41 protein-coding genes and 1 pseudogene (2 of these 42 only partly in view) are annotated in these 57,671 nt (G+C 43.9%); 23 read left to right on the forward strand and 19 right to left on the reverse strand.

The genetic code is table 11. The annotated features are described in order from the left end of the window. The 14 genes from RCO84_RS15590 to RCO84_RS15655 form a co-directional block, all read left to right on the forward strand. Positions 1-1,125: the end of a two-component regulator propeller domain-containing protein gene (locus RCO84_RS15590; protein WP_317585620.1), read on the forward strand. Its footprint begins 1,866 nt before the window's first position; 1,125 of the gene's 2,991 nt are visible here — the last part of the coding sequence; its start codon lies off the left edge, out of view; it ends in the stop codon at positions 1,123-1,125. A gap of 306 nt (positions 1,126-1,431) precedes the next feature. Next, positions 1,432-3,324, forward strand: coding sequence for a hypothetical protein (locus RCO84_RS15595; RefSeq protein WP_317585621.1), 1,893 nt, complete (start codon positions 1,432-1,434; stop codon positions 3,322-3,324). Between the two features lie 20 nt (positions 3,325-3,344). Next, complete coding sequence (locus tag RCO84_RS15600) at positions 3,345-6,434, forward strand: SusC/RagA family TonB-linked outer membrane protein (RefSeq protein ID WP_317585622.1); 3,090 nt, start codon at positions 3,345-3,347, stop codon at positions 6,432-6,434. A gap of 27 nt (positions 6,435-6,461) precedes the next feature. Further along, positions 6,462-8,258, forward strand: a complete 1,797-nt coding sequence (locus RCO84_RS15605; RefSeq protein WP_317585623.1) for a RagB/SusD family nutrient uptake outer membrane protein — start codon at positions 6,462-6,464, stop codon at positions 8,256-8,258. A 21-nt stretch (positions 8,259-8,279) separates the two neighbouring features. Next, entirely contained in the window at positions 8,280-11,531 is a 3,252-nt protein-coding gene (locus RCO84_RS15610; RefSeq protein ID WP_317585624.1) for a SusC/RagA family TonB-linked outer membrane protein, read from the forward strand. A gap of 21 nt (positions 11,532-11,552) precedes the next feature. Further along, positions 11,553-13,400: a RagB/SusD family nutrient uptake outer membrane protein gene (locus RCO84_RS15615; protein ID WP_317585625.1), complete on the forward strand. Its 1,848-nt coding sequence runs from the start codon at positions 11,553-11,555 to the stop codon at positions 13,398-13,400. Between the two features lie 101 nt (positions 13,401-13,501). Further along, positions 13,502-16,213 carry a glycoside hydrolase family 43 protein gene (locus tag RCO84_RS15620; RefSeq protein ID WP_317585626.1) on the forward strand — a complete coding sequence of 904 codons (2,712 nt, stop codon included), beginning with the start codon at positions 13,502-13,504 and terminating at the stop codon, positions 16,211-16,213. Between the two features lie 103 nt (positions 16,214-16,316). After that, positions 16,317-17,288: a family 43 glycosylhydrolase gene (locus RCO84_RS15625; protein WP_317585799.1), complete on the forward strand. Its 972-nt coding sequence runs from the start codon at positions 16,317-16,319 to the stop codon at positions 17,286-17,288. Positions 17,289-17,475: 187 nt separating this feature from the next. Continuing rightward, positions 17,476-18,915, forward strand: coding sequence for an AAA family ATPase (locus RCO84_RS15630; RefSeq protein ID WP_317585627.1), 1,440 nt, complete (start codon positions 17,476-17,478; stop codon positions 18,913-18,915). Between the two features lie 175 nt (positions 18,916-19,090). Continuing rightward, positions 19,091-20,377, forward strand: a complete 1,287-nt coding sequence (locus RCO84_RS15635; protein WP_317585628.1) for an ATP-binding protein — start codon at positions 19,091-19,093, stop codon at positions 20,375-20,377. Between the two features lie 44 nt (positions 20,378-20,421). Beyond that, on the forward strand, positions 20,422-20,577 hold the full coding sequence (locus RCO84_RS15640; protein WP_287796946.1) for a hypothetical protein: 156 nt from the start codon (positions 20,422-20,424) through the stop codon (positions 20,575-20,577). Positions 20,578-20,851: 274 nt separating this feature from the next. Beyond that, positions 20,852-21,130: an AAA family ATPase gene (locus tag RCO84_RS15645; protein WP_317585629.1), complete on the forward strand. Its 279-nt coding sequence runs from the start codon at positions 20,852-20,854 to the stop codon at positions 21,128-21,130. Further along, on the forward strand, positions 21,127-21,291 hold the full coding sequence (locus tag RCO84_RS15650; protein WP_287587261.1) for a DUF4143 domain-containing protein: 165 nt from the start codon (positions 21,127-21,129) through the stop codon (positions 21,289-21,291). The genes RCO84_RS15645 and RCO84_RS15650 overlap by 4 nt, the downstream gene beginning before the upstream one ends. Positions 21,292-21,330: 39 nt before the next feature. After that, the gene (locus RCO84_RS15655; protein WP_287587264.1) at positions 21,331-21,546 is read left to right on the forward strand and encodes a hypothetical protein; all 216 of its coding nucleotides are present in this window, start codon (positions 21,331-21,333) and stop codon (positions 21,544-21,546) included. 168 nt (positions 21,547-21,714) lie between these two features. Here the strand turns inward: RCO84_RS15655 and RCO84_RS15660 are convergent, their stop codons facing one another. The 4 genes from RCO84_RS15660 to RCO84_RS15675 are packed head-to-tail and all read right to left on the reverse strand — an operon-like array spanning position 21,715 to position 29,489. Beyond that, positions 21,715-23,004 (reverse strand): BACON domain-containing protein, encoded by a 1,290-nt coding sequence (locus RCO84_RS15660; RefSeq protein ID WP_317585630.1) that lies wholly within the window; start codon positions 23,002-23,004, stop codon positions 21,715-21,717. Between the two features lie 26 nt (positions 23,005-23,030). Beyond that, complete coding sequence (locus RCO84_RS15665; RefSeq protein WP_317585631.1) at positions 23,031-24,629, reverse strand: SusD/RagB family nutrient-binding outer membrane lipoprotein; 1,599 nt, start codon at positions 24,627-24,629, stop codon at positions 23,031-23,033. Between the two features lie 15 nt (positions 24,630-24,644). After that, positions 24,645-27,806 (reverse strand): SusC/RagA family TonB-linked outer membrane protein, encoded by a 3,162-nt coding sequence (locus RCO84_RS15670; RefSeq protein ID WP_317585632.1) that lies wholly within the window; start codon positions 27,804-27,806, stop codon positions 24,645-24,647. A 24-nt stretch (positions 27,807-27,830) separates the two neighbouring features. Beyond that, positions 27,831-29,489 (reverse strand): calcineurin-like phosphoesterase family protein, encoded by a 1,659-nt coding sequence (locus tag RCO84_RS15675; RefSeq protein ID WP_317585633.1) that lies wholly within the window; start codon positions 29,487-29,489, stop codon positions 27,831-27,833. 394 nt (positions 29,490-29,883) lie between these two features. Between RCO84_RS15675 and RCO84_RS15680 the strand changes: the two genes are divergently transcribed. Together RCO84_RS15680 and RCO84_RS15685 are read left to right on the forward strand one after the other, a co-directional pair. Beyond that, entirely contained in the window at positions 29,884-30,219 is a 336-nt protein-coding gene (locus RCO84_RS15680; RefSeq protein ID WP_317585634.1) for a hypothetical protein, read from the forward strand. Further along, positions 30,171-30,458 (forward strand): hypothetical protein, encoded by a 288-nt coding sequence (locus tag RCO84_RS15685; protein ID WP_317585635.1) that lies wholly within the window; start codon positions 30,171-30,173, stop codon positions 30,456-30,458. The genes RCO84_RS15680 and RCO84_RS15685 overlap by 49 nt, the downstream gene beginning before the upstream one ends. A 353-nt stretch (positions 30,459-30,811) precedes the next feature. Here the strand turns inward: RCO84_RS15685 and RCO84_RS15690 are convergent, their stop codons facing one another. From RCO84_RS15690 to RCO84_RS15700, 3 genes are all read right to left on the reverse strand, one after another. Further along, positions 30,812-32,368, reverse strand: a complete 1,557-nt coding sequence (locus RCO84_RS15690) for an IS1182 family transposase (protein ID WP_317585636.1) — start codon at positions 32,366-32,368, stop codon at positions 30,812-30,814. Between the two features lie 295 nt (positions 32,369-32,663). Continuing rightward, on the reverse strand, positions 32,664-33,203 hold the full coding sequence (locus RCO84_RS15695; protein WP_144155032.1) for a DUF481 domain-containing protein: 540 nt from the start codon (positions 33,201-33,203) through the stop codon (positions 32,664-32,666). 314 nt (positions 33,204-33,517) lie between these two features. After that, positions 33,518-33,697, reverse strand: a complete 180-nt coding sequence (locus tag RCO84_RS15700; protein WP_317585637.1) for a hypothetical protein — start codon at positions 33,695-33,697, stop codon at positions 33,518-33,520. Between the two features lie 138 nt (positions 33,698-33,835). On the opposite strand from RCO84_RS15700, the gene RCO84_RS15705 reads away from it, so the two are divergent. Next, the gene (locus RCO84_RS15705) at positions 33,836-35,059 is read left to right on the forward strand and encodes a transposase (RefSeq protein ID WP_264902789.1); all 1,224 of its coding nucleotides are present in this window, start codon (positions 33,836-33,838) and stop codon (positions 35,057-35,059) included. 15 nt (positions 35,060-35,074) lie between these two features. Here RCO84_RS15705 and RCO84_RS15710 read toward each other — a convergent pair whose 3' ends face one another. From RCO84_RS15710 to RCO84_RS15745, 8 genes and pseudogenes are all read right to left on the reverse strand, one after another. After that, complete coding sequence (locus RCO84_RS15710; RefSeq protein ID WP_317585638.1) at positions 35,075-35,902, reverse strand: hypothetical protein; 828 nt, start codon at positions 35,900-35,902, stop codon at positions 35,075-35,077. Next, the gene (locus RCO84_RS15715) at positions 35,874-36,239 is read right to left on the reverse strand and encodes a DUF3244 domain-containing protein (RefSeq protein ID WP_317585639.1); all 366 of its coding nucleotides are present in this window, start codon (positions 36,237-36,239) and stop codon (positions 35,874-35,876) included. Before RCO84_RS15715 ends, RCO84_RS15710 begins: the two co-directional genes overlap by 29 nt. A 145-nt stretch (positions 36,240-36,384) precedes the next feature. Next, complete coding sequence (locus RCO84_RS15720) at positions 36,385-38,031, reverse strand: tetratricopeptide repeat protein (RefSeq protein WP_186292307.1); 1,647 nt, start codon at positions 38,029-38,031, stop codon at positions 36,385-36,387. Positions 38,032-38,230: 199 nt separating this feature from the next. Next, positions 38,231-40,672 (reverse strand): alpha-L-arabinofuranosidase C-terminal domain-containing protein, encoded by a 2,442-nt coding sequence (locus RCO84_RS15725; RefSeq protein ID WP_317585640.1) that lies wholly within the window; start codon positions 40,670-40,672, stop codon positions 38,231-38,233. A gap of 309 nt (positions 40,673-40,981) precedes the next feature. Next, a pseudogene (locus tag RCO84_RS15730) lies at positions 40,982-42,196 on the reverse strand (ATP-binding protein); the annotation flags it as partial. 182 nt (positions 42,197-42,378) lie between these two features. Further along, positions 42,379-43,905 carry a serine hydrolase domain-containing protein gene (locus RCO84_RS15735; RefSeq protein ID WP_144154689.1) on the reverse strand — a complete coding sequence of 509 codons (1,527 nt, stop codon included), beginning with the start codon at positions 43,903-43,905 and terminating at the stop codon, positions 42,379-42,381. Between the two features lie 16 nt (positions 43,906-43,921). Beyond that, complete coding sequence (locus RCO84_RS15740) at positions 43,922-45,094, reverse strand: esterase (RefSeq protein ID WP_317585641.1); 1,173 nt, start codon at positions 45,092-45,094, stop codon at positions 43,922-43,924. 38 nt (positions 45,095-45,132) lie between these two features. After that, positions 45,133-47,379, reverse strand: a complete 2,247-nt coding sequence (locus RCO84_RS15745) for a TonB-dependent receptor (protein ID WP_317585642.1) — start codon at positions 47,377-47,379, stop codon at positions 45,133-45,135. Positions 47,380-47,668: 289 nt separating this feature from the next. Here RCO84_RS15745 and RCO84_RS15750 point away from each other — a divergent pair, with 289 nt between their 5' ends. From RCO84_RS15750 to tnpC, 6 genes are all read left to right on the forward strand, one after another. Next, the gene (locus RCO84_RS15750; protein ID WP_117588064.1) at positions 47,669-48,079 is read left to right on the forward strand and encodes a hypothetical protein; all 411 of its coding nucleotides are present in this window, start codon (positions 47,669-47,671) and stop codon (positions 48,077-48,079) included. Next, entirely contained in the window at positions 48,067-48,267 is a 201-nt protein-coding gene (tnpB, locus tag RCO84_RS15755; protein WP_144155435.1) for an IS66 family insertion sequence element accessory protein TnpB, read from the forward strand. The genes RCO84_RS15750 and tnpB (RCO84_RS15755) overlap by 13 nt, the downstream gene beginning before the upstream one ends. Positions 48,268-48,391: 124 nt before the next feature. Further along, positions 48,392-49,417, forward strand: coding sequence for an IS110 family transposase (locus RCO84_RS15760; protein ID WP_287851789.1), 1,026 nt, complete (start codon positions 48,392-48,394; stop codon positions 49,415-49,417). 287 nt (positions 49,418-49,704) lie between these two features. Further along, positions 49,705-50,730 carry an IS110 family transposase gene (locus tag RCO84_RS15765; RefSeq protein ID WP_264957586.1) on the forward strand — a complete coding sequence of 342 codons (1,026 nt, stop codon included), beginning with the start codon at positions 49,705-49,707 and terminating at the stop codon, positions 50,728-50,730. 171 nt (positions 50,731-50,901) lie between these two features. Further along, entirely contained in the window at positions 50,902-51,159 is a 258-nt protein-coding gene (tnpB, locus tag RCO84_RS16980) for an IS66 family insertion sequence element accessory protein TnpB (RefSeq protein WP_373690110.1), read from the forward strand. 101 nt (positions 51,160-51,260) lie between these two features. Then, positions 51,261-52,841, forward strand: a complete 1,581-nt coding sequence (gene tnpC / locus RCO84_RS15770) for an IS66 family transposase (RefSeq protein WP_317585643.1) — start codon at positions 51,261-51,263, stop codon at positions 52,839-52,841. Between the two features lie 136 nt (positions 52,842-52,977). Here tnpC and RCO84_RS15775 read toward each other — a convergent pair whose 3' ends face one another. From RCO84_RS15775 to purL, 4 genes are all read right to left on the reverse strand, one after another. Continuing rightward, on the reverse strand, positions 52,978-54,669 hold the full coding sequence (locus RCO84_RS15775; RefSeq protein WP_317585644.1) for a DUF6377 domain-containing protein: 1,692 nt from the start codon (positions 54,667-54,669) through the stop codon (positions 52,978-52,980). Between the two features lie 182 nt (positions 54,670-54,851). Then, positions 54,852-55,424 carry a chromate transporter gene (locus RCO84_RS15780; protein WP_317585800.1) on the reverse strand — a complete coding sequence of 191 codons (573 nt, stop codon included), beginning with the start codon at positions 55,422-55,424 and terminating at the stop codon, positions 54,852-54,854. A 40-nt stretch (positions 55,425-55,464) separates the two neighbouring features. Beyond that, positions 55,465-56,016, reverse strand: a complete 552-nt coding sequence (locus RCO84_RS15785) for a chromate transporter (protein WP_006848525.1) — start codon at positions 56,014-56,016, stop codon at positions 55,465-55,467. Positions 56,017-56,043: 27 nt separating this feature from the next. Beyond that, on the reverse strand, positions 56,044-57,671 hold the end of the coding sequence (gene purL / locus RCO84_RS15790) for a phosphoribosylformylglycinamidine synthase (protein ID WP_317585645.1). Its footprint extends 2,104 nt past the window's final position; only the last 1,628 of its 3,732 coding nucleotides appear in the window; its start codon lies beyond the right edge, outside the window; the stop codon is at positions 56,044-56,046.

Below are 57,671 nucleotides of genomic sequence, written 5' to 3' on the forward strand. Positions count from 1 at the left end.
AATCCGAAGACCGAGGCATTCTGCAGTTTCTCCCGTGAAGACGGTCTGATTAGTTCGCAGTTCTATTTCAATGGAGCCATCCGCAATGCCAAGGGCGAGATATTCCTGGGCACCGATACGGGTATGATGGCTGTAAAGGGCATAAACCGTTCTGTGCATCAGACGGGTAAGTTGTGCTTTACCGAACTTCTGGTAGATAACCAGCCTGTTTTTACTGGCAGCGATTATCTGGAAGAAGACATTTCTATTGCCAGAAAGTTGCGTATCCATGAGAGTGATAAGTCGTTCACCCTCTTTTTCTCAGCGCTCAATTATGGCAGCGAGAGTCAGGGTGTATATCTCTATCGCATGAAGGGATACGAGAATGAGTGGGTTCAACTCAAGGCTGGTCAGCATAGTGTGCGTTATTCCACTCTGCCAGCTGGAGACTATAAGTTTGAGGTGAAATATATCCCATCTATCAATTCCGACAAGGAGCAGGTGATCTCTGTAGAAGTTCAGATTACTCCTTATTTCTGGAAGAGCTGGTGGTTTGTTACCCTTATTATAATAGGTATCATCGCCTTGCTCCAATATGCTTATGTGCGCCGTCTCAACAAGATGCGCGAAGAGGAAGTTGAGGCTTTGTACCGTCCTATCGAGGCTGCGATGAAGGAAAGTGATGAACCTGAAAAGCTGCAGAGTCGCATCCAGATGATTCTGCAGAACCAGAAGCGTTATCAGGACAGTCAGATAAAGAGCATTGAGGCTGACAGGAAGATGGTAGAGGAGACTATGCGTCCATTCATGGAAGAAGTGATGGATGTGATGGAGAAGAATTACGATAATTCGGAGTTTGGTGTACAGGAACTGGCAGATGCCTTGGGTATATCCCGCAGTGTACTGAGCAAGAATCTCTCCAAGGAGACAGGTTTGCCAACAGCCCAGTTTATCCGCAACTACCGTCTCGACATCTCGCGCAAGATGATGGCTGATAAAACTTCCAACCGAAATATCACGGAGATAGCCTACCGTGTAGGCTTCAACGATCCGAAGTATTTCACCCGTTGCTTCACCAAGCAGTTTGGCATCTCGCCGACTGCATATAAGGATCAGTTGGATTCTCAGGGTTCAGATATGGCATAGTTCTCCTTGGATTCTTCGGAGAAATAATGTTCCTGGATGTGATAATTTGTTAAGCAAATAAAATAAAACCGAGGGGTTACTTGATATAAGTCAAGTAACCCCTTGTTTTGTATGTGTGGGTACACAACTGGTGGATAAGCACGTAATATCCTTAAAAATCCACTGTTTATGCGTTTTGTCCACCTATAAAACCCATTTGTCCACCCTATATAATCCGATTAATTGTACTTTTGCCACTGAAAAAGGATTTAAGAATTTTAAATAACCTATTTGAATAGTAAACAAACAACCTAAAGGCGTTAAGTTATGAAGTTAAGAAAAACTTTACTTTCGTTTGCTTGTGCTATCATGGTGGCATTAAGTTTCACTGCTTGTGGTGATGACTGGGGCCGACAGGATGATCCTGCTGGCGTACAGATTTACCCATCTAAGACAACAGTGGCAACTTATGACTTTGAGTATTCAGAAGAGAAACCTGAGTATTCAGACATGATAAGTCACGATGAGTCATGTGAGGTGACCAATGATGAGACCCTCGCAAGTAATGTATTGCACATCAATGGTAAGGGTGGTGCCAAGATTGCCAATCCTTTCAATGGTGTGAAGTTGCAAAATGGTGCTGCCATCACTTTCGCTGTAAAGATTGATGCAGCCGTAGCTGAGGACGGAACAGTCGCTGATGTTGACTTGACACGACCTCTTATCTCATTTGGTTCAGATGAGAAGGATCTAGCTGGTAATGATATCAGTGCTCACTTCTATATCACTGCCAATGGTCAGGTGGTTTACAACAAGCCTACCCAGTTGCAGAGTTTGAACCTGAATGAGAATGATCCTGCTTCTGTGAAGACAGGTATTCTCTCTCCTAATGAGTGGCATTTCGTAGCCCTTCAGCTTTCTACTGAAGGTTACCAGCTCTACGTAGATGGCAAGAAGAGCCTTTCTGGTTATCAGACATCATCAAGTGCTACCTCTTTCAAGTACAAGACTTTGGTTGATTCCATCAACTCTTTACCTTATATATATATAGGTGGAGACAGCAAGTTGACAGCCGAAGAGACCAACACCGTATCTATCGACAATGTTACCCTGATCCGTAACATGATGGAAGAGAAGGATTGGAACAAGACCATTGGTGGTAATGGAGGTAGCGGTTTCATTTGGAAAGAACAAGAATCTATCGGTAATGAAGATTTTAGTTCCGGATTCTTTGATCCTAAAACTCCAAATATTCAAATGAAAGGTAATGGTACTGTTCATTACCGTTTTACTTGCAATAATAATGCTGCAAAAAATTATGAAACATGGGTTCTTGCCATAACAAATGGTGTAGCTTTTGGCGATAATGGATATATTGAATATGAGATATGTCGTGGTGATGCTTGGAGTTGGGGTTCACTCCTCAATGGCGAGGATCAAGGCGTTTCTGCAAGTTATAATTGGGATTCATGGATTGCTGATATGAAGGGAGCAACAGTAGACCTTTATGTTACTCGTACTGGTAAAATGTTCCATGTTGAACAATATGTGACAACTGCAAGTGGTTCTAAACTACCAGTTTGTACATTTGATACTCAAAAGGAAGCTCCTACAGAAGAATGGGGTACTTTTGTAACTCTAGAAAAGTCATTCTTGACATTTGAAAAGGCCGAGACTTATACATCTGTTAATTATAAAGATGGTGCATATACAATCGGTTCTGATGATAATTCTTCAGCATTCTTTGATAAGAAATCTGAAATGTATGACCTTTCTGCAGAGCGTTCACGTTTGACAATTCAATTTGTCAATACAACTGCAGGTGGAGCGAATTGGGAAAATTATGTAGTTGCATTCACAAACACTCCTTTTGGTGAGGCTGGATATTTAGAGTATGCAGTTTGTAGAGCAGATGCTTGGACATGGGGAGCTAATATACCAACGAAAGGAGATAATGTAACAGCTACCTACAATTGGGATACTTGGAAGACAGATATTAATGGTGCTACTGTTACTCTTGATTTCAAACGTGTTGGTGATAGAGTTGATATGACAGCTGATGTTGTGACAGCTCAGGGAGAGTCTTTGCCTCAGATGTCTTTCTTTGTTGATGGACTTGAGGGTAAACCGCTTTATGTCTTCTTGACAAATGAAAAGTCTTATCAAGTTATCAAGCAGGTTAGAACATATCCATGGTTCAATACTAACTTTGCAGAATAATAACCAAAATAGAATAAACAATGAACAATAACATATTGCATAAGTTATTCTTGACCCTGACACTGGTGCTCCTTACTTTAGGAGCATCAGCACAGGTTACCGTATCAGGTAATGTGTCAGATGAATCGGGTGAGCCTATCATCGGTGCTACTGTTATGGAAGCATTGACAACCAATGGTGTTGTTACAGACTTCGACGGTAACTTTAAGATTCAGGTGAAGAACGAGAACGCTACTTTGAAAATCTCTTATATCGGTATGGTTGCTCAGAACATCCGTGTAGGCAATCAGCGTAATATCAAGGTGGTTCTCAAGGACGAAAGTCAGAAAATCAATGAGGTCGTAGTCGTTGGTTACGGTCATCAGAAGAAAGAGAGTGTCGTAGGTGCTATCTCTCAGGTTAGTTCAGACGACCTCTTGAATACCCCTACAGCCAACGTTACACAGGCTATTGCCGGTAAGATTCCTGGTGTCGTAACAACCCAGGTATCTGGTGCTCCTGGTGCCGATGATGCTACCATCAACATCCGTGGTCGTGCAACCTTCGCTGGCGATGGTGCTCCTTTGGTCATGGTAGATGGTGTAGAGCGTGCTTTCTCTCAGGTGGCTCCTGATGATATCGAGAGCATCTCTGTATTGAAGGATGCTTCTGCTACAGCCGTTTATGGTGTGCGTGGTGCGAATGGTGTCATCCTCGTTACTACCAAGCGTGGTAAGGATATGAAGCCAGAGGTTAGTTTGACCAGCAACTTCATGTGGGGTACTCCAACCCGTAAGCCTCACTACTTGAACTCTTACGACTCTGTTACTCTCCTTGAGGAGGCTCTGAAGAACGATGGTCTTCCATCACAGTATTCGGCTTCTGACATCGAGATGTACCGCAAGAGCTGTGCCGGCGAATTGATAGGTGCTGATGCGCTTCTCTATCCTAATGTAGACTGGTATGATGAGGTGCTCAACAACTGGGCTCCATCTCAGCGCTATAATGTAAGTGTACGTGGTGGTACGAAGCGTATGCACTACTATGTATCTGGTGAAATCTACAACCAGGGTTCTCTGATCAAGAACCTCAGCCAGGATACCTACGGCAACTCTTCAAGCCCTGGTTACAACCGTTACGCTTTCCGTGCCAACATGGACTTCTTCCTCTCTAAGGATTTGACATTCAGCGTAAACTTCGGTACACGTTTCGAGAACCGTCATGGTTCTAACACCAACGAGAGTTCTACCAACTATGATATCTTCGCACGTATCAACCATACTCCAGGTTGGATCTTCCCAGTATCTTATGAGGTACAGAATGGTGAGACAACCAAGACTCTCTATGGTGGTACAGCCGTATATCAGGACAACGTAGTGGCTGCCCTTGCCAAGGGTGGATACTATCGCGGAACCAATACCATCAATGAGACCAACTTCATCGCAGACTACAAGATGGACTGGTTGACTCCTGGTCTTTCTGCCCGCGGTATGGTTTCGTTCGACTACGACTCATATTACAAGAAGACATTCGGAGCTGCTTTTGCAACTTACGAATTGAACGACCGTAACAACTTTACAAGTGCAGATGCTTATACCAAATATAATGTAGACGGCGACCTGGCTTACTCTAAGGGCTCTTCTACTACTTACAAGCTCTATATGGAGGGTCAGATCAACTACGCCCGCAAGTTTGGTAAGCACGATGTTACCGGTATGGTACTTTACAACCAGAACGACTACCGTTACAATTCAGACCTGGCTAAGCGCTATCAGGGTCTCGTAGGTCGTGTAACTTACGGTTATGATGACAAGTATTTGGCTGAGGTTAACGTTGGTTACAACGGATCAGAGAACTTCCTCAAGGGCAAACGCTTCGGTTTCTTCCCAGCATTCTCACTCGGTTGGCGTGTAACTCAGGAAGAGTTTATGAAGCCAACAGAAAACTGGTTGAACAACCTGAAGATCCGTGCATCTTACGGTGAGGTTGGTAACGACGTTTATACCGTAGGTGGTGTGGCTCAGCGCTTCCTCTATGAGGAGAAGTGGAACCAGATTTCCAACGATTACTACTTCGGTAATACTGGTAAAACCGGTATTTTCGAGAGCCAGTATCCTAACTATGGTGTAACATGGGAGCGTGCCAAGAAGTTCAACGTAGGTTTGGAGTTTGGCTTGTTCAACGGTATGCTGACCGGTAACTTCGACTACTTCGTTGAGAACCGTAACGATATCCTGACCGAGTACTTGAGCCGTCCACAGTGGGTAGGTGTAACGATGGCAGCCGGAAACCTCGGTAAGACCCAGAACAAGGGTTACGAGTTGGAGCTCCATCACTTCAACCACATCGGTAAGGACTTCACCTATAATATCGGTGCAACCTTCTCTCATGCAGCCAACAAGATCAAGAATATGGATGAGCCTGCTTACAAGACCGCTTACCGCAAGCGCGAAGGTCACCCAATCAACCAGTACTTCGGTCTGGTATGCGAGGGCTTCGTAACACAGGCCGACTTGGATAATCCTAACTTCCCTGTATCAACCTACGGAAACGTAAAGGTTGGTGACCTGAAGTACAAGGATATGAATAACGATGGCTTCATCGATGACCGTGATGAGACATTCATCGGCTACAGCGATATTCCAGAGAACACATACGCTCTGACACTCGGCGCCAACTATAAGGGCATCGGTTTCGAAGTAATGTTCCAGGGTGTAGACCATGTATCCCGTTACTACGACAGCGATGCGATGTTCGCCTTCCAGAACAACGGTAAGGTAAAGGATATCCACCTGAACCGCTGGAACCCTGCAAAGAGCGAGGCAGAGAACCTGGCAACAGCAGAATATCCATTGCTCCATTACGGAAGCAACGGTGACCACAACCAGCGCCAGAACTCATTCTTCCTGAAGAACGGTTCATTCGTCCGTCTGAAGAACATCGAGTTGAGCTATACATTCCCTAAGGAGTTGATCAAGCATGTCGGTATGAGCAATGCCCGCTTCTACATCAATGCCAACAACCTCTTTACATGGGATCATCTCGACGACTTGGTTGACCCAGAGAGCAACGGTTCAAACCGTTACCCACTCTTGAAGACCGTCAACGTAGGTTTCAATGTCGTATTCTAATTCAAGAACATTCAAAAAGAATCGAAAATGAAGAAATATAGTATATTTGCTTTGGCGCTCGTTATGGGAGCAATGACGCTCACCTCTTGCGAAGACGCCTTCGGCAATTTCCTCGACAAGCAGCCAAGCAATGAGTTGACAAAAGCTGAGGTGTTGGGTAACTTCACTCTGTTGGAAGAGAACCACAACGATACTTACAACTTCCTGCTTCGCGGTGCCAACCGTGTGAACAACTCATGGATGGATGCAGCTACCGACCTGGCAGAGTCAAGTATCGGTACATCAGGTACACGTACCACATTCAATATCGGTAACTATTATGGAGGTGGCGGTGCAGCAGAGCTGACTTCTCCTTGGGAGAGCCGCTATCGTGGTATCCGCAAGTGCAATATCACCATCAACACATTGGAGCAGGACACCGAGAACAAGCTTCGCCCTGCAGATATTGACGTAGAACTTTACAATTCACGTAAGGCAAACTATATTGCAGAGGCCCGTTTCCTCCGTGCCTATTTCTACTGGGAACTGTTCCTCCGTTACGGTCCGGTGCCATTGGTAACTACCGAGCTCGATCCTAACGGTGACCTGATGACAGGTTATACAGAGCGCCCTGACCTCAAGACCTTCATGGATTATCTCTTCAAGGAGGTAAAGGAATGCGAGAGCAGTCTGAAGACTTACGCAGAGACCAACGATGCTACCTATGCAGGAGAGGTGAACCAGCCTACAGCACGTGCCCTCTATGTTCGCATGATGCTCTACATGGCAAGTCCACGCTACTCAGCACAGAGCGGTGTTACCTGGCAGCAGGCAGCAGACGCAGCTGCGGGCTTCATCGCTGACTATGGTGAGAATTATAGATTGGAAGACCGTACCAACGGTGGTGTAGCAGCCTACAACAATGCCTGGTTGCTCAACACTTATACCGACAAGAACCCTGAGGTTATCTTCTTCCGCAACGATGTAGCCATCGGTTGGAGCGGTATTTCTACCGATACTCCTGTAGGTGAAGGTGGACAGGGTGGTCTTTGCCCAAGTCAGAACCTCGTCGATATGTATGATATGGAAGATGGTTCAGCTCCTTTCAAGCAGTATGATGCAACAGGTGCTCCGGTTTATGTAAACGGCAAGCCTGTCATCAACGAAGAGAGCGGTTATACAGAGCAGAAGATGTGGAAAAACCGTGATCCACGCCTCGCAGCTACCATTCTTTACAATGGTTGTGAGTGGGGTCAGGCTACCAGCACCAAGACCAATGTCATTGATGTGGTTTATGGTCATCGCGATAATCCTATCGGTAACCAGAATGCTACTCCAACAGGTTACTATGTACGCAAGTATATTCCTGAGACCATCCTGAGCAGCAACCACAGCGGTACAGCCAAGCGCCTCTGGAAGATCTTTACCTATAGCGAACTGCTTCTGAACTATGCTGAGGCATTGAACGAGGCTGACTATGCAGGCAACAAGACACAGGTTTGCACCCTGCTCGACCAGATTCGTCATCGTGGCGGTATCATCGGCAATGTTGCCGATCGTGCAGACTTGAATTCCCAGACAGCTATGCGCAATTTCATCCACAAGGAGCGTACCATCGAACTCGCTTTCGAGGAGCACCGCTGGTGGGATGTACGTCGCTGGAATGTAGCAGGCGATGCGCTCGGCCGTGATATCTACGGTGTAAACGTGGCAGCAGATGGCACTATTACCCGTAAGGTAGCCCAGCAGCGCAAGTGGCAAGACAAGTTCTACCTCTATCCAATCCCAGAGGCTGAGGTTTGGAAGATTGGTCAGGACTTCCAGAACGATGGTTGGAAAGAATAACTCTTTTAATGATAGAATCGTATGAATAATATTCAGAATATATATAATAAGGTATCTTCATCAAGCAAAGTCTTGATGCTGAGTGCACTTCTCTGTGCTTCAAGCTCAGTCTTGGCACAGGAGCAGGTGCTCAAAGGCCGAATCGTCAACAGCCAGGGTGAACCAATCCCTGGAGCTGTTGTCAACGTGGCAGAGGAAAGCCGCATTGCCCTGACCGACAAGGAAGGTTACTTTACATTGAAGAAGGTAACTCCTAGCGATGAAATCTGCGTAAGTAGCGTAGGTTACAAGAATGCGCAGGAGAAGGTGACAACTTTTGACGGTACATACGTCATCAAGATGGAAGATGATGCTGACGAGTATGAGCATCTCGCTCCTGTTCCTTTCGGCGAGCAGAAAAAGAAAATCTTGACTGATTCCCGTTCGGTTGTTTCAGGCGAGGAATTGCAGAAGCATCCTGTTACCATTCTTCAGAATGCCTTCACCTCAACACTGAATGGTGTGCAGACCTACGAATGGTCTTCTGAGCCAGGATGGTCGGAGAGCTTCCTCTTTATCCGTGGTATCCGTACCACCAACCAGAGTGCCCGTTCTCCACTGGTTATCGTGGACAACGTAGAGCGTGACCTCTCCTTCCTCGATGCTTATCCTATAGAGAGCATCACCGTACTGAAGGATGCTGCCGCTTCTTCTATCTATGGTATGCGTGGTGCCAATGGTGTAATTATGGTAACCACCAAGCGCGGTAATGCCGGTAAGACTAAGATTGATTTCACTCAGGAAGTCGGTTTCCAGACCCTCGCCAACAAGATGGAGGTTCAGAACTCTTACAACATGGCATTGACCCGCAACCAGGTACGCTATCTGAGCGGTATGGATCCGATGTACACCCAGGAACAGCTCGACAACTATAAGTTTGTATGCGATGGTGGCCAGTTCGCCGATGATGATATCCGCAAGTACCAGTACTTCAATACATCTTGGGCAGACCAGTTGTATCGTGATGCTGCGCCACAGTACCGTACCAATCTGCAGATCAGTGGTGGTAACCAGCGTGCCCGCTACTATGTAAGCTTCTCTTACCTGCGCCAGGAGGGTATGTGGAATACCGAGGGTACTGAAATGAATGATGGTTACAGCACTCAGCACGTACTGAACCGCTGGAATCTCCGTTCTAATATCGATATCGATGTATCCAAGTATCTGAACGTATCTCTCGACTTGGGTGGACGTATTGATAACATCTCTCAGCCTTCTGAGGGCGTGTTCAACCTCGTTACCTTCGGTGTAATCGAGGCAAACCCTATGGCTCCTACCCATAACCCTGACGGAAGTATCTATTCTTCATCTACAGCCAACAACCCGGTACGTTACCTGGGTGGTTCCGGTTTGGAGAAGAACCGTCGCCGTAACTTGTATTCTACCTTGAATGCCAAGTACGATTTGAGTCCTGTATTGAAGGGCTTAGGTTTGTTCGGTACAGTCAGCTTCGATGCATACGAGACTTTCGAGTCAACACAGTCTGCTCAGATGGATTCATGGAACTACGACTATGATACTCCTGGTATTACAGATGTCAGCCAGTTCAAGTATACCAAATATACAACCAAGAAAGCTTTGAGCAACCCATCAGCTAATCAGCGTGGTTACTACTACAACCTGAATCTGTTTGGTGGTGTAAGTTATAAGAACAGTTTCGGTAAGCACAATGTAGATGCCCGTGCCTTTGCCCGTTACTACCGTAATGAGGAAGCAGGTTCAGATTACGTAACCCAGCGGAGTGCATCTTCAAACCGATATCTGGCATACAACTTCCAGGGAACATACGACTATGCCAACAAGTATATCGCCTCAGTCAACCTCTCTCGTATGGGATGTGACAACTTCTCACCAGACGATCGCTGGGGAACCTTCTGGGGTGCATCAGCAGGATGGGTACTCTCTGAGGAATCCTGGATGAAGAAACTTGGTTTCATCAATCTCTTGAAGCTTCGTGCTTCATACGGTGAGGCTGGTCAGTCAATCACTGGTGCAGGCCGTTACCCATATCAGAGTATCTATGGTTCAGCTACTGGTTACGGTTTCGGTTATAACGCAACTTTTGTGAATGGCTATGCTGAGAGCAAGACCGGTAATGCCAACAGTAAGTGGGAAATCTCCAAGATGGTAAACCTCGGTGTTGACTGGAACCTCTGGAACAGCAAACTCTATGGTAGTTTCGATATCTTCAAGGAGTGGCGTTCAAACATTCTGGTAGATCGCTCTAACGTTTCATCAGACGTGTTCGGTGTGCCATTGGCACAGGATTCATATGGTAAGGTTGAGAGCCGCGGTTACGAACTTGTACTCGGTCATCGTGGCAATATCGGTAAAGACTTCAAGTACTTTGTCGAGGGTCAGCTCACTTTCAATACCAACAAAATTACTGATATCGATGAGACCGAACCTGATGTAGAGTGGCAGCGCAAGGCTGGTCATAGAATCTATGACAACACCTCTGTAGCTCAGATTTATCAGGAGGCGCAGACAGGTACAAATCGCGTAGGTGGATGGAATATCTATAAGTTCGAACAGTGGGCTTCAGATCCTAATCTGATTGCAACCTCTCAGCAGGATGCCATTGACCATCCAGAAAAGTATCCATACAACAGCTTCTCTAACGGTAAGCAGCAGTTGGGTACAGCAGTCTTCAAGGATATCAATGGTGACCGCGTGATCGACTCAAAGGATATGGTGCCAGATTCATACACCATTATTCCTGAGATGATTCCAACCTTCAACTTCGGTTTCGAGTATAAGGGCTTCGATGCACGCATGATAGTGAATGCTTATCTGCGCCGCTCAGTATTCTTATCTCCAGCTATCGGCTACAGCGGATGGAGTAACATGGGTACTCACGAGGTTACCAAGGCTTGGGGTTACTACACCGACGATCCTTCAGATCCTCGTAACGTGAATGCTACTTATCCACGTCCTGTTTGGGGTGGTTTCGATGCAGTAGATTCTGACCGTGATACAGGTTCTTATCAGAACGATATCTGGGTACGTAATGGTAACTTCTGGTCTATCCGTAATATTGAGGTAGGATACTCTTTGCCTGCTAAGTTGATTTCTAAGTTGTGGATGACTAAGTGCCGTATTTACTTCAGTGCTTACAATATTGCCACCTTCAGCAGTCTGCCAGATGATGTAGACCCAGAGAAGCCATTGAGCTACTGCTGGTGGTATCCAAAGACAAAGTCATTTACATTTGGTATTAACATTGGTTTCTAATCAATTTTATCAAAAACGAATATGAAAAAGATATTAGTAAATATATCGTTGGCGATGCTGGCTGTGGGAGGTATGACCTCCTGCAGCGACATCCTCGACAAGGAAGTCGATTTGACTTATACTGATGAGAACATCTATGGCAATTACGACCGTAGCCGTGGTGTCTTGGCAAATGCCTATACCTATTTGCCTGATGCCTTCGCCGGTTATACATGGGATGATGCCTTGGGTGCATCACGCGACTGTATGACCGACAATGCCATTGGCTATTGGAATGGTCTTTATTATAAAGGTATTCAGTTGGATACATATAATTCAAAGAACCATTATTTTGCCCAGCGTTATTGGAAAAATGACCTTGCTGGTATCCGTGTATGTAACGACTTCTTGTCAAAGGTTCGTGAAAGCGTAATTGGTAATGCCGAAAAGTCTGGTGATGATAATCATCTCTACGACCGCTACAAGGCTGAGGCACGCTTTATCCGTGCCATCCTTCACTTCGATCTGATTAGCTACTTCGGTGCTTGTCCTATCGAAGACCATGTGTTGACCCAGGCTGAGGCTGGCGCACTTACCCGTACTCCAGCCGCTGAGGCTCTGAAGTGGGTAGCTGATGAGTGTGATGCTATCATCCAGAGTGGTGCACTCCCTTTCCGTTATAGTAATGAGAACGAGAACTGGGGACGCATCAATGGTGCTGCAGTTTATGCCTTGAAGTCGAGAGCTTTGCTCTATCGTGCTTCTGCACTCAACAATATTACAAATGATGTAACCTGGTGGCAAGAGGCAGCTGATGCAGCTTTGGCTTTTATCAATGCCAATAAGAGCTCTGCTAATCCTTACCGCTTGTATACTACTGATGGTACAGAGACTGGTGACCCTAGTAAGAATTACTATGAGTGTTTCACTTCTACTCCTCACCTCAATAACGAGTATATCTTGAGCCGTTCTGAGTGGACAACTAACCAATTGGAGTTGAATAATGCTCCTTGTGGTTTCCAGGGTAATGCCAATGCTCATGGTCGTACTAATGTAACCCAGAACCTGGTGGATGCCTACGAGACAATCAATGGCTTACCAATCGACCAAGATCCAAGTTATGACGATCAGCATCCATATACCAACCGTGACCCACGTTTGGAACAGTCTATCTTCCATCATGGAAGTATCTGGGGCGATAAAAGTCAGGATGAAGAGCGTGCCGTTGATGTTTCTGTTGGCGGTATGGATTATGCTGATCTTCATGGTGGTACAAAAACAGGTTACTACAGCAAGAAGTTCGTTCATAATATGAGTTACAAGAATCCTACTAATTACGTAACAGCTTGCCCTATCTTCCGCTATGCAGAGATTCTCCTGAATGCAGCAGAGGCTTTAAACGAGGCTAAGGGTCCTGATGCTGCTTACCAGTATGTCAATCAGGTTCGTAAGCGTGTAGGTATGCCAGCTTATCAGGGCATGACCAAAGAGCAGCTTCGTGAGCGTATCCGTAATGAGCGCCGTGTAGAACTTGCTTTTGAGGATCATCGTTTCTTTGATGAACGTCGTTGGAAGTTGTTTGATGCTCAGACTCCTTCTTCTGAGAAGACTTTGCCACGCTACAAGCAGGTTTACAATCTCTACAATGTCGTGGTTACTCCTGATGAAAGTCAGGTTTATACTTATCGTAATGATATTCCTGCACGTGCGTTCGTTACTCCAAAGAACTATCTCTTACCTGTACCAGACGAGTCTTACAAGAAGACTCCTAGCTTAGGACAGAATGCAGGTTGGGAACTCTCAGATGCTCCAAAGAAGGACGACACCACTGAAGGTGGAGATAACACTGAAGGTGGCGAGACTACTGATGGTGAAACAACCGGCAAGTAATCTTTGTCGATATACATTATTATATTTTAGGTGAGGTCTATGGCGAAAACACCATAGACCTTCCTTGGTTTTAAAAAATCATATCTTAAACTTGAAATCGTATGAAGAAGTTATTACTTTCTGTCATGAGTCTGATGGCGATGAACGGAGCTATGGCTCAGACGGCTGTCGGCGATAATGATCTGGCTAATGCATACGCTACCCAAACGATAACAGGGCGCATTGCGGTGCATGACCCTTCTATCGTGATGGATGTTACGGGCTCTACCACCAACCCTAAATATTATATCTACGGTACGCATCTGGGCAGAGCCAAGACTTATGCTACGCGCAACTATCAGATATGGAACACCTTTAAGACGGGTGAGGAGAATGCCGGAACCAGTAACAGTCTTTTTGCTGACGTGAATGGTAAACTAGTGAACTTCAAGGATGCTTATTCCACCCAAATGGTGAAGAAGGTGAAGAACTATAAGGGCGAGGAAGTCGATTTTCCTAACTTCGATGCCCATGCCTGGCAGGCGAAAGGCAATAATGTGAAAGGCATGCAGTGGGCACCAGACGTCATCTACAACAAGACCATGAAGAAATGGTGTATGTATATGAGTCTGAATGGCGACAACTGGTGCTCTACCATCGTGTGCTTTATATCCGACGACCTCGAGGGACCCTGGATTTATCAGGGACCAGTGGTATGCTCAGGCTTTTCGGGAAGATATGCCCACAATGGTTTCGCAGCCTCAGGTGACTGGAAGAATACCGACTTGGCGATTGCTACAGGTTGCACATCCCTGCCTCAGCGATACAACACGGACGAATGGAGTCCTTATGGTCCCAACTGTATCGACCCATGCGTGTTCTATGATGACGATGACAATCTCTGGATGAGCTATGGCTCATGGTTTGCAGGCATCTTCATGATTAAACTTGACAAGGAGAATGGTCTTCGTGACTATACTTATACCTACCCATACCAGGTGAAGGGAGTAACAACTACAGCGGGAGCGGCAGATGCAAATGCTACCAGCGACCCCTATTTCGGCAAGAAGATAGCTGGTGGCTGGGGTGTTTCCGGCGAGGCAAGCTATATCCAGAAGGTGGGCAAGTATTATTATCTCTTTATGAGTTATGGTGGTTTGACGGCTGCTGGTGGCTATCAGATTCGTGTTTTCCGTTCGGAGAAACCTGACGGACCTTATAAGGACTGTCTTACTTCAACGGGCATTGATGCCATGTATGGCAAGTATATTCTCAACTTCGGTGGCGATGCCAAGCGCGATGAGGGTGTGAAACTCTTCGGCAACTACCAGTGGGAAACCATGCCTAATGCTGAACTGGCTCAGGGACATAACTCTGCCATCGTAGACCATAAGGGACGTGCACTCATCGTTTATCATACTCGTTTTAATAACGGAACCGAGGGACATGAGGTTCGTGTACATCAGCTCTTCGTAAACCAGGACGGCTGGCTGGTTGCTGCTCCTTACGAGTTTAGCGGCGAAACTTATACTGATAATGATATTGCTACCCAGCAGCTCTATGGTGCAACAGAGGTAGAGGGCGATTATCAGATCATAGCTCACCCTTATCGTCAGAATACGGCGGCAATGGCTTATGAGAAACCTGTTACCATCCATCTCAATGCAGATGGTTCTATCTCGGGTGAGTATACCGGAAAATGGGAACTGGTGAGCGGTACAAGCTACATCAATCTTACCTTGAAGGGTGTTGCTACAGCCAATGCAGAGGTGAAGTTCAAGGGTGTGCTTACCGAGCAGACCATTGATTATACCAATATCAAGGCGCTCTGCTTTACAGCCCTCAGTTCTTCTGACGGTTTGGCTACATCGGGTGGCGCCAGTTTGCAGACTCGCGGCTTGAGTATCTGGGGAAGCAAGGCTGATGCCAAGGCGGCTATCAAATATACATTGGATAAGACCAGTGTCCCTTTCGCAGATGGTGCAACTTTGAATTCAAAGCCAAAACTCCCAACAGAGGGGCATCTCGGTGCTACCATTTCATGGAAATCAAGCAATCCTTCTATTCTGACCGATGAGGGCGTAGTGAAGGGCAAGGGTAAGGTAACCATGACCATGACTATCAGCAAGGACGGTTATGAATATACTAAGGATTATACCCTGAACATCGATGCTGAGGCAGAGGAAACGACTCCGGTTTACTATCCTGTTTCTGCACAGAAGAATACAACTTCAGGCTGGTGGAGCAACTTCTCTTCTGATTATGTCTTGAAGTCAGGCAAGAAGGCTGAGTTCAAGTTCTATAATTATAGTGATGAGGTTAATAATTGGGACAATTGGGTATTGGTTGCTGCATCGGCATCTCGTGGAGCTTCTAATTATGCAGAGTATTTCGTGCTTCGTAACGACAATTATGCATGGTTTACAAAATTGGGTGGTAACACCAAGGAAAATACAGCCAATGTGCAGTTTACCTTGGACAATAATTTCGATTGGACTAATTTCAAGCAAGATATGAATGGTTCTTTGGTCGATATGGTTGTTGAGTATGTTGCAAGCGGTACCATCAAGGTGAATGCTACGATAACAAAGAATAAGAAAACTTATAATTATGCCTTTAGTATGACTTCTAACACAATTAAGGGAGACGCAACTCTCTTCTTCGTAAACGAGAAGTCCTACATCGACGGCTCAAGCCTTTCTACAGGCATCTCGAACCCTATCATCATCCAGAAGAAGAATGATGGCAAGTGGTACAACCTCTCCGGTCAGCAGGTAGACAAGAGCTACAAGGGTGTAGTGATTGTGAACGGAAAGAAATTTGTGAACAAGTAATTCTCTTATATATATAATAAGGTGTAATTATATGAAGATTTCTAAAATACTATTGGGAGTAGCAATGATTATTGCTGCTCCTGTTGTAAAAGGTGGTTGCCAGATGATGGCACAGAATGCTCCGCAGGAACCGATTGTGGTAGATACTCCTTTTGTCCACGACCCCGTAATGGCGTATGAGAATGGCAAGTACTATCTCTACTGCACAGGTCATGGCATCACGCAGATGACTTCCACCGACCGCAAGCATTGGACCATCGTTCCTCAGGGCGTACTCAAGAACAGCGAGATTCCGGCATGGACGCATGATAGTGTGCCTGGTTTTACCACGCATATCTGGGCTCCGGATGTCATCCGTTTTAAGAACAAATGGTATCTGGCTTATTCCTGTTCCACCTTTGGTAAGAACACATCTGCCATCGGTTTGCTCAGCAATACCTCCTTATCTGATAAGGATGGATGGAAGGATGAGGGCTGCCTCGTTGCCTCCAAGGGTGATAGAGACAACTGGAATGCCATCGACCCTAATTTCATCGTTGATGAGAAGGGAACCCCTTGGCTTACCTGGGGCTCTTTCTGGGATGGCATCCAGATGATCAAGTTGGATAAGAAGACGATGCATGTCAAGAAGGGTGCCAAGCCTCAGACCATCGCCCGTCGTCATGCCGTGGGTGATGCATCAGCAGAACCGAATCCTACTTCTAAGTTTGCCGGCACCAATGCCATCGAAGCTCCTTTCATCATGAAACATGGTGGTTATTACTATCTCTTCGTGAGCTGGGATTACTGCTGCCGTGGTATCAAGAGCAACTATCGTGTTGCCGTAGGCAGGAGCAAGAAGGTGGCTGGTCCTTATCTGGATAAGGATGGCAAGGACATGCGCAATGGCGGAGGTACGCTGATTCTGGAAGGCGATAAGAAAGAATATGAGGCGATGGGCCATTGTTCTGCCTATTCCTTCCCCGATGGTGATTACTTCTTCTGTCATGGTTACAGCGTGTCAAAGAATGGCGCCAGCATCCTGGTTCAGAAGAAAATCAACTGGACGGAAGATGGGTGGTTGACACTAGAATAAAAAAAGTTCTAATCCTTACCATAAAGCTCTTCTATGAGTATAGAATTAAAGTGTTAAAACTAAGTTAAAATTGCGTTTATTCCGCTACGAACGATAAGAAAATGGTTTCGTAGCGAAATAAACGCTATTTTCTTTCGCTATTTCCGAAATTAGTCGTATATTTGCAGCGAACCAATTGGGTATGATTATGTGTGAAATAATAGGTAGAAAAAAAGAAATAGCAGAACTGAAGCGTTACTACGAAAGTGGTAGGGCTGAGTTTGTGGCTGTGTATGGTCGTCGCCGTGTCGGTAAAACATTCTTGATTGATGAGGTGTTTCATGATGATATGGTGTTTCATCATACAGGATTGTCGCCTTACGACCGTCGCCGGAAGGTAACCTTGAGAGACCAGTTGCAGAATTTCTATTTCTCGCTTCTTCGTCATGGTATGGAGGATATCGCGCAGCCTAAGTCGTGGATGGAGGCTTTCTTTTTGCTGGAACGTTTTTTGGAAACTTGTGATAATGGTTCCCGACAGGTGGTATTTATCGATGAGTTGCCCTGGATGGATACGGCTCGTTCCGGTTTTCTTATGGCATTAGAGGCTTTCTGGAATGGTTGGGGCAATATGCGTCATAATCTGTTGCTCGTAGTCTGTGGTTCTGCCACCTCCTGGATGCTTGATAATCTAATCAATAATAAAGGAGGATTATATGGCCGTTTGACAGGCGAAATCAAACTGTCGCCGTTTACATTGAAAGAATGCGAGGAGTTTTATCAGAGCCGTGGCATCAAGATGTCCCGTTATAATATTACGCAGGCTTATATGATTATGGGGGGAATTCCTTTCTATATGAATTTCTTTAATCCATCCTATAGTCTGGCTCAGAACATAGATGCCTTGTTCTTTGACCGTCAGGCGAAGCTGGGGGATGAGTTTGACAGGCTCTTCAATTCTGTGTTTGATCATGCAGAAGACAGCATGAAGATTGTGCGCTTTTTGGGTACCCGTCATGCTGGTTTCACCCGTAAGGAGATAGCAGAGCATACCGGTTTGAACCCGAATGGTGATTTTACCAAGATGCTGAAAGCCTTGATGGGCAGTGATTTTGTGGTGAAATATACTCCTTTCGGCTTCAGTCAGCGAGAGGAGTATTATAAGCTTATTGATTCCTTTTGCTGGTTCTGGCTTCATTTTAAGGAGAAGAAGGCTGTAAATCAAACTGATTACTGGCAACAGCATTTGAAGGAAAGCGATGTTGCCTCATGGCGTGGCATTGCTTTCGAGGAGGTTTGTTTGAAGCATATTTCACAGATAAAATATGCTCTTCATATAGGTGCTGTGTCTTCGCTGGAATCTTCGCTCATAGTGAAGGGAAGCGAGGAGACTGATGGCATGCAGATAGACTTGCTGATAGACAGGGCTGACGATGCAGTGAATGTTTGCGAGATGAAATTTTATAAGGCTCCTTATGCCGTGACCAAGGGCTATGCTCAGGTGCTGAATAGCCGTTTGCAGGCTTTGGAAGAAAAGAACCCTGCCAAGACATTCCTCCTTACGTATGTGGGAAATTCTGAGCTGGTGAGTAATGAATACTCCGATATATTCCGGGCTTCAGTAACACTGGATGATTTGTTTGTTTGAATATCCCGAAACTTGTAAAATAAGGCGTTCTGTGTAGTTAAAAACATGTAAAATAAGGCATTCTGAAATCCTGAAACTTGTAAAATAAGGCGTTCTGTGTAGTTAAAAACATGTAAAATAAGGCATTCTTCATTATTTTTTCTTATCTTTGCATCCAGATAAAGTAAGAGATATTATGCTGGATAAGAGAAACTTAGAACAGATTCTTTCTGATCAGCAGGAAGAACTGGAGATACGTAGAGGCGAAACTTTGTGTCATCGACCAGAAGAGGCGCAGATAGACTTGGGCAGTACGCAGGCTCAGGTCGTGATAGGTGTGCGCCGTAGCGGCAAATCTACTCTATGCTTCCAGGCATTGGAGAAAGTAGGTGTGAAATACGCTTATGTAGATTTTGACGATGAGCGGTTGGCTAACATCCAGGCAGAAGATTTGAACGATGTTCTGGAAGTGTTGTATAAGATATATGGTGATTTCAATTATCTGTTTCTTGACGAGATACAGAACATCGAGGGCTGGCACCTTTTCGTGAATCGTATGCTTCGCAGGAGGATGCATGTCATTGTAACAGGTTCTAATGCCAAACTTCTGAGCAGCGACCTGGCTACTCATCTCTCGGGGCGCTGCAAGGAGATACCTTTGTTTCCATTCTCCTTTTATGAGTATTGTCTGATGAAAGAGGTGGATACGGAAGGAATGACTACCAAGGTACAGGCGTTCAGGAGAGCTGCCTTCGATCATTATCTGAAACAGGGAGGATTTCCTGAGCTGCTCGTTATCGGCGAACACCAGAATTATGTGAAGAATCTGGTAAGCAATATTCTGCAGAGAGATATCGAACAGCGTTTCAAGATAACCTATCAGGCCACCTTCGAGCAGTTGGCTCATCATTTGCTCAATGTGGCTCCGGTCATCGTGTCTCCTTCGGAACTGTCGGCTACACTGGGGGTAAAATCGGAACATACCATCAAGAATTATATCGGCTATATGAAGCAGGCTTATCTGCTGCTGGGGCTTCAGAAGTATTCTGCCAAGAGCAAGATGAGGATAACCCAGGAGAAGGTGTATCCGATAGATGTGGCTTTGATGGATCAGCGAGATAATGCGCTGGTGGGAGAGAATCTGGGATGGAGATTGGAAACCATTGTTTATCTGCAGCTGGTTAGAACTTATAAGCCGCAGGGGTATGATATCTATTACCTGAGCGACCGCTCGGGAGAATGCGATTTCGTGGTTTGCAAAAACAATCAGGTGAAACAAGCCATTCAGGTATCGTATGACATTTCTTCACCCAAGACTCGCAAACGGGAGATTGAAGGATTACTTCTGGCTCATCGCAAGACGCAATGCACCGACCTGCTGCTGCTCACCGACCATGAGTACAACCAAGTTACAGAAAAAGGCCTTGACATCAAGATACGACCGGTATATGACTGGGTTGTGGAAATGGGGAAGAGAATATAGAGATAATATTGAAAAATTGAGAAAAAACAATCGTAATATAAGAAATGAACAAATTAAAAGCATTATTGGGTTTCGACCCAAAGACTACTACGGTCAAGACGGAGTTGATAGCTGGTATGACTACCTTCCTGCCCATGTGTTACATCCTGGCAGCAGGCTTTGGCTGTTTCTGCTCTTCAATTATGTTTTCGGTTAATTAAACGACAGATTTTTCAAAATTATTTTGATTGGTGATATTTAGAGATAATATTCTTGTTTAAATAGAGGAGTTTCGGAAAAAAATGGTATCTTTGCAGCGGCTAGAAGTTGGAAAAGTGGCAGAAAATACCCCAAAAAGGGTTGGAAAAGCTCCGTAAAGCCTATAAATTATGGTAAGAAAAAGTGATATAGATATGCTTAACAGAAAGATATACAGCTATTTACGCAATTTCTTCAAAATGGAGAAGAAAGCTCTTCTCGTTTCTGGTGCTCGTCATGGTTGGCAAAACCTTCGCTATCCGGAAGGTTGGAAAGGAATGCTTTGCGGATGTAGTGGAGTTCAATTTCCTCAATAATCCTAAGTATAGAGAGGCTTTTAAGTCTCCTTCTGATGCTAAGAAAATCCTCCTGCTCCTTTCTGCCTTGTCTGAGAAAAAACTTATTCCAGGCACAACTCTGGTTTTCTTTGATGAGGTGCAGGAATGTCCGGAGATGGTTACTGCCATCAAATTCCTGGTAGAAGAGGGTAGCTATCGCTATGTAAGTTGTTCATGAGCGATGTAGGATTGTTGGCAAGCCAGTATGCTGCCAATATAGCGATAGACTTACTTACGGGTAAGACAGAAATTAACAATGGAGCCATTTATGAGAATTTTGCTGCACAAGAATTACGTGCCCATGGTTATAATCTTTATTATTTCAATAACAAGAAGTAGGGTGAGCTGGACTTTGTTATAGAAGACAGAGGTGAGGTCTTGCCGATAGAAATCAAGTCGGGCAAGGATTATAAACGTCATAATGCACTCTTTAATGTGATGAACAATGAGGAATACGCTATTCCTCGTGCCATAGTTTTCTCTAATGGCAATGTGCAGGTCGTAGGCAAGATTCTCTATTACCCTATCTATATGTTAATGTATCTTCAACCCGAAATGATAAAGAAACCGATATTCAGATTTGAGCCAATATAGGCTTTTATTATTTTCAAATTGATGATAACGCTGGAGAATGGTCTATATGACACGATGAAAAGTTGCATATAGAGAGTGTTAAATCTTGGAAAAACGGACAAGAAGAGGATGTGTCATATTCCATGGCACACCCTCTTTCGTTTATATATACTTGTCTGGTTGGAAAAACTATATAGCCTTTACCTTTATATCATCCAAGAGGAGGCGATTTTTGCCTTTCCCTTTTCCTTTCAGACTACTATTCCATGCAACACCACCCACGAACAGCAGTTGAGTATCCTTGGTGGCTCCCTTAATGCGGAAGGTAAATGTGGCGCCAGGTTGCATCCAAGGATTGTAGTCTTCGCCGTTCTCATTCTTTGAAGAATTCGGATAAACCGTGATATCGAATGTTGCGGCACGATATGATTTCTCATTAACTGTCATATCTACGAGATCCTGACCTTCTATCGTTCCAGGTCCCTCTATCATCACTCTCATGACACCATCATCCTTGGCTCCACCCTTGGAAACATATCCGATACTCTTGAATGTAACTTCCACATCGGAAGTTCCTACTATATTGCTTAATTTTGGCGACAGGGCATCACCTGCCACATTCGTCTTTCCCAGTTTCAGATAGCCGAGTCCACCATACAGACATGGGTTTGAGATGCCTAGCGTAGTCCAGCCATGTGATAATTCTTCTTCTGTCCATACGTCGATACCTTGTTCCGGATAGTTGTAATAATAATCCTCTTTACCTTCCTGCATCCAGTCGAAGCGCTCGTTGAGATAGATGCCGGCATCTGCCTGGGTGATGATGGTAGAACTCATGACGGAAGCATATTCTCCCACACCGTTACAGGTCAGGGTGACAGAACGGGTATCATCGTTATTTTTATCGAGAGTAAGATAAACGCTGTCTGTTCCGCAGGAATCTATTTTTATCCAGTCTGGCTGTTGATTCAACTCATCTTTCAACTGAGTAGTCCATTCTATGTTATGACTGACAGGAACCTTGATCTGTCCACCCGTAGCCAGGACCTTATATCCATTCTCAGCATTGGCAATTGCGATGGTAGGAACATCAGCAGCCTGCTCTATGGTGTAAGGAACATCCTGTTTCTGACCATCTACAGTAAAAAACAATCGTGCAGAACGGGATGTGAACTCAGTATTTTTATCCACCCAAAAGCGGAAGATGCCATCGGCACTACCTTCGTTGGCGAAGAGATGCACCCATTGTGCATCATCTGGATTTTCCAGTTGAATATTCCAGTCTTTGTTTGAACGGATGACAACTTTCGCCAGTTTAGACTTTGAAATACCAGCTGCTGGTACGTTTACCTGCGTTTGCTCGGTTTCCATTTTGAAGTAGCATGCTTCATCATTGTCGTTTGCGCAAGATGCAAGTAGTGTCATTGCCAGGGAAATGGCAAAGGTAAAGCAACTGGATATGATATTTTTTTTCATCATGATTTTCGTATTTTACTTTTAATTCTTTATTTCTCTATCGCTTTCTTGCTCCACCATACTGGGGTTTTCATATCATTTTCACCGCCCATTCTCTGGAGGGCTTCGTCGGCATGTACTCTGTTGGTAGCTATGGTAGTGCTTGGATAAGCAAAGCGAGTAGGCAGAATCATATCGTTGTACACGCAACCGCTTCCTACTGTGAGTTTCGGATATTCTGTACGGCGATATTCATGCCAGTCTTCCATACCTGTCCAGAAAAGAGCAAGATACTTCTGATTACCGATCAGTTCTGACTTTGCCTCAAGTGTGGTGGCTTGATCCCAGGATGCCAGACTGGAGTTGAGGAAAGTCTGGATTCCTTCTGCCGTAATGGCTAATGTAGGATCAACTGGTGATGCGAAGTCAGACCATTTCTGGAGCGATGCCGTGATGGCTTTTTCATAGTGAGCCTTGGCAACAGCTTCTCCTCCAGGAATCAGTCCTTTGAGTGCGGCTTCGGCAAGGATAAACTCCACTTCGGCATAGTCCATGAACCATTCATCACTGTTGTTACGGCATAGAACCTTATAGTTCAGGTAGGCTGCATTCTTGTCGCCATTGTTTGATTCTTCACCCATGGCAGCTCCGGCTATAGTACCAGCCCAATATTCTCTTTTTTTTCTTCCGATAATTGGCAGGCGAGGATCTGTATATAGGTCAACATTGGCATTGGTTGCATCCTTGATGACCATCATCTTGATCATTTGTTCGGTCAATTTATAACTGCCTGTTGTAAAGGAAGATTCTGTATAGTTGGCATTATCAAATTCGCTTGTATACGGAGCGATGCCGGTATAACGTACAGTGGCATTGTCTTCATTAGCTTCGAAAACAGGATAAGTCTCTGGACTGCTAACTATTTCAGCCATCTTCTGCGCCACATTGTGAGTACCATCCACTATAGTTTCCTGTCGTCCACTGATTCGGCACAACAGTCTGAGATACAGAGAATTGTTGAATTTGCGCCATTTTGCCATATCGAAGTTGTACATTCCGTCTAACTTTCTGTTTTTCTCATTTACGTAGGGTTGTGAGGCATAGATACGGTTTGCCTCTTCCAGTTCGGCACACATCTGCTGATACACACTTTCCTGAGAGTCAAACACAGGTTGTTTGATTCCTTCTTCCGCCTTGAAAGCCTCCTTGTAAGGGATATCTCCATAGATATCGGTAAGGTTTGCCATGAACAGAACCTTCATGGTAAGTCCAACCGCCTGGAGATAGGAAGAACCTTGTGCCTTAGCCAGATTGATCATGTTGACATCATTGCTGGCATATCTAGAATAGGTATTCCAAAGAGCCTTCCAGTCCTGATCTCCTATAAAGTAGCGATGTTCCTGACGGGTGGTTCCGCCAGTATGGGCTGTGTGCTGAATGAGTTCATCACACCAAAACCAGGAATAATATGTAAAGAAGTTTGCACTTCCATAGAGAGTTTGCTCAAACATAGCGGAAGCTTCCAATTTGCCGCTTGACACCGTTATCTTGTTAGGATTCGTATTGGTCTCGTCAAAATTATCTGTACAGCTTGCCATAGCAAGCATGCATGCTGCTAAACCGCAGAAATATATATTCATTTTCTTCATAATCAACTTATTGTGTTAGAATGATAATTTTACGTTAACGCCGTATGAACGGGTCATAGGATACGACATAGTTTCGATACCGGAATGAACATCGCCGCCATTTACCATTCCCACCTCTGGGTCGTATTGTGGAAAACTGGTCAGACAGAACAGGTTGGTAGCATAGGCTCCAATTTGGGCAGACTTCACAGGACAGTTTTTCTTACTGAGCCATGTCTTAGGCAACTGCCAGTCGAGTCGTACCATTTTCAGTTTGAGGAATGATGTGTTAAACGTATTTTCCTCGGTGTTGTTTCGGTTCCAGACATAAGAGTTGTAATAGGTCTGTATATTGTCCACGATGGTAGTATTCTTGTGATAATTGCCATCCGCATCCTTGTACACTCCATCTACAACAAGGCCATCGTATCTGCCTTCAAGTGAGTTCTTTAACTTTCCCTGATAGGAGAGAGCAAAGTTGGTAACCGAGAAGCAATGGCCTCCATATTGGGCAGAAAATACCATGGCCAAGGTGAGATTCTTATATCTGAAGGTTTGAGTCATTCCGGCTTTCCAGTCAGGATCAACCTTACCGATACGACGGGTAGGGCTAGTATCCAGCATAGGGTAACCATTCTTATCAATCAGTTTCATACCGGAACAGTCAATCTGGTTGCCGTTTTCATCCGTATAGTAGGAACCCTCCGGAGCTCTCTGATAGCCTCTTCCGTAGATATAGTTCATCTGCTGTCCTACGTATGAATATACATATACGCGGCTTCCGATTGTTGTTCCCATACTGGTCTGCAATGGGGTTTGCGGATCCCAGTCGTCTTGCAGTGAAACCAGTTTGTTCCAGTTTTTAGACCAATTCATGTCTATGTTCCATGAAAAGTTTCTGGTCTTTACCGGTGTTCCGGAGAGAGACAGTTCAATACCCTGGTTCGTTATTTTACCCGCATTGATTTTGTATCCTGTAGCACCTGTAATCTGATCGGCAGAAACAGTAAGAATTTGGTTTGTTGAAGCTGTGTGGTAGGCAGTAAAGTCGAATCCCAAGCGTCCGTTGAACATCTTTCCTTCGAATCCTGTTTCCCAACTTGCTACATTCTCTGGTTTCAGATTAGCGTCAGGAATGGTACCCTGCATGGTATAGCTACCTGGATATGAGGTAGATGAATAATACCGATCAAGGGAATAAGGTGATGTATCGTTACCCACATTTGCCCACGAAAGGCGATATTTCAGCATGTTCATCCAATGCACCCTGTTCTGCAGTTTGAGTACACGATCGAGAAGAATACTGGCAGATACAGAAGGATAGAAGAAAGAGCGGTTGCTCTTGCTGAGCGTACTCGACCAGTCGTTGCGTGCTGTCAGATCCAGATAGTATGTGCCGTCCCAACTCATTTCTGCATAACCATAAAAGCTGTTTACAATCTTCTTCGTTTTATTGGCGTAGATATCCGGAATCTCTCCAGATGGCAGGTTGGTAATGTTGTATACGCCATCCATCTGAAGTTTATTGAGAGTGATGTCTGTGCGTCGGTACTTGCGCTCGAGACTATTTCCACCAAAGGCTACAGTCAGTCCGAAACGGTCTTCAAACCAGTTTCTCCTATACTGAAGCAGGAAGTCATGGTTCAGAATATAGGAACGGGTGCTCTGTTCGCGATAGAATCCTGCCTGATAGTTGGGAGTGTACCAAGGTTTTCTCTGGGTACGCCAGTCGTTAGTTATGTCGATAGCAGAACGCAGGTTGAGTGTCAGTCCATTGAGAATTTTGATATTTAGTTGTGCATTTCCGTAAATGCGATTACGATCGAGCGTATTGATCTCTTCGTATGCTGTACGGTAAGGGTTGTACGAGTCGTTAGCAGGATAAACTAGACTATTACCATGGGTGCCATCGGTATTGTTGTAGTTCTCTGCATTGTACCTGCCCTGGAAATATTCATCTTTCCATGCCTTGATAGGATTATTGTTGTATCCCCATACTAAGGCATACATCGGACTCTGTGCGCTATATCCACTGATAGGCAGATTGTCGCTGGACTTATGGTTATAGTTGACATTGGCTGTCAGCTTGATACTCTTGTTGATGGGAGTCTCGAAAGCCAGCGAAACTGAGTTCTGACGATAACCTGTGTTTGGTGTAATCCAGGTGTTTCGGGTGTCATTGATGGATGCTCTTGCCGATGTACCTCTACCATTACCTCCAGCTATACTAATGGTGTTTTTCCAGGTCACACCTGTTTGGAAGAATCCGGTATACCAGTCGTCCGCATATACCCATGGCAGTTTTTCATAGGTACCAGTTTCCCAGTTTTTAGACATATACTGGTATCTTATCTTGCTGGCATCAAATTTCTCTCCGAAAGCATAACGGGAAATATTGCGGTATGTAGCAATACCATCGGGAGCTTCGTTGGCATCCAGTGTCCAGAAGCAGAATGGACTTAATCCATTGTCACTTCCGGCGCCATATTCTTTCTGAAAATCAGGCCAATAACTGGCATAATCAAGTGTGACAGAAGAATTGAGCGTTACCCCAATACCCTTTTTGGTACTTCCTTTCTTGGTTGTGATGACTATAGCTCCATTACCTGCCAGCGAACCATACAGGGCAGTAGCTGCAGCTCCTTTCAGAACGGTAACTGATTCTATATCGTCTGGGTTGAGATCACCAAGACTGCTTCCGAAATCTACCGGAGCATCACCATTGGCATAGTTGGCACCACTTCCAGTAGTTGGTGAGCCGGAATCCATCGGTATTCCATCAATGACGATGAGCGCACTATTGTTGCCGTAGTTGAGCGAATTGTCACCTCTCAGCGTGATTCGCATGCTTCCTAACGGACCGGTACCTGCACCGACCATAGACAGACCAGCTACTTTACCAGCCATGTTATCCAGCCAGTTTCCACTAACCGTACTGGTCAGTTCATCGTTATTGATTGTTTTCACAGAGTAACCTAATGCCTTTTCCTTGCGTGAGATACCTAAAGCTGTTACCACCACTTCATGGAGCTTCTGGTTAGTGAAAGACTCTTTATTATCTTTTGCTACTTTTATTTTTTTGATGTTCCCTTCTGCTCCTACAATTGAGTCACGTGGAGCCATCTGTGCCATTGCGGGAGTAAGACCTCCCATGGAAACAAGGGCAAGACAACCCAAACTCTTTTTCAAATGTCTCATATCTTCTTGAATTTATGTGCTACATTATCTGATATTTACGTTGAATGCTTTTGGTCTTTTCATTTCTTCCGTATAGACATGACCAAAGTTGTCAGTTACCTTGATATTTATTGTACTGTTAGTTTTCGAAGCCTTTGCTTTAAAAAGGTGGGCAGTAGGGGTGGATGGGAAGGTAACCTTTGCTTTACCTCCAGCATTGATGCGTTTGGCATCGTAAGAAATAATGTGAAGCGGGTCATAACCTTCCATGCGGGTTACCTCAAGCGGTGTTCCTTCTTCGGTTACTTCTATCTTCCAGTCAGGCTGATAATTCCAAATATTCAGCAGGATTTCATTATTGCTTTTCTTTACATCATATCCCTGTGCATATATCTTCATATCTTCTTGATATTTAGGAGCATATACTTCTGGAGCAATGTAAGTAGTGTTGAGATCGTAGGCTCTGAACTGGTATTTTTTATCAAAACCGCTGCTTTTATAATACCATTCTGCCTGATTGCCGTTCCACAGATATACGCCATAACCACCTGGAGTTCCGTCGGTACAAGTATTGTTGCCAGACAGTTTACCCGTCCACCACCATGTAGCACAGATAGCAGCAGTATTGTGTTCACGGATATTGTTTCGCTTTTGAACATTATAGTTGACATGTGTATGTCCGGAAAGGAAGTGGACATTGGAGAAATCTGCAAACAGGGCTTCTATCTCACCAGTGTTTTGCAGGTTATCATCATCAATTTCCTGATTACCAACCAGTTTTGGATTACCATAGAGAGGAGCATGGGTAGCTACCATGATAGGGGTGTTCTTATCCTGGATGGAAGCAAGGTCTTTCTTCAGCCATGCGAGTTCCTCAGGAATGACAGTTTCATTATAATTGCGCTGTCCGATGGTTCCCTGCGATGCACCAGCATTAAGATATTGTATGTCATCTATAATAATATAATGTACATTACCGGCATTGAAAGAATAATATACCGGTCCGCAGATCTTAATCCATTCATCTTCAGCCTTTCTGTCGTCAGGGAAGTAAGGATCGTTATCGTGGTTTCCCATACAATGGAAGAAAGGAATCTCTATTTTCTGCAATTCCAGGAAAGTTTCCTTGATACCATAATTGTTGGAATACCAGAATCCGTCCCAGCTTTCATCACCCAAGCTGATGCCATATACTTTATATCCCTGCGAGCGCAATTCCTGTGCAGTCTGGTTGATGTCTGCTGCTACGCTTTCAAACTGATTGATATCATTATTTCGTTTTGCCAGATGAAAATCCGCCATAGCAAGTACAGCATGCTTCTCATTATTCTCTTTGTTGAGTTCGAAATCCACCTTCTCGGTTATGTTGGTATCTTTAGTTGACAGACGCTTGAAAAACTGTGGTTGGTTTCCAATGACGGTTGTTTCATATCCAGAAGGGATTGAAATGAAGACATAGCCGTATTTCTTTTTAGAAAGGAGACTGTATTCTCCATTATCGTTGGTTTTTACAACTTCCACACCGTCAGAAACCACTGCATTTGCGATACCTTTACCTTCGCAGGTTACCTGACCAATAATATTTACCTGTTCTTTCTTGTGTGTGCCGACACCTTCTATATCAGCACCAGTGCTCTTTTCCGAGCAGGCTGTCATAGGCAATGATAATGCCACAGACAACAATAAAGTTACATAAGTCCTCATTATAATACTGTTTAAAATTATGGGTGCAAAATTATAGTGGTTTTATTTCTATGAGGTTTCTAGCTTGTGAACATTAAATAACAATGGTATTACTGGCTGTTCATAGATTTTAAGATAGTGTGTCATCAAAAAACATGGTAAAAGCATTAGGTAAACGAACTCTTTCTTTTGTACTTTTGCATCCGAAATAAATAATTATAGTAAGAGAGAATTAATCAATGGAACAATACAACAAGAACCAAATGAATCAAACTGCAGAGAACCAGGCTCTCAGTCCGTCTCAGCAGCAACACAAACCACACCCGTTCGTATCTTTACACCATCAACTAAAAGAATGACAATGTTTAAGAAGACAGATCCGAATCCTTAGTTAGATATATTCACGACTCCCTCAATGCAGTTAGGAAGTCGTGTTTCAAAGAAGTATTCTGCCCTCAACGCATGGTTCATCATGGAGATACTGGCAGCTTTTCCTGCTAATTCTCCTGCACATGATCTTCTTCAGCGTCTGTTTGATGAACAGTATGTCGTAATGGACGGAAAGGCTGTACTTCGAGGCAAGAAGGAGGTAAAGGCAGACAGTCTTCAGAATCCTAACGATCCTGATGCAACCTATCGTAGCAGGAACGACCAGAAGGTGCAAGGCTATGTGACCAACAGTTTGCGAAGAATCACAATGCCATGCAGCTCAAGACAGATAAGATGCAAGGTGGCAGCAGATGGGAACTGATACCACATGACGAGGATGGTCTTACCGTCAGGGAGATTGCTGCTGGCAACACCTATGAGGCCGTCAAAGCCGTCACAAAGCATGGCTCCAGAAAGCGATGGAGAATCCCATGGAACAACAAAACCGGTTGGCGTTACTTTGAAGACAAAGACATTAAAGCCTATCAGCTAAGGAAGCAGATAGAAAGCCTTCCTTTGGAGGAACAGCATAAACGGAATAACGTAGAAACTGCCATGTAGGAATGCTTTGCGGATGTAGTGGAGTTCAATTTCCTCAATAATCCTATCTATATGTTAATGTATCTTCAACCCGAAATGATAAAGAACCCTATATTCAGATTTGAGCCAATATAGGCTTTTATTATTTTTTTGCCAATAGATGAAAAACGAGGAGGGTGTGTCATAAGTCTGTGACGCACCCTTTTTTTGTGTGTTTCTGTATCTTCTAGTTGAATCGTAGTCTTTCTTCACAAAGGGAATCTTATTATATTGTATAGAAACTTTACTTTTCTTGTTTTATCGATAACAAAACAGCCCCAAAGCTCACAAAAGGGCATAGTTATCCCTGACGATAAAAAAAACAAAATTGAGTTTTATCGTTTTATACCCAAATATTTCTTCAAATTGAATCCCATTCCGAACAATCCTAGATCCATGTAAACCTTGTCCATTCCAAAATGCCTGAATCGCTTATAATGCATATCTGCCTTCATCTGCCCAAATACAGCTTCCGGCTCTATCGGTCGCTGGCTTCTGTGTTTCAAGCCCTCTTGAGACGTTAGTAGCAGGAAGGCTTCCTTTTTATATGCATTCAGTTTATGGTTGACATATATGGTTCTGTTGCCTTTGGATTTCTTGCAGAGACTTCCAAGCGGACATCCATCACATCGTTGTGCTCTATATAATGTAATGACAGACACATAGCCGGAGTCACTTTTCGTTTGCCGTTGTCCACAAGGTTCCATGTGTTGTCCCATGGGGCAGACATAATAGTCATCATCCCTGTTGTAGTAGAAGTTCGCTTGGTTGAAGGCATCCTCCTTGAAAGGCTTATGCTGTTCCTTGTGAAACCAGTTGTACTTTACATAACCCATCATCTCTTCCATCTCTAGGTACTCGTAGTTCTCCTCCGAGCCATATCCTGAGTCTGCGGTGACGCTCTTGGATTGCTTTCCATATCTTTTCTTGTACTTATCCAAAAAAGGCTTGAAGGTCAGGGTGTCTGTTGGATTGGGATAAAGGGCGAAATTCGTCCAATATTGATTCTCTGTCGCAATTTGAAGGTTATAGGCAGGCTTTGTCTGCCCATTGTTCATGGCATCTTCCTTGAGGCGCATGAAGGTCGCATCGGGATCAGTCTTGGAGTAACTGTTTCTCTCGCCCAGTATATCCAGTGATTTTTCATACTCGCCCAGTTTGTCCGAGGCTTTGAACAAGTGATCTATCTGAGTATTTAGCTTTTGCTTCTCTCTTCCTGTAAGCTTTGCCTTAGGAAGGTTCTTCACTTGCCTCTCACACAAACGTGCACTTCTCTCTACATCCTTGGCGGAAGTGGCTGGCTCGCTGTCTTCTTCCTTAATGGCACTCCCGCCATTCAGGCGAATTTGTTCTTTTATCTGAGCCAATGCAGCAGAGGTCTTTTCCAAGAGCTTAGCCCTGTTCTTTTCCACAGTCTTCTTCCATACAAACGTGTACTTGTTTGCTTTCGACTCTATCTTAGTACCATCAACATATTGTTCCTCCAGACTAATCACGCCCTTTTCAACCAATATGGAGACGACTGCATCAAAATAAAAGTCGATGCATTTAATCATATGATTGGATCTAAAGCGGTTGATTGTTGCGAAAGATAGTTGCTTACCTCCACAAATCCACATATAGCGAACATCGTATTTAAGTGCGTCCGCTATGCCACGACAGGAATAAACGCCATTGATATAGGCAAAAACAACTAAACTTAGAAGCATCTTCGGACTGTAAGGAGGAGCACCAATCCCATCATAGGTATCCATGAGAGGGTTGATGTCCATACTGCGAACAATACGATCCACCATACGAACTTTGCTGTCTTTTGGCACATAATCATCGAAAGAGTTAGGAAAAAAGCTCAATTCGTGCCGAGTTTCAGATTTTATTTGTATCTTTGCCATACTTTAAGAAGTTTTCTGCAAAAATACAAATCTTTTGCGGAAAGGCAAAGCCCGAGCTTGTGAAAGTTTGGGCTTTGTTGTAAATAAAAATGTTTTTTAAAGATTTCGTATCTGTGAAAAGGCAAAAAATAAAAAGGGGTGCGTCACAGACTTATGACACACCCTCCTTTATATTGGCTTATTTTGTTAACCACTTCCAGATAGAAATGATTTATTTGTATCAATTTTCTTGGCATATTGATAAATATCTTGCACTATATTGTTGGCTCTTATCATCATATTGAAGATGTAATCTCTAGAATCTGAAACCGATGGTTCCAGTGATGCCATTCCAATTGGATAATCCTGAGGTGTGAGAATTAATGTGTCTGAAACCTAGTCCGATATAGGGAACACTTCTACTCTTCTTGCAGTTCGGATAGAGGATGAGATCAGCATTATAGGAGGTGTATTTCCAGTCGGCATTTCCGATAGTATTGGTTACGGAGAGACGAAGATCTACCCCTTGTGCGGTAGTCTTAGGGTTGAAGAGTTTGAAGCCCAGTCCACCACCTAAAGCTTGACTTTTGAAATAAGTCTTCACATCATCTTTCTTGTAGAGGTTGATGCTACCTTCTGTTTTGGCGAAGGCGTAGAAGCGTGGGGTAAGTTTGTAGCCAAGGGCGAAGTTCAAAGTAGTAGGTGTCATACCTTTGTTCTCCATTCCCACGCTAGCATCGAGATCAAATGTCAGATGGTCTAAGATGGAGTAATGTGAGGCATTACTTTCCTCTTGGGCGTGCATAGGCATCGCCAAAGTTGCGGCACCCATGATTAGAATTAAACTTTTCTTCATAATAATCTATCTTGTAATGTTAATATATGACCCGATAGCCCATTTGTTGTAATGGTCTAAAGAACGAAAACGTAAGCAAAAGTACGAAAAATGGCTACGGGTGTAGCCATTCTCCGTATCTTTTATGATATTTTGCACGTTCTTATTTCCTTTGAAACACTTTTTCAAAGTATTTGAGGATATAAATAATACATACAGCTATAATAGCTTTGAATAACGATGTCTTCCATTCAATACTATCATTGAATATGGCATCGATAATCAAGTTTCCAATAAAAAATGCTATGGTCAAGCCAAGAATGCCCATTAAGCATTTACTCAAATTCTTGTAGTTTTGCATTGTCCCAATATAATTTACTATTAACTGTTACATTTGTAATCGTTTTGAAATCTTGTTTTTGTTGAGGCTCAATATTTGCTTCATCATAGAGTTGGAATACTTGATCTGCGTATTTTTTAATATCCTCTTTTTTGTCTAGAGTTGATAATTTCAATACTGCGTTAAATTAATATTTAATCGTCTGTAAATCAACAACTTATATTAAGAAATGTTTATGAAAACTTAACTATAAAAAGTTGGTCAAGTCGCTGATTTTCAGTAACTTTGCAAATCACGACAAACGCAAAATTATATGAATACAGGACTTGACCAATATATGGATATCTTTAAAGATGCAGTTGAAGATTCGGCTGCAAAGTTAACAAAAAGTTTCGAGAAAATACTCATCGAGGTGATAATTTTGTTCATGGTAATACCAAGAAAGATAAATTTCACCCAAATGGGGAGGTATGGCTCGCATGTTGAGCAAACCTATCGCAACGCATTCGGCTTAAAAAAGTCGAAAAGCATTGACTGGCTCAAACTTAATGTCTCACTTGCCAAGCGCTTCTTTGGTAAACAGGGAAGATGGGCTATTGCCATTGATCCCAGCTACATCAGCAAAGCTGGCAAGAAGACTCCACATATCGGTCGTTTTTGGTCGGGATGTGCACAGTCTGTTAAACATGGTCTCGAAATCATGGGTATTGGACTCATTGATATTGTTGCCAAAGACTGCATGATGTTAAGAGCACACCAGTCGCTAAGTAATAAAGAACTGAGTCTTAGAAACAAGACTATGGTAGATTTCTATATCGGCGTCATTAAGCGTTACCGCAATGAACTTCTCAAACTCTCAACCCTCATAGTTGCAGATGCTTACTTCTCTACAAGTACATTTGTTAATGGGATAAAGAAAGAAGGGTTCTCTTTGATAAGCCGCTTTCGTGACAATGCTTGTCTCTTTTATGTCTATGCTGGTCCACGTACTGGAAAACGTGGTCGCCCAAAGACCAAGGATGGCAAGATTGATATGAAGAATCTTGACCTCACTCGAATGGAGAAGATGGAAATGAAAGATATAGAAGGAACAGCTTATACTTTGATTGCCTATTCCAAGGCACTCAAGTGTAAAGTTAGACTTGTCATCTGGCAGATGCCGAATGGCAAGAAGAAACTATTCTTCTCTACAGACACCTCACTTTCGGGTGAAGAGGTACTTCTTTATTATAGAACCAGGTTCCAGATCGAATTTTGCTTTCGTGACGCCAAAGGCTATACTGGTCTTATGGACTGCCAGGCTCGCGATAAGTGGAAACTCGATTTTGCTTTCAATGCTTCGTTCACATCACTAAATGTTGCCAAGGTAACTATGAAGGAGATGGGAATGGAATATTCTATGTCTTCATTCAAGTCACTGATGACCAACATTTATCTGGTGAAACGAATTTTTAAAGCAAGTGGGTACACCCCGAACCGAACTTTAATTAGCAAGATTTTCAAAGATCTCTCGTGCTTACAGCGTATAGCTGCTTAGCACATTATTGAATTATTAACGAACTATTGATAATTTTGTAACTATCTTCTTTTGGATTATTTCAGCATCTTTTATTCTGTTGTTATTTTCGAATCGTTTTATGTATGATTTGTTAACCTCATCATAGGCACTTTCTATATCGTTCTTCTCTTGTACACATTTTGAAAATGCATTAATTATGTCTTTTGATAGAGCTAAATATTTTGCATAATTTTGTGTTGCTTCAGAAGTGTTTATGCCATAATTCTTAGCATAATTGATACAGTCCTTGAATAAATTATCATAATCAATTTCATTATCTTCCCTTATATATTGGGAGCTTGACATGCTGATTTTATCTAAAATCTTGTTGTGATAATATCCGATGGAATCTGTTTTAAGTGTAGTATTATTTGCATTTACATATGTAGGTGATTCTGTTGTAAGAAGTAGCGAATCTTTTAAGGGTATCTTCATGCTACTTCTTGTTGCCATAGCTTTTGAACAGCTTTCCCAATGGGCATCAAAGGCCCATGAGCATAAAGTGCCTACAATAGGACCAGCAGGTCCGGTAATATATCCTGTTATGCCATCAACTACAGCAGAGAATACTTTACCACCCCATTTATTGAGACTTCTAGTTTGAGGTCCTACATTGTAGGTGTTGTTTAAACTGTCAATAGAAGTACAAAGCTGTGTAAAAGAATTGTTAGCTGTTGTAGAGGTTGCAACACTAGTCATGTCATTAGAGCATGAACTGAACACGAAAGCCACAAAGACTACTAAAATGCATAAAATCTTTCTCATAATTGTTATTTTATTATTAATAATATTATTAAATCTCTCCAAAATACTCTTTTCCATCTATGTTTATTGTGATGATGTGAGCTTTATTTAGTATATCTTGTGATATCCAAATAGACAAATTGTCATTTGTGGTAGTACATACATTATATATGTTATTTCCGTCAATATCTTCTAAGGTAATAGTTAAGTCTTCACCCGTTTGTCGAGAACGAATGTAAATAACGTTCTCGACAATCTCTACAATAGGTGTGCTAACTCTAGGTGGAGCATGACGAATTTGACCATAACTATCAGTCGGGTCTGACGAGTGTACTTGTAAAGGAATAAACTCCCTTTCTGCATAAGCTTTTGTTGTTGCAACAATTAGCAATGCGGTAAATAATAAATGTTTCATAATCTAATAAATTTTTTATTCGGTTGCAAAGATATAGAAAAACAGATGAAGTGCAAAAAAAAAGAGTGTACAGAGAGTGTACAATAGCATATCCATTGATGTACACAAACGTGTATACTAATGGATATGCTTGATTTACAGGTGACTATAAGGAGAGGATTACTTTATCCCAATCTGAAGGTGTTCCTTTTTTCTTAAAAACCTTTATATACATTCTTCTTCTAGATGCTGTTATTGCTTCTTTTGTTACATTAACAAATTTTGCAATATTTGAAGGGGTAACACCTAATTTTATCATTAAACAGATTTTGTATTCTACAGGATTTGTACAGAGGAATGCCTCTAGATTTTTATCAAATTCCGGATACGTAGAGTTTATTAATATTTTGAGATTCCTCCAACCTTCCTCTGATAGTTTATAAGTACCTTCCTTTATTTCTTTGTTAATTGTATTTTGTATTTTGGAAGTGCCTATAGAGTTTTGCTCTGAGTTGAGTTTAGCTTGTGTTTTTAATTCTGCAAGTTTTTCTAATTGTTTCAATTTATCAATTTTAAGTTTAAGCAATTCTTGCTCTTGCTTCATATTCTTAATTTTCATTTGAAAGCTAAAGAATATGATAAGCAAGAAAAAAAATGCTATTATAATTGAAATATTTTTGAAATGATTCTTTGCTTTGAGTTTCGTATTTTCTCTTTCTTTTAGATTGTATTGGTACAATTGCTCTGCTTTTTTAGTAGCTTCGCAGTTTTTGAGTTTTTGAACAGAGTCATCGTAGAGTGTAAATTTCTTGAAGTACTTATTGGTAATAGCATCTTTGGATGTTATTTCTTTTAGTAAATTCTCTAAAGCGTAGCGTTTGGATGTGATATTACCGAAATCTAAAATAGCGTTTCGATATATATTTGCAAGTTTCTTGTTGTTATTTTTTGTATATATGTCAAGAGCAGTAACATAAACTCCGTTTTTGTCATTAAGTATATTAATATTGTTGATGCAATAGTTTATGTGAGACAATGCTTTAGTTGTCTCATCTTTTCTATTGTAAGCCACTGCAAGACCATGATGGAAAAGTAGAAGAAGTAAGGTGTCTTTATTTTTTTTTGCCTTTTCTACTCCTAATGAGAAATTTTTCTGTGCTTTTAAAATATTATTTTGTCCTAAATATACTTCTCCCATATCTCTTATGTCATAAAGCATATTTCTGATATTTCCGCTGAGCGAGTCTGCCTGATAGGCAAGGCGCAGTGCCGCTAATGCTTCTTTATTTAAGTCTGTATAGCGATACACGTTTGCCATTTGGCAATAGATGTCACCTTGCAGGGCATAGTTGTCCTTGGCAACCTTCTCGTTCGCTTTCTGATAAAACTTGAGTGCTTCGGGTTTGTCGCCAATTTCGTAGTATACTCTTCCTGCATAGAAGTATGCTTCGGCAAGCAGGTTGTCTTCACCTGCATGCTCAAAATATGAAACTAATGAGTCGATGAGGAGTTTCTGATTCGTGATGGGTTGATAGTCCTTGTCGCTAGCCTTTAATTTCAAAAGCTGGTAATACCTTTGATTGGCAGTGGACATGTTCGGCTCTGCCTGGCAGATACTGTCAAGCATTTTGCTTCCTTTCTCTGTATCTGCTGAAAGCACTTGGTCTGCTTTCTTGAGTGCAGGAGAAAAACTCTGTTTACATCCTGCAAAAAGAGCAAGAAGTAATATGATAATTGTTGATATGACGAATTGCTTTCTTTTCATCTGTTGTTTTTGTTTAATATCGTGCAAAAATACAACTTTTATTTTCAATTACCAAAATTTTGTGCGCAAAACTTATAAGTTGACAGTAAAATAAGTTTTAAGGTGATAGACAATCATAAAAAACGAGGCGGCAAACTGCATCACGCAGGTTACCGCCTTCTCTTTTCTAACTAACTTTCTTATCAACTATTCAAAATGTTATTACCTGTATATGGATTCCAGGGCATCCTGCCCTGGATGTAGTCTGTTATTTCAAACGGATGATATTCAGCGAGCTGGCTGGAATCTCTACCGTAGCACTATTCTTCTCTGTAGTTACGTAGTTTTCTACAGGATAGATGTTGGTAGGGTTGTCGATGGTGTTCTCCTCCAGACCGTTCTTGGCAGAAAGGCGGATGAGCTTGCCATTCTTGATTTCCTTGCCCTGAAGATTAATCTTCGCTGTGGTGTGCTCGGTGCTGGTGTTGGCAATCTTCAGGATTACCTCACCTGTCTGCTCATCAAGTGTGGCTGTAGAGAAGATGCCAGGAAGGGTGTTTGCCTTCAACTTGGTTGAGAATACTTCCTTGCCATCCAACTTGGCGAAGATGCTGTCGCCTACTACTTTCAGCTCGATGTCATACCACTTGCCGGTCTCGATGCTGCCTGGGGTAGTAGCTATCTGACTCTTGGCACCATTCACGATAGCCTCCACTCCGTGCTGGGTGTTGTTCCAGCCACCGAGGTTCAACCAGCAGTAGTTGTTCTTATCCACGTAGTTAAAGATGATGAGGAAACCTTCGTTTCCGGCATCCTTCTTCGCGCGTACCTTATATATATAGCCGTTGCTGGTAATCTCGCCTGGGTTCAGACGGATGCAGCTCTCTTCGTTGCTGGTCTGCTTGATGAGGTTGCCCTCTGTCTTCCACTGTCCACGGATATCGGTAGGCAACTCCTGCATTGTCATCGGCAGCGCCTTTCCGTTCTCATCGCTGTAGCCCTTGTCCTCGAAAGAAACCTGAGTGCCCCATGTTCCCATACCTACACGGCAGATAGCTGGCTTCACCTGAGTCTGCTCATATTTGTATGGATTCTCCTGGTTCACCTTCAGTACACGGGTACCGATGTTGTTGGCCATCACGTTCTGAACGTAGTAAGATGGAGTTCCGAATACCTTGTCTGATGTATACTGAATCATATCCGGTGCCCACATACGGTTGTTGAGGTTGGCGAAGATAGGAGCATAGGATGCCATGGTCACGATATCCGAATTGTTCTCGATGCCCATCATATAGACAGCCTCACCGAGTGCTGCATCGAGTGAACCCATATTGCCGAAGCCCTGGGTTACGGCATATTCACCTACATAAATCTCGCTGCCCTTGCGGTCGTAGTTATCATACTTGTTGAAGTTCTCGGCAAACCAGGCTGGGTTTCTGTAGTAGTGCTCGTCGAGGAGTTCTACGCTTTCGTTGCTTTCCCACTTAGGGTTGTCATCGCCCCAAGCCACCACGTTACCGATGAGGTGCATCTTAGGATATTTCGCCAATACAGCATCCTTGAACTTCTTGAAGCGCTCGTAGTAATGGTCGCTCTGAGCCGCAGGATCCGGCTGGTTGTTCTCATTACCAATCTCCAGATACTCGATATTGTATGGTTCCGGATGACCATTTTTGGCACGGAGCGCACCATATTTCGAGGTAACAGGACCGTTGGCATACTCCAGGGCATTCATGCACTCATCAATCCAAGGCTGGATGCTGTCTACAGGAGTCATACCGCCGTGCCACAAACCTACGTTTACAACATAGAGAGGCTTGGCGTTCAGATCCTCGGCAAGCTGCAGATACTCATCGAATCCCATACCATCGCTGGTACGGTAGCGCCAGTTTACGTTCTTATGGCCCGGACGTTCCTCGATAGGACCGATAGTCTTCTCCCAGTGGAAAGCATTCTCAGGAGATTCCTGTCCCTCTACGTAGCAACCGCCAGGGAAGCGGACGAACTTAGGATGGATGTTATAGAGAAGCTGAGCCAGGTCTGGGCGCAAGCCATTCTCGCGATTCTTGAAAGTAGGAGGGAAGAGGCTTACTACATCGAGAACGATGGTACCCTTTCCGTCGGCTACGAGTTGGAACTGAGCCTTGGCGTCGTTTCCGTTGGCAGTCAACTCAGCCGTATATTTGGTCCACTTCTTGCCAACCTTGGCATTGAGTGCGGTTTCTGCGTAAACCTTATCGCCCTTGGCGTTGGTGAGGCGAGCCTTCAATCCGCCCTTGTAGCTACCTTTCGCCCAGAAAGAGAGTTTGTAGGTTCTGCCCTGCACGGCGTTGATTCCCCAGAAACCCTCATTGATGAGAGAGGCTGTAGCTGCAGGCTTGGCAGCGATGGTAAGCTGGAGTGCCTTGCCCTGTGCATTGTTGAGCAAACCCTTATTGATGAGTTGTGCATTGATCTTTGCACCTTCCTGAGCCGCAGTCTTCCAGGTTGGAATATTCTTGTCATCGTCTTCGAAAGAACGGTTGCTGATGAGTTCGGCATAGAGACCGCCATCTGCAGCATGGTTGATATCCTCGAAGAAGATACCATAGAGGTTAGGAGATACCTTGATACCTGGGTTAGAGGCATCTACATTGATGATAACCTGTGCGTTGGCTGCCAAAGCAGAGGCCAACACTGCTGAAAGTAAAATCTGTCTTTTCTTATTCATTTCTTATTCTTAGGTTTGTTTACTTGTTGGTTGGCATGAAACCAAGCTAAGCCTGAATTCATGCCGCTATTAATACACAGTTGCAAAAGTACACAAAAAACACAAAGAAGAGGTGGACAAAAAGCGAATTATAGTGTAAAAGGTGGATTTTCTGATGAAAATCCACCTTTTTGCCGATTTACTTTGGATATATTAGACTTTGCGAAAGAACAGTGCGTTCTTATTGGTTGTTATAATCATTCATTGCTATTCACTTTAAAAATCTTGCAAGTCTTGTTCCCTGCAATATAAGCTACGTATGCTTTTGCATACGCTCTTGGTCGTCAAGTTTGGCAAAGCCATTTTGTAATTGTCCTTCAGGGTGGTCATACCCAAGTAGTAGAGGCTGATAGGGTAGAACTCTGGGGAGAAGAACTTTTGCTTGTTGAACTTGCTGCGTAAATCGGCTTGTGAATAGTACAATTCTCCATCCATCAACAGGCTGTCGAGCATTTCTTTGGCATTGTCAAGCGTGATGGTCAATCTTCTTATCCAACTAGTGTCAGTGCGCAGGTTCTCATCTACCATTTCCGTAGGGATGCCGCCTTTCAGTTCTGCAAAGTTCTTGAGGAAGTAAGTTAGAATGGTAGAGTTGAACAACGGTTCTGCATTTGGTAAAAAGTGGTAACCATCATAATTGTTGAGTATCAGAGTCCATAATTCCTCGAAAGAGGCTTGAGGGCCATATTTCTTGATGACATACTTCAGATATTGGGCTGCTTCCTCATGGGTAAAGCCCAATAGATTGGTAAATTCCGGCTTCAGAGTCAACATCTCTGCGATGTTATAGCCACTGGTTAAGTCATCCATGGTGACAGGCAGTACTCCTGTGCAGAAGCAGGTGCGGATGGTACCTTCGCCAATGCCTGCCTTGATAACCTTGAAGAATGTTCGTAGGAAACTTTCCCCTGTGGTCAGGTCCTGGTACAGCGAGTCCTTATAGACAACTAGTAGCTGGTTGGTAAAGTTGTCGTATTCATCTATTAATATATAAAGAGGTGGAAGATTATGGGAAGAGATAAACTCGCATACTTCAACCAACATGTTGGAGGCATTGCCATCCTCTCTGAACCTGAAATCTCCAAAAAGGTCTCTGTTGCGTTCCACCAATGTACGGAGTGGACTGCAATTCACTGCGTTGAAGTTCTTCTCGATATCTTCCTTTTTGCTGGCAACGGAAGTAGTGGAAAAGTCATATCTTACAACGAGATATTGGTTGTGCTCGTTTGTTGGGTGTTCGCCAATCCAAGTTCCACCAAATAAATCCTCGAATTGTGTTGCCATGTTGCGGTCGTAATAGTGAGCCAACATGGAAACGAGCAGACTCTTTCCGAATCTGCGAGGACGGAGAAAAACTGGTGCTTTGTAACGCTCAAGTAGTGGAATATAGTTGGTCTTGTCCACATAATAATATCCCTTGTGGCGAATCTCAGCAAAGTTCGCCACAGCGTATGGAACGGTAATATCTGCCTGTGAGTATGTCATGGTCTATCTCCTTTTTGTTGCAAATGTACGACTTTTATTTATTACTGCCAAATAAAATAGAAAGAATTTGTTTAATATAGTAAAAACAGTCCCGCAAATACCGAATAATTAATAACTGAGCCCACTTTAAAACAAGCCTTACTTTTTAAATGTGGGCTCAGTATGTAAGAAAAAAATGTTAGCTATTTATGCTCATGGGGTTGCTGAGCTTTATGAGCTTTAAAAGAAACTTTCTTGCTATGATAGCTTTCTGATAAATGGATTAATAGTTGGTCATCTTTGAACTGGAGACGGAGTTCGATGGCGGTTATCCAATCCACGAAGTGCGTTTTGATGACTAACTCTTCACCTTGCCAGGCATAGCAAGAACTGGCGTGGAAAGGAAAATCGATAGTGCTGAAGCAATTCAATGTCGTACCACGAGGATTCTGTGGATAGAAACCGATGGAGGAGGTCTTCCATTGCTTGAAACCCATTTCGATGATGCCCTTTCTGCCAACACTATCCACTACTTCCATTTTCTGAGGAGTTAGGAAGCTTACTTGCTTCCAACCCAATGGATTTTTGTCGAGCTGATAGCTTACGTTGAGAGGTATGCTCATCTGCCTATTGCTCTTCTTTCCCTCCAAGAGTGGAAGTGCATAAGTAGATTGTTTCTTCTTCAATATGCGGTACGCCTTTCCAGGTCGGATGTCCCTCTCTTTAGATGCGCTCTTATCGTTGGATGGGATAATGCCTGGGAACAAAACATTTTTGATGAGGCTTTGTTCCTTACTTCCGTTGCCAGTAAGACATTGGGTGATGGCTACCACCATGTCTTGCTGTGGGTTTACGATGATATATTGTCCGTAAGCACCATCTGCCCTTGCGGCATCAGGCCATTCACACATCCACATCTGGTAGCCATAGTAATCTTCTACGTGTGGCGACATCATCGCCTTCACCCAGCTAGATGGTATCAGTTGCTTGCCTTCCCATTTACCTTGTTGCAGCAATAACTGTCCGAACTTAGCAAGCGACTCGCTCTGCAGATAAAGTCCCCAACCTGCCGTGTTGATACCTTCAGGACTCACTTCCCATTTCACCTTTTCAATATGAAGAGGTTCGAAGAGACGTGGCTTTAAGTATTCCAGCAACGTCATACCTGTTACCTTCTGTATGATGGCGGAAAGCAGGTAAGTGTCAAGAGAATCATATTGAAACTTGGTGCCTGGTTTGCAATTCATAGGATGGTTCAGATAAGTCTTGCCCCAGTCTAAGTGCTCACTTCTTACTTCATCGAAGAAAACGAATCCCGATCGCATGGTGAGCAAATCTTCTATGGTGATGTCGGAGAGCCATTCGCTCACTTCCTTGGGCAGATATTCTGGAAAGAAGGTAGCGAGACGGTCGGTCAACTTCAGGCGATGTTCGCCGATGGCGATACCGATAGCTGCCGATGTAAATGTCTTGGAGCAGGAGAAGAGGGTGTGCCCATATTCTGCCTTGAATGGGGCTGGGTGGATTTCGCCTATCACCTTGCCGTGACGCATCACGATGGCACTGTGGATATCGGTCTTGGGAAAAGACATCAAGGAGTCGAAGAATGCTACGACCTGCTTGCTTTTTACTCCTGCCTGCTCTGGGGCAACACGAGGAAGATCGCCGGTTTGGGCTTCTGCAGAGAGAAGCCCAAAGGCGAGTGATATTGTCAGAAATAGTTTTTTCATATCAGTGGGTGTTTTCTTATTTGAACAGTTGTGGAACAAACTGCAGGGTGTACTGTCGCCAGTTGCTCCAGATATGTCCACGGCTGCTCTCATGATAGGTGTATTTCAGTCCATCCTTGTCCAGTCGTTCCATCAACAACTTGTTGTTGTTCATGTGCTGATCTTCCTTTCCAATGGCAATCCAGTAGAGCTTTACGCCTTTCTTAGCCTGTGTGGCAAGTTTGGTATCCAGGTTGGCGTAGGCAGGGAATGCCTCCATGTCAACATCCTTGAAGTTGACTCCTGCCGAGAAGAGTCCCACATAGTCGAACAAGTCTGGGTAGTTGGCTGAAATCATCACAGAATGAAGACCACCCATGGAGAGACCTGCGATGGCACGGTGAGCTTTGTCTGCCTTTGTATTGAAGGTCGCATCAACGTAATCTACAATCTCAGGAAAGGCTGTTTCGAAAGTTCCATCCTTGAAGTGAGGCAGGAAGTTGGTCATTACAGGCTTGTAGTTCTGGTTCTCGAAAGTCTCACCTGCCGCAGCCTGCTTGGCAATGTTGCCGTTTGGCATGACTACAATCATTGGCTTACATTTCTTTTCTGCAATGAGGTTGTCCATAATGCGTGCGATATTACCCAGTTCGAGCCAGGCATTTTCGTCGCCTCCACTTCCATGAAGAAGATAGAACACTGGGAATTTCTCGTCAGTCTTGCCATAAGTTGGAGGAAGATAGATGTTCATGCGACGGTCTGTGTTGGCGCTGTTGGAATGATACCATACGGTGCGAACCTGTCCATGGGCCACGTCGTGTACCTGGTAGTCATCAGCACAGCCATTGCCCACATAGAAGATGCTGAATACGTTGCCTACATCCCTGCAGGTGAAAGGATTGGTTGGGTCGATGCTTGTTACTCCATCTACGTCGAAGCGATAGGTGTACATTTCTGAAGGCAACTTTGGGGTGGTGTAAGTCCATACGCCCTCCTTGTCCTTCTTCATGATGCCTGTTCCCTTGTTAGCTTCCCAGTCGGCGATTACCTTTACCTTCTTTGCTTTAGGAGCCTGGATACGGAAGGTTACGGTGTTGTCTTCGTTTACCTGTGGAGAAACGAGTTTTCCTGAGCGGAATGATACATTCTGCTGTGCGTTCATGCTCATTGCTGCAGCGAGCATAAACAGGATTGAAATATACTTTTTCATATCTTGAAAATGTTTAAAATTGTTTGTTATTTTGTAATTTAAAAGTTGAGTTTTGCGCCAATCTCTACGGTGAATGGACGTATATAGTTTCCTGCCATCAGTGTTCCGGCGTATCTGCTGCCATCAGTTATCAGATCGGAACCTGGGATGGTACCCTGGGCACCCGTCTGATTGAGGAAATTAACGAGGTTGACATTGAAGGTGAGATATTTGTTGTACTTGTAGCTTGCACCTGCAAATGTTTCCCATCTACCTTCGAAATACACAGAGTTGCCCACGTTGGCATACTGCTTGCTAAAGTAGCGGAACGATGCCCAGACATTGAAGCGGTCGTATGTATAGCTTGGGTCTAACTCAATCAATATTTTCGACTGTTTGGTAACGGTTTTGTCGCTGAAATCATAGGTCTTGTTGAATGCCTCGAACTTATATCCTGTGTACTTAGGATTCTGGTAAGTGAACATGGCATGGAACTTGAATCCCTTGAATGGCGAGAACATGGCATCTGTTGTCCAGCCCATAGTCTCGATACCGCTGGATGAACCTACCATCACAGGGTCTTCGTTCGGGTTGTCGCTCATCACGGTCATTCGTCCGTAGTCATTGGTGCGGCGAGCGTAGGTGAAGGCGGAAACCAGGTTCACGAAGTCGTTGTTGTAGAAGATACCGGCACGTCCCAGGATGAATGGGCGATAGTCGTAATAAGGAAGCGAAGTGCCAGAGTATGCCTCCAGATGACGATATTGCTTCAGATAGTTGATCTCACCGGTGAAACCGAAATTGTGTGTCAGGTTATAGGTAGGAGATACTGAAACGGCATAGTTGAGACCAGACAGGTTGTGATGGGTGGTACCTACGGTCTGTGCCTTTCCGTTTTCATCTGTGTATTGTGCACCTATATGGAAGTCGCTGAAACGACCATCAGTGATGTAATCCACACCTACATTGAACATTTCCAAGCGCAAACCATATCCCATACGGAAGTTGGGAGTGATATGCCAGTTGTCGTTCACATAGGCTGCCAGCTTGTTCTCGTTTCCCTTGTCGTATTCGCTCGAACCATTCAGATTGGCGTATTCCTGGCCGTTGTAGATGAGTTTGCGTGGATTAGGTGCAACCTCATGATAATATTGTGTGGTGCTACGGGCGTAGTCGATGTAAGAGTAGAACTCGTTTAATCCAAAAGCCCAATTGTGGTTGGCTGTCTTTTTCTGGAGCTCTGCCACAAACATGGCGTCAGTCACAGTGAAAGCATTGATCTGTGAAAGACGGCGCTGGATATTGCCATGGAATGCTTGTCCATTGTCAGCATAGGTGGCATCGGCATCCTCGTAGAATCCCATCGTGAGTTGGTCCACACTGTTTCCCTTAGAGGTAGATACCTTGGCTTTCAATGCTAAGGTTGTAGCATTGCCGAAGTCATAATCCAGAAGGGCAGTTCCCTCATGGGTCTTGGTTTTGGAAATATCATAGAGGTTGCCTGACTTCAGTTCCCCTGTTTTCACATCACGATATTCCATGATACCATCAACCGGGAGGTAAGAGTCACGACCCATTCTGAAACCCTTCACCTCTGTTATCTTTCCATTGCCATCATAGGTAAAAGGGGCGTAGTTGGCTGCAGTGGTAAGAGGATGGGTTTCGGTAAACTTGTAATAGAGACTGAATCGACCCTTGTCTTGATGGAAGAGATGGGTGATGCCGGCAGTGTAGAACTGGGCACGGTCGATGTAGTTGGTAAATTTCAGGTCGAATGTTCCTGGATCGAAATTCTGGTAAGCACTCAGCGTGAAATAAGTCTTTTTGGCAAGTTTGCCAGACACGTTGATGTCAAAATTCTGTGCACCAAAGGTGTTGGTCTGATACTTCAGCTTTCCCTTGAGTGTTTCACCGCCACGTTCCATATAGGAATCCACACCATAGCCAATCTCACCAAAGCGTATGGCTGTGGTAGATATGTTCTGCAGACCCTGGCTGGCAAGCAACTGTTCGCCACGCCAATGGTTGCTTGTGGTGTTTGGCCAATAATAGAAAACTGCTGGCAGTCCATCTACAGTAACTGCTGTGTAGCTCATAGGCAAGCCTATCTCTACTTGACGAGGCTCTGTGGCATCCTTGGCGTTGAGCATCACACCATGGTCATTGCCTGCGGTTTCTGTTGTGTCCTCTTTTTGTATATAAGAGGAATTAACTCTTGCTAGAGTTGTCGGTACCTCATTGGCTCTGACTGCTGTTGCTGTTGTAGCCATCAGTACTGATGATAAGAGAAAAATGTTTTTGTTCATTTCTAAAAGTTATTAGTTATACTGATTGGATTTGAAAGATTTCTAATGAAATTTTCGCTTGCAAAAGTACTGCAAAAAACGATTGCTGCCAAGAAATATACCATAGATAGACTTCTGAAAAATGAATAATCGCTGATAATCTGATGATTACACAATATGCATATCCGGTAGAATATACCCTGTTAAAGAAAGAATATACTCATAAAAAGTAAGCGGCTCCGCGTTTATACCTTGCCCTTTATCGTAAAAGTTCTTACCTTTGCACCATAATTTTAAAAGCAATGAAATTATGAGAGCAACAGAACGTTATGAGAGGGCATGGAATGCCTTCCAGATTCATTTGAATCATAATCCAAAAGCCAGTTTGATTCCTTTTTTAAAGGAACGGCATGTAAACCATCGCTCGATGCATAGATGGATGTCAGAGAAAGGTTATTCCGTTAGGTTAGCCAAACAGCAGATCCGTCTGCTTCAGGCCGAAGCCCGTAAGGAATGTTCCGAGGCAATAGCCAAGGACACTGGGATGATGTTCCTTCCCATGGAAATGCCATCCGAACCCGTCTGTCCAGAGAACTATCTTTTTGGCATAACCCTAACCTTCCCAAATGGAACGATAGTCACCATCAAGAAAGGTAGCGCCAAATCTGTCATGCATCTGATGAAACTTTATGAAAAGGAGGATATGCTATGTTTGGACTAAACGAAAATACCCAGTATTACGTCTGCCAGCGATATGTCCGAATGAACATGGGCATAAATGGCCTGTACCAGATTGTGAGGACGGAGATGGAGCTGCCGCCACTCGGTGGTGCCGTCTTCATCTTCTTCTCAAAGAACCGCCAGCAGGTAAAAATGCTCTTTTACCTTTGCACTCGGAAACAAGTTTAAACGAATTGGTTAACGGGTGTTAAGGTGAACTATAAAATGCTCTAGAATATCACTATCATTTGACTCAGTCCTTCGCCAAGCCAAATGTTTTCTTGTATCCATTTAATATTAAAATGTTAATAATATGGATAAAGAACTGTATTTTGGCGTAGATGTCTCCAAGAAGACTCTCGACCTTGCTTATTATGATGGTGAAGCCATCGATTGGAAGAATGCCCATATTCAGGTGAGCAATGATGATGCTGGATTCAAAAAGATTGGCTCCTGGGTTGCAAAGGTAGGAAAAGACTTTGCTACCTTTTTGTTCTGTATGGAATATACTGGACTTTATAATCAAAACTTCAGATTATGGCTGGAATCCAAAGAATATATCTATGGTATGGTGGAACCTCGCAAAATGCATCGCTTCGAGCCAGACTTGGATGATGACCAGCGCTCTCTAGACCGTATCAAGACTGATGAACTGGATGCTTTCAGAATAGCAATCTATTGTGAGCAGAACCACAAGAAGATTCTTCGCAATCCCTCCAAACTTCCTTCATCTGTCTATTTCAAGTTGAAGAGATTGCTGGCTGAGCGTAAGCAGAACACCAAACAGTCTGTTCTTTACAAGCAACAGCTTCATGATATCTGCGCATACGACACAGACTTATCCGTTGAACGCAAGAAACTCCTGCTGAAGAACATGCAGGAAAACCAGAAAGCAATAGACAAGGAGATTGACAGCTACATGAATGAAGATACAAGCATCAGAAAGAATTACAATCTGCTGACCTCCATTCCTGGCATTGGTCGCATCATAGCGTTGGAAACCATTGTATTGACGGAAAATTTCACTGCAATCAGCAATCCTCGCAAATATGCCTGTTACATAGGAATAGCCCCTTTTAAAAAGGAATCTGGTACCTCAGTAAGAAAGAAAACGGGTGTTTCCAAGAAAGGCTTTTCTGAAGCCAAGGCAGACTTATCCATAGCTGTCCTTTCCGCCATAAGGAACAATCCTTCAATAAGAGACTATTGGATACGCAAGAGAAAGGAAAAATGCGGTGGCATCGTACTCAATGCCATCAAGTTCAAGCTAGTCCTTCGTATGTTTGCCGTGATAAAGCGTGGAACACCATATGTGGAGACAGATGCATATAAGAACTAAAATGCAGCAAAAGTGAACTATCGCACTTCTTAGAGCATAACTATTTCCCGACTAAGTCTTTTGTCTGCGTTTTTTTCACTACCTTTGCCGGAGCATCTGAAATGGAAGGAACTCCGGACGGGGGTAGTGAACTATTTTGTCTTAGACAAAGACCTTTCCCTGATCTAGTCTCCCCAGCCTGAAATGCCAGGTCAAGTGCCGTTTAGGGAATTAGCCGTGGAAGCTTTTAAAAGATGTGGCTTACCCTGACATAGAGAGCTCCTTCCTGCAAAATGCGGTACAAAGGTATGAAAAATAAATCATTTATCGGCATCGACATCTCAAAAAATGTCATTGACGTATCAATTTTCTGTGAAGAAGCCCCAATTAAGGACTTTTCTCACGATGTATTCAACAATTCCCGCAAGGGATTTGGCGAAATGTGCACATGGCTCAAGAAGAATCATGTGGTTCTCTCGAACTGTCTCTTTGGAATGGAGTTCACCGGCAGCTATTCCATGGAACTGGAGAAGTTTCTTAATGCCAGGAACTATCAGTTCTGCATGCTCTCCACCCATGTGGTAAAGCATTATCCCATGGAACCCAAGGACAAGAGCGACAAGATTGACTCTGCCAAGATTGCAGACTTTCTCTATCGCTATAATGGTACCGAATGTGTCAAGCCTTATAAAATGCCTGACAAGACCATGCAGAGACTCAAGGCACTGATGAATGAGCGTAAGTTCCTGGTGGAACAGCGTACATGCTTCATGAACAGAAGACAGCTGTGCACCACAAAGGAAGATGCCCAGTTATATGATGGCTACATCAAGAAATTCAGCCGTGACATTGATAACATCGAGTTGGAAGAGCAGAAGTTGCTGGCTACAGACGATAGCCTTTTGGCTACTTACAAGAATCTTCTGACAATACCAGGAGTCGGCTTCGTCAATGCCATAAATGTCATTGTCATTACCCGAAACTTTACCGCATTTGAAACAGCAAGGCAATATGCCAGTTATGTCGGCGTGGCACCGCACTCCCACACTTCAGGCACCAGTGTGAGATGGCGTCCCCGACCTTCAGCACGCTGTGATGGTCAGGCGAAAGCGGATCTATCCATGGCGGCCACAGTTGCTGTACAATATGATGCAGAGTTACAATCATTTTATAACCGTAAATTAGGAGGTAAGCAAGATTCAGACACTAAACGCAAGGCATTGAATGCCGTTAAGTTCAAACTTGTTCTCAGAATGTTCGCCATAGGTAAGCAGAACAGAAAATGGGAACCGTTGGATTCAAAGAGCAGCAATGAAAAACTTGCAATATCATAAGTCCGAAACAAGTGAACTATAGCAGTCTGTGCTACTGCCATTTAGAGTCTTGTAAAGACACAAACACGGATAACTAATTAGGAATCTAGCCACACGCTATTAAAAGAACGAGTTCCGTGTTGATTTGTAACAGAAAAATCATTTTTGACCATTTCTGCTACCGATATTTTAGTGCCTGTATGCTTCAAAACGCCTCTTTTATATTTATTAACACAAAAAATTGCTCAAAAATTTGGCTATGTCTTAGGAATCAAATGGGATGGCGACGGTTTCCTGCTGTATCAGAAGCGACTGGAGCGAGGAACCTTTGAATTACCATTCTTTGATCCCCAAAGCAAACAATGCAAAATGCCTTACAAGACGCTATCTGCCATCATGAGCGGAATTTGCCTGAAAAGTATGAGATATCGAAAACGGCTTAATCTGTAGGTGTGTAAGGTTGCGTTTAATAGGTTGTATATCAGCAAGATAGTAAAAATAAATATCTGAAAATCCTTGCATGTCTCGATATTTTTTCGTATCTTTGCACTATGAAAAAGGACGAAATTATAGTACTTTTGAAGGAACAACTTCAGCTTGCAAACGAACAGCTTCAGCAAGCTAATGCTACAGTGAGTTCGCTGACCCTACAGGTCAACGAACTCATTGAACGTATAAAGTCATTAGAAGAACTACTCGTCCAGAAAGGAATCGCCATTGACAAAGCGAATCGTCAGAACAAGGCACTCGGCAAGCTCGTTTCAGGCAAGAAGTCCGAACGTCAGGAAAAGAATCCACAAGCCTCGATGACCCAGGAGGAATTTGACAAGAAGAAAACAGAGCAGGCCGAAAAGAGAAAGGCACGCAAAAACAATGGTGCCAAGCGTGACATGCATTACGAGATGAAAGAGGTGCATGTTACGATAGATCCAGTCATGGATGCAGAGCTTTTGAAGACGTTGCGTCTCTTCGGGACTCGTACCTGTATACGTTACAGCATGGAACCCATCAAATTCATCAAGACCGTGTATCACATCAACACTTATACTGATGGATGTATCATGTATCCGGGGAAAACTCCGCCGGCTCTGTTGTTGAATTCTTCCTATTCACCTTCCTTTGCAGCAGGACTCCTGCAGATGCGATACATCTATTCCATGCCGGTAGAGCGAATCATCAAATACTTTGCCGACAATGGGTTTACGTTAAGGAAGGCCACGGCAAACAAGCTGATTGCCAGAAGTGCCGATGTACTGGAAAACTTCTATAAGGCTATCTGCCAAGTAGTGTTGCAGCAGGATTATGTCTCGGCGGACGAGACATACCATAAAGTACTGTTAGCCAAGACAAAGCCTGCGGACAAGGGTTCGAAGAAAGGCTACTTCTGGGCTGTAAGTGCGCCTAAACTGGGACTTGTCTTCTTCGTATATGAGGATGGATCACGCTCTGAGCAGGTCATACTTAACGTATTCTCTGATTATAAAGGTACCATACAGAGTGATGCATATGCTCCTTACCGGAAACTGGAGTCGGATGCTTATCCTGACATCATGAGAATCGCCTGTCTACAGCATGTCAAGAGAGACTTCATCGACTGCGGCAAGGAGGACAAGGATGCTCAGGAAGTCGTAGATATCCTCAACAGATTTTATCGAGAAGACAAAAAACATAAGGTTGGGGTAAATGGATGGACCGTTGAAGACCATCTAGCCTATCGGCAGTCATATGCACCGGACATTTTACAGGATTTATTGGAGAAACTGGAGGAAATATCTTCCAGGAAGGATTTGCTGCCCAAGTCTACCTTGGCGCAGGCGGTCGGTTATGCCCTTAATGAATATAATGCCATTTGTGACATCTTCAAAAGAGGTGATACGGCTCTCGATAACAACTATATTGAGAGAATCCAGAGGTACATATCACTATCAAGAAGAAACTCAATGTTCTTTGGTTCGCACGAAGGAGCAAGCCGGGCGGCTATCCTATATTCCATCGCCATCTCATGCAGGCTGAATGGCATTAATCTGTTTGAATACATATGCGACGTAATAGAAAAGACTGCAGAATGGCAACCCAATACCCCATTGGAAAAATATAGAAACTTACTTCCTGACCGATGGAAAAAGCAGTAACAGCATTAGTTTAATCAGCTGTTACTGCTTTTTTTGAATTATGCAAGGTATAAACGCGGAGACGCTTACCATAAAAAAGGGGACATACGCCTTGTGATAAGGCACATGTCCCTTTGAAATCAGGCTGTTTGGGGTGTTAGACTTCTGTATTGACCTTTTCCTTCAGTCTCTTATAAAACTCTTCTTTGTCGTAGCGGGCGGCGTTCAATACTCGAGTCTTGTAACTCTTGATGGTGTTAACTGAGTAGTTGAGCGAACGTGCCAGGTCTTCATTTTTGGTAATGCCCAATCTGATGAGGGCAAAGATGCGCATTTCCACGGTGAGTCGCTCACCCGTTTTGGGAACTATCCTACACTCTGGGCGAAGAAAGGAATTGAAGCTTTCCTCAAAATTCGGGAAGAGCATCTGCAAAATACTATCCATCTGATAAAAGGTGTCGAATGCGGCTCCCTTTTGGGCATCGAATACGTTTTTGAGTCCTTCGTAATCTCGGATGGTGAGTCGGCGCAAAACTTCCTTGCGCAGTTTCTCGATGGCAACCTGGTGGTTCGCACTGCCCACTATCAATTGACTCAGTACTACTTCTTTGATGTGCCCTGCTTCAATAAGTTCCTTGTTGATGCTCGCAATCTGTACGTTCTTTTCGTAAAGATGTTTCATCTGAGACTCGATGAGTGACTTCTGCCGATGGAGCGTTTTTCGCTGTTTCTTCATGACGATGATTGCAGCTATCAATAGGACAATCACGATGCTCAGGAAAATGAGACCGATAGTGAGCCACATTTTCTGCCTTTGAGTGATTGCATAGAGGTCCTTATCTATCTGGGGATAGCTGAATGCTATCTCGGAATAGCGGTAACGTGAATGATATTGTTCGGCATTGTGCATCGCTACATTGATGAGCATGTACGAACGGGCAATGTCGCCTGTGACGTAAGCGATTTCGGCTATCTTTCTGGCAGCAGGATATTCCACTGAGCCACGCTTGATTTCCATGATGGCCGATTGGCTGATGCATTCTGCTGCCTTGGTGTAGTTGCGTAATCCCATATAGTTGTATCCCAGGTTGCCAAGAGCGTAGGCATAGTATGCAGAGGTAGGAGATAATTTGCTGATCAGTATTTTGCTTTGCTTAATGGCCTCGGCATATTTGGTTTCGTGGAAGTACATCTTTACGAGCATGTCATCGAGCAGGTAAGAGTCTGAAGACACAGTTTGCTTCAATTCTCCATACAGTCGCTTCATGTTTTCCAGATAGGTGTCTTTGGAAAGAATGCGATATGGGGTGTAGAATCCGTTCTCGAATTCCAGGTTGAATGCAGCTACGATATAGTTGATTCGGATATCTTGCGAGCAAGTTCTGGGAGCAATCTTTGCCAAAGTCTCCGCCGCCTCTCTGAAGTACCCGCTATTGGTAAATGCTTGGGCCTCGTAGATGTAGGCTTGTGCCAGATAGTCGTAAGGACTTTTGGTTGAAGGGGCTTTTGAGTTAGCCTTGGGAGAATTTGCCAACTGCAGTGCTAGCTCTTCGCAATGGCGGGCGCATTGGTAAGAATCCTCAAAGTTGAGCAGGAATTGTATGCGAAACAGCTTCTCCCTGAGTTCGTATTGCTTTGTGAGGGGTTGGGGGATACCTAACTGCTGCTTAATCGTATTTACTTTCTGTCTCTGTTTCGCATGAAAGATGGAGGTGTCTGCCAGTGTTTCGCATACCTTATTTATATAAGGCTTTATCTTCTTGCTTATGGTTTTGCCGTAAGTAGCACCTTTGGCCTCAAACTCCGCCTTCATCTTTTCGATAGGCATACGATTAATGGTTCCTGCCATTGGGGTTTGGGCAGAAATAAGGATTGGGCAGCAAGTCAGTATAGAGAGACATGCTATCACAAAGCTATGCTTGCAAGCTTGAAACCTCTTTTTGGAGGTTGTTTTTTCTTCTCTAAATGTCATTCTATAGGGTTTGAGGGGTTCAATTGACAGCAAAGTTAATACTAATATTTGAAATCTCTTTAATATAATAGTACCAATCCTGCAAAAGCCGAGTAGAGTATCATGCGGATAGGATTGATCTTCATCACCTTCACGCCGATAAAGGTAGCAAAGAAGAGGGCGATGGAGATATAGAATCTCCAAGGATTTTCGGGAGTAGAGAAGTTCTCGCCATTCATCAGAAGCAGGGCTGCGGCTCCTACCAGACCGACGATGGCTGGGCGAAGACCGATGAAGATGCTCTGGACGGCTGAGGTGTTCATATACTTGTACAGCATCTTGCTGATAAGAATCATCAAAACCAAGGATGGGAGAACCAGCGCAAAGGTCGCCATGGCACTTCCGAGTACAGCCATTATGCCACTCATGCCGGCATTATGGACAGCTGTATAGCCACAATAGGTAGCGGTGTTGATACCGATAGGTCCCGGTGTCATCTGAGAAATGGCAACCACATCGGTAAACTCTTGCATCGTCATCCAATGATACTGCGTAACAACCTGTCCCTGAATCAGGGATAGCATGGAATAGCCACCTCCGAATCCGAAGACGCCTATCTGAATGAATACGATGAAAAGCTGAAAAAATATCATCATTATGTTTTAAGCTATTTACTTTTTTACCCTTTTACCTTTATTCCGTTGGCTGGATAAACTGTCCATAGATGTAGCCACCTACGGCAGCTGCGATAATCACCCAGATTGGGTTGACGCCCAAAAGCCAGATCAGAAGGGCGGATAGAATAGGAATCCAGCAGTTGACAAGCGAAATACCGGCACTCTTGGCAAGCGAGAACGTAGGTACGGCTATCAATGCCACGACGGCAGGACGGATGCCTGCAAACATGGCAGCAACAACCTTGTTGTCTTCAAACTGATGGAAAAACATGGCTATTGCTAAGATAATAAGGAACGATGGCAACGAAGCGCCGAGGGTGCAGACGATGGCTCCCGGTGTCTTTGCCAACTTATATCCGAGCAGGGAACTCATGTTGATGGCCAAGGCGCCCGGACAAATCTGGGTAGTAGCAATGGCATCCAAGAATTCCTCCTTCGTCATCCAATGATGCTTGTCGACGACTTCGGATTCTATAATAGGAATCATGGCATAGCCACCCCCAAAGGTGACTATGCCAATCTTCATAAATGTTTTGAATAATGTAAGATAACTTACGCTATTATTCATTTTTTACCTTCTTACTTTTTTACCTTTTTACTTTTTCAAAGCTCTTTCTTCGATCCACTGACGTGCATTGACAAATGCCTCAATCCAAGGAGTTACCTCGTCGTTGCGGCGATCAGCTGGATACCAGGCGTTCTGCCATGGGAAGATGGCACGCTCCAAGTGTGGCATCATAGCCAAGTGGCGACCATCTGCAGAGCAGATACCTGCTACATTGTAGTCACTGCCGTTAGGATTACCTGGATACTCAGCATAGTTGTACTTCGCAATGATGTTGTAGTGATCCTCTGGCTCTGGCAAGTAGAAACGACCCTCGCCGTGAGCTACCCAGATACCGAGCTTATCACCGCTCAGGCTACCGAACATCACACTGTCGTTCTGAGGAATGGTCAAACCGAGGAATGTGCTCTCGAACTTCTTGGATGTGTTGTGGCAGAGGTGTGAACGATGCTTGTGCTCAGGATTGATGAGGTTCAACTCAACCATCAGCTGGCAACCGTTGCAGATACCGAGTGAAAGGGTATCCTCACGGGCATAGAACTTATCGAGTGCCTCTTTAGCCTTAGGATTGTAGAGGAATGCACCAGCCCAACCCTTGGCAGAACCGAGAACATCGGAGTTAGAGAAACCACCGCAGAATACGATGAAGTTCACATCTTCCAGCGTCTCACGACCAGAAATCAAGTCGGTCATCATCACATCCTTTACATCGAAGCCGGCGAGATACATAGAGTATGCCATCTCACGCTCACCATTGGTACCCTTCTCACGGATGATAGCTGCCTTGATGCCAGATGGCTTGCGACGGTTAGCGTCGAGGCTGTAGCTGGCGAGGGTTCCCTTGAAGCCATAACCGAAGTTCATCTCGATAGGCTGCTTCTTATAGTTGGTGTAACGCTTCTTGGCCATACCATTCATGCTCTGCTTGCGGTCGAGTAGGTAAGAGGTCTTATACCAGTCGTCGCGCAAAGCATCGATATCGAACTCGTGCTCGAAGCCTTCCTTCTTGATGATAATCTTGCGGAGCTCAGGAGCTGGATAACCAATCTTGGCATAACCGATATCGTTCTCATCGAAGAATGCCTTCAACTCGTCCTTGTGAGCATCGCTTACCTGGATGACAACACCTGGGTTCTCTGCGAAGAGGGTCTTGATGATGTCGGCATCTGCGATGTCGTGGAGGTTGATCTTCATACCGCCCTCTACGTTGGCGAATGTCATTTCGAGGAGAGTTGTAATCAAACCACCGGCGCTGATATCGTGACCAGCCATTACCCAGCCGCGGTTGATGAGTTCCTGTACGGCGTTGAAGCAGTCAACGAAGTACTCTGGGTTCTTGACGGTAGGAACATCGCTGCCCACCTTGCCCAGACTCTGAGCGAAAGCAGAACCACCGAGGCGCTGCTCGTCGAAGCTGAAGTCGATATGGTAGAGGCTAGAGTTCTTGTCGTTAACGAGAACTGGGCTAACCACCTTCTTGACATCTGAAACCTCACCACCGGCACTTACGATAACGGTACCCGGAGCGATGATCTTCTCGCCGTTAGGATACTGCTGGGTCAAAGAGAGAGAATCCTTACCTGTTGGTACGTTTACGTGGATGGCGCAGCAGAAGTCTGACAATGCCTTCACACCCTCGTACAGACGGGCATCCTCAC

The sequence above is a fragment of the Segatella copri genome, assembly GCF_949820605.1.
GTDB lineage: Bacteria > Bacteroidota > Bacteroidia > Bacteroidales > Bacteroidaceae > Prevotella.

Bases quoted from the DNA above. Each gene is read 5' to 3' on its own strand.
- RCO84_RS15595 (WP_317585621.1), top strand. From the start codon at position 1,432: ATGAAGTTAAGAAAAACTTTACTTTCGTTTGCTTGTGCTATCATGGTG.
- RCO84_RS15600 (WP_317585622.1), top strand. From the start codon at position 3,345: ATGAACAATAACATATTGCATAAGTTATTCTTGACCCTGACACTGGTG.
- RCO84_RS15605 (WP_317585623.1), top strand. From the start codon at position 6,462: ATGAAGAAATATAGTATATTTGCTTTGGCGCTCGTTATGGGAGCAATG.
- RCO84_RS15610 (WP_317585624.1), top strand. From the start codon at position 8,280: ATGAATAATATTCAGAATATATATAATAAGGTATCTTCATCAAGCAAA.
- RCO84_RS15615 (WP_317585625.1), top strand. From the start codon at position 11,553: ATGAAAAAGATATTAGTAAATATATCGTTGGCGATGCTGGCTGTGGGA.
- RCO84_RS15620 (WP_317585626.1), top strand. From the start codon at position 13,502: ATGAAGAAGTTATTACTTTCTGTCATGAGTCTGATGGCGATGAACGGA.
- RCO84_RS15625 (WP_317585799.1), top strand. From the start codon at position 16,317: ATGATGGCACAGAATGCTCCGCAGGAACCGATTGTGGTAGATACTCCT.
- RCO84_RS15630 (WP_317585627.1), top strand. From the start codon at position 17,476: ATGTGTGAAATAATAGGTAGAAAAAAAGAAATAGCAGAACTGAAGCGT.
- RCO84_RS15635 (WP_317585628.1), top strand. From the start codon at position 19,091: ATGCTGGATAAGAGAAACTTAGAACAGATTCTTTCTGATCAGCAGGAA.
- RCO84_RS15640 (WP_287796946.1), top strand. From the start codon at position 20,422: ATGAACAAATTAAAAGCATTATTGGGTTTCGACCCAAAGACTACTACG.
- RCO84_RS15645 (WP_317585629.1), top strand. From the start codon at position 20,852: ATGGTTGGCAAAACCTTCGCTATCCGGAAGGTTGGAAAGGAATGCTTT.
- RCO84_RS15650 (WP_287587261.1), top strand. From the start codon at position 21,127: ATGAGCGATGTAGGATTGTTGGCAAGCCAGTATGCTGCCAATATAGCG.
- RCO84_RS15660 (WP_317585630.1), bottom strand. From the start codon at position 23,004: ATGATGAAAAAAAATATCATATCCAGTTGCTTTACCTTTGCCATTTCC.
- RCO84_RS15665 (WP_317585631.1), bottom strand. From the start codon at position 24,629: ATGAAGAAAATGAATATATATTTCTGCGGTTTAGCAGCATGCATGCTT.
- RCO84_RS15670 (WP_317585632.1), bottom strand. From the start codon at position 27,806: ATGAGACATTTGAAAAAGAGTTTGGGTTGTCTTGCCCTTGTTTCCATG.
- RCO84_RS15675 (WP_317585633.1), bottom strand. From the start codon at position 29,489: ATGAGGACTTATGTAACTTTATTGTTGTCTGTGGCATTATCATTGCCT.
- RCO84_RS15680 (WP_317585634.1), top strand. From the start codon at position 29,884: ATGCAGTTAGGAAGTCGTGTTTCAAAGAAGTATTCTGCCCTCAACGCA.
- RCO84_RS15685 (WP_317585635.1), top strand. From the start codon at position 30,171: ATGCAGCTCAAGACAGATAAGATGCAAGGTGGCAGCAGATGGGAACTG.
- RCO84_RS15690 (WP_317585636.1), bottom strand. From the start codon at position 32,368: ATGGCAAAGATACAAATAAAATCTGAAACTCGGCACGAATTGAGCTTT.
- RCO84_RS15695 (WP_144155032.1), bottom strand. From the start codon at position 33,203: ATGAAGAAAAGTTTAATTCTAATCATGGGTGCCGCAACTTTGGCGATG.
- RCO84_RS15705 (WP_264902789.1), top strand. From the start codon at position 33,836: ATGAATACAGGACTTGACCAATATATGGATATCTTTAAAGATGCAGTT.
- RCO84_RS15710 (WP_317585638.1), bottom strand. From the start codon at position 35,902: ATGGAAAAGAGTATTTTGGAGAGATTTAATAATATTATTAATAATAAA.
- RCO84_RS15715 (WP_317585639.1), bottom strand. From the start codon at position 36,239: ATGAAACATTTATTATTTACCGCATTGCTAATTGTTGCAACAACAAAA.
- RCO84_RS15725 (WP_317585640.1), bottom strand. From the start codon at position 40,672: ATGAATAAGAAAAGACAGATTTTACTTTCAGCAGTGTTGGCCTCTGCT.
- RCO84_RS15735 (WP_144154689.1), bottom strand. From the start codon at position 43,905: ATGAAAAAACTATTTCTGACAATATCACTCGCCTTTGGGCTTCTCTCT.
- RCO84_RS15740 (WP_317585641.1), bottom strand. From the start codon at position 45,094: ATGAAAAAGTATATTTCAATCCTGTTTATGCTCGCTGCAGCAATGAGC.
- RCO84_RS15745 (WP_317585642.1), bottom strand. From the start codon at position 47,379: ATGAACAAAAACATTTTTCTCTTATCATCAGTACTGATGGCTACAACA.
- RCO84_RS15750 (WP_117588064.1), top strand. From the start codon at position 47,669: ATGAGAGCAACAGAACGTTATGAGAGGGCATGGAATGCCTTCCAGATT.
- tnpB (WP_144155435.1), top strand. From the start codon at position 48,067: ATGTTTGGACTAAACGAAAATACCCAGTATTACGTCTGCCAGCGATAT.
- RCO84_RS15760 (WP_287851789.1), top strand. From the start codon at position 48,392: ATGGATAAAGAACTGTATTTTGGCGTAGATGTCTCCAAGAAGACTCTC.
- RCO84_RS15765 (WP_264957586.1), top strand. From the start codon at position 49,705: ATGAAAAATAAATCATTTATCGGCATCGACATCTCAAAAAATGTCATT.
- tnpC (WP_317585643.1), top strand. From the start codon at position 51,261: ATGAAAAAGGACGAAATTATAGTACTTTTGAAGGAACAACTTCAGCTT.
- RCO84_RS15775 (WP_317585644.1), bottom strand. From the start codon at position 54,669: ATGGCAGGAACCATTAATCGTATGCCTATCGAAAAGATGAAGGCGGAG.
- RCO84_RS15780 (WP_317585800.1), bottom strand. From the start codon at position 55,424: ATGATATTTTTTCAGCTTTTCATCGTATTCATTCAGATAGGCGTCTTC.
- RCO84_RS15785 (WP_006848525.1), bottom strand. From the start codon at position 56,016: ATGAATAATAGCGTAAGTTATCTTACATTATTCAAAACATTTATGAAG.